At 37.7% G+C, this 57,671-nt stretch carries 49 protein-coding genes and 1 tRNA gene (1 of these 50 running past the window's edge); 14 read left to right on the forward strand and 36 right to left on the reverse strand.

Annotated features, from left to right (window positions below):
• The 12 genes from PHO43_RS04175 to PHO43_RS04230 form a co-directional block, all read right to left on the reverse strand.
• A partial coding sequence (locus tag PHO43_RS04175) for a twin-arginine translocation signal domain-containing protein (RefSeq protein WP_288011462.1) occupies nt 1–132 on the reverse strand: 132 nt, incomplete at its 3' end.
• 65 nt (nt 133–197) lie between these two features.
• Complete coding sequence (locus PHO43_RS04180) at nt 198–1,364, reverse strand: Gfo/Idh/MocA family protein (protein ID WP_288011419.1); 1,167 nt, start codon at nt 1,362–1,364, stop codon at nt 198–200.
• A 55-nt stretch (nt 1,365–1,419) separates the two neighbouring features.
• Nucleotides 1,420–2,634 (reverse strand): MFS transporter, encoded by a 1,215-nt coding sequence (locus tag PHO43_RS04185; protein ID WP_288011421.1) that lies wholly within the window; start codon nt 2,632–2,634, stop codon nt 1,420–1,422.
• 60 nt (nt 2,635–2,694) lie between these two features.
• On the reverse strand, nt 2,695–4,701 hold the full coding sequence (locus tag PHO43_RS04190; protein ID WP_288011423.1) for a glucosidase family protein: 2,007 nt from the start codon (nt 4,699–4,701) through the stop codon (nt 2,695–2,697).
• 23 nt (nt 4,702–4,724) lie between these two features.
• On the reverse strand, nt 4,725–6,431 hold the full coding sequence (locus PHO43_RS04195) for a right-handed parallel beta-helix repeat-containing protein (RefSeq protein ID WP_288011425.1): 1,707 nt from the start codon (nt 6,429–6,431) through the stop codon (nt 4,725–4,727).
• A gap of 77 nt (nt 6,432–6,508) precedes the next feature.
• Nucleotides 6,509–6,985 carry a DUF5018-related domain-containing protein gene (locus tag PHO43_RS04200; protein WP_288011427.1) on the reverse strand — a complete coding sequence of 159 codons (477 nt, stop codon included), beginning with the start codon at nt 6,983–6,985 and terminating at the stop codon, nt 6,509–6,511.
• 18 nt (nt 6,986–7,003) lie between these two features.
• A complete protein-coding gene (locus PHO43_RS04205) occupies nt 7,004–8,758 on the reverse strand; it encodes a RagB/SusD family nutrient uptake outer membrane protein (protein WP_288011428.1) in 1,755 nt (584 codons plus the stop codon).
• Nucleotides 8,759–8,772: 14 nt separating this feature from the next.
• A complete protein-coding gene (locus tag PHO43_RS04210) occupies nt 8,773–12,168 on the reverse strand; it encodes a TonB-dependent receptor (protein ID WP_288011430.1) in 3,396 nt (1,131 codons plus the stop codon).
• Nucleotides 12,165–12,311 carry a hypothetical protein gene (locus tag PHO43_RS04215; protein ID WP_288011431.1) on the reverse strand — a complete coding sequence of 49 codons (147 nt, stop codon included), beginning with the start codon at nt 12,309–12,311 and terminating at the stop codon, nt 12,165–12,167. Before PHO43_RS04215 ends, PHO43_RS04210 begins: the two co-directional genes overlap by 4 nt.
• Nucleotides 12,312–12,401: 90 nt before the next feature.
• Nucleotides 12,402–13,319 carry a FecR family protein gene (locus PHO43_RS04220; protein ID WP_288011433.1) on the reverse strand — a complete coding sequence of 306 codons (918 nt, stop codon included), beginning with the start codon at nt 13,317–13,319 and terminating at the stop codon, nt 12,402–12,404.
• Between the two features lie 114 nt (nt 13,320–13,433).
• Complete coding sequence (locus PHO43_RS04225) at nt 13,434–14,003, reverse strand: RNA polymerase sigma-70 factor (RefSeq protein ID WP_288011434.1); 570 nt, start codon at nt 14,001–14,003, stop codon at nt 13,434–13,436.
• A gap of 802 nt (nt 14,004–14,805) precedes the next feature.
• The gene (locus PHO43_RS04230) at nt 14,806–15,348 is read right to left on the reverse strand and encodes a DUF1697 domain-containing protein (RefSeq protein WP_045090399.1); all 543 of its coding nucleotides are present in this window, start codon (nt 15,346–15,348) and stop codon (nt 14,806–14,808) included.
• Between the two features lie 331 nt (nt 15,349–15,679).
• On the opposite strand from PHO43_RS04230, the gene dnaE reads away from it, so the two are divergent.
• Entirely contained in the window at nt 15,680–19,420 is a 3,741-nt protein-coding gene (gene dnaE, locus PHO43_RS04235) for a DNA polymerase III subunit alpha (RefSeq protein WP_053827281.1), read from the forward strand.
• Between the two features lie 19 nt (nt 19,421–19,439).
• The gene (trxA, locus tag PHO43_RS04240; RefSeq protein ID WP_045090401.1) at nt 19,440–19,754 is read left to right on the forward strand and encodes a thioredoxin; all 315 of its coding nucleotides are present in this window, start codon (nt 19,440–19,442) and stop codon (nt 19,752–19,754) included.
• 102 nt (nt 19,755–19,856) lie between these two features.
• On the opposite strand, the gene PHO43_RS04245 is transcribed toward trxA, so the two are convergent.
• From PHO43_RS04245 to PHO43_RS04290, 10 genes are all read right to left on the reverse strand, one after another.
• The gene (locus PHO43_RS04245) at nt 19,857–20,078 is read right to left on the reverse strand and encodes a DUF2795 domain-containing protein (RefSeq protein WP_045090402.1); all 222 of its coding nucleotides are present in this window, start codon (nt 20,076–20,078) and stop codon (nt 19,857–19,859) included.
• 53 nt (nt 20,079–20,131) lie between these two features.
• Nucleotides 20,132–20,692, reverse strand: coding sequence for a cob(I)yrinic acid a,c-diamide adenosyltransferase (locus PHO43_RS04250; RefSeq protein ID WP_045090403.1), 561 nt, complete (start codon nt 20,690–20,692; stop codon nt 20,132–20,134).
• Nucleotides 20,693–20,701: 9 nt separating this feature from the next.
• Complete coding sequence (locus tag PHO43_RS04255) at nt 20,702–21,286, reverse strand: class I SAM-dependent methyltransferase (RefSeq protein WP_045090404.1); 585 nt, start codon at nt 21,284–21,286, stop codon at nt 20,702–20,704.
• Nucleotides 21,287–21,288: 2 nt separating this feature from the next.
• Complete coding sequence (ispF, locus tag PHO43_RS04260; RefSeq protein ID WP_288011436.1) at nt 21,289–21,765, reverse strand: 2-C-methyl-D-erythritol 2,4-cyclodiphosphate synthase; 477 nt, start codon at nt 21,763–21,765, stop codon at nt 21,289–21,291.
• 20 nt (nt 21,766–21,785) lie between these two features.
• Nucleotides 21,786–22,952: a type IX secretion system outer membrane channel protein PorV gene (porV, locus tag PHO43_RS04265; RefSeq protein WP_045090406.1), complete on the reverse strand. Its 1,167-nt coding sequence runs from the start codon at nt 22,950–22,952 to the stop codon at nt 21,786–21,788.
• 74 nt (nt 22,953–23,026) lie between these two features.
• On the reverse strand, nt 23,027–23,641 hold the full coding sequence (locus tag PHO43_RS04270; RefSeq protein ID WP_045090407.1) for a fumarylacetoacetate hydrolase family protein: 615 nt from the start codon (nt 23,639–23,641) through the stop codon (nt 23,027–23,029).
• The gene (locus PHO43_RS04275; protein ID WP_394331736.1) at nt 23,638–24,261 is read right to left on the reverse strand and encodes a redox-sensing transcriptional repressor Rex; all 624 of its coding nucleotides are present in this window, start codon (nt 24,259–24,261) and stop codon (nt 23,638–23,640) included. Before PHO43_RS04275 ends, PHO43_RS04270 begins: the two co-directional genes overlap by 4 nt.
• A 114-nt stretch (nt 24,262–24,375) precedes the next feature.
• Complete coding sequence (locus PHO43_RS04280) at nt 24,376–25,176, reverse strand: DUF3108 domain-containing protein (protein WP_045090409.1); 801 nt, start codon at nt 25,174–25,176, stop codon at nt 24,376–24,378.
• A gap of 10 nt (nt 25,177–25,186) precedes the next feature.
• Nucleotides 25,187–27,082, reverse strand: a complete 1,896-nt coding sequence (locus PHO43_RS04285) for an Ig-like domain-containing protein (protein WP_288011439.1) — start codon at nt 27,080–27,082, stop codon at nt 25,187–25,189.
• A 152-nt stretch (nt 27,083–27,234) separates the two neighbouring features.
• Nucleotides 27,235–28,527 (reverse strand): DUF2851 family protein, encoded by a 1,293-nt coding sequence (locus tag PHO43_RS04290; protein WP_288011441.1) that lies wholly within the window; start codon nt 28,525–28,527, stop codon nt 27,235–27,237.
• A 161-nt stretch (nt 28,528–28,688) separates the two neighbouring features.
• Here PHO43_RS04290 and PHO43_RS04295 point away from each other — a divergent pair, with 161 nt between their 5' ends.
• Nucleotides 28,689–30,074, forward strand: coding sequence for an MATE family efflux transporter (locus tag PHO43_RS04295; RefSeq protein ID WP_045091011.1), 1,386 nt, complete (start codon nt 28,689–28,691; stop codon nt 30,072–30,074).
• A 172-nt stretch (nt 30,075–30,246) separates the two neighbouring features.
• Entirely contained in the window at nt 30,247–30,993 is a 747-nt protein-coding gene (gpmA, locus tag PHO43_RS04300; RefSeq protein WP_045090412.1) for a 2,3-diphosphoglycerate-dependent phosphoglycerate mutase, read from the forward strand.
• A 118-nt stretch (nt 30,994–31,111) separates the two neighbouring features.
• On the opposite strand, the gene PHO43_RS04310 is transcribed toward gpmA, so the two are convergent.
• The 3 genes from PHO43_RS04310 to PHO43_RS04320 all read right to left on the reverse strand — a co-directional run bounded on the left by PHO43_RS04310 (nt 31,112) and on the right by PHO43_RS04320 (nt 36,737).
• Nucleotides 31,112–33,580, reverse strand: a complete 2,469-nt coding sequence (locus PHO43_RS04310) for an SGNH/GDSL hydrolase family protein (protein ID WP_353738324.1) — start codon at nt 33,578–33,580, stop codon at nt 31,112–31,114.
• 177 nt (nt 33,581–33,757) lie between these two features.
• On the reverse strand, nt 33,758–34,609 hold the full coding sequence (locus tag PHO43_RS04315; protein ID WP_045090413.1) for an endonuclease/exonuclease/phosphatase family protein: 852 nt from the start codon (nt 34,607–34,609) through the stop codon (nt 33,758–33,760).
• A gap of 22 nt (nt 34,610–34,631) precedes the next feature.
• Nucleotides 34,632–36,737 (reverse strand): M3 family metallopeptidase, encoded by a 2,106-nt coding sequence (locus PHO43_RS04320; RefSeq protein WP_045090414.1) that lies wholly within the window; start codon nt 36,735–36,737, stop codon nt 34,632–34,634.
• A 185-nt stretch (nt 36,738–36,922) separates the two neighbouring features.
• On the opposite strand from PHO43_RS04320, the gene PHO43_RS04325 reads away from it, so the two are divergent.
• Together PHO43_RS04325 and PHO43_RS04330 are read left to right on the forward strand one after the other, a co-directional pair.
• On the forward strand, nt 36,923–38,848 hold the full coding sequence (locus PHO43_RS04325) for a DUF4832 domain-containing protein (RefSeq protein WP_288009727.1): 1,926 nt from the start codon (nt 36,923–36,925) through the stop codon (nt 38,846–38,848).
• 7 nt (nt 38,849–38,855) lie between these two features.
• Complete coding sequence (locus PHO43_RS04330) at nt 38,856–40,604, forward strand: DUF4832 domain-containing protein (protein WP_288011443.1); 1,749 nt, start codon at nt 38,856–38,858, stop codon at nt 40,602–40,604.
• Here the strand turns inward: PHO43_RS04330 and PHO43_RS04335 are convergent.
• Nucleotides 40,587–41,276, reverse strand: a complete 690-nt coding sequence (locus PHO43_RS04335) for a M48 family metallopeptidase (RefSeq protein ID WP_288011445.1) — start codon at nt 41,274–41,276, stop codon at nt 40,587–40,589. The genes PHO43_RS04330 and PHO43_RS04335 overlap by 18 nt on opposite strands.
• A 156-nt stretch (nt 41,277–41,432) precedes the next feature.
• Here PHO43_RS04335 and PHO43_RS04340 point away from each other — a divergent pair, with 156 nt between their 5' ends.
• Entirely contained in the window at nt 41,433–42,032 is a 600-nt protein-coding gene (locus PHO43_RS04340) for a nitroreductase family protein (RefSeq protein WP_045090418.1), read from the forward strand.
• 18 nt (nt 42,033–42,050) lie between these two features.
• Here the strand turns inward: PHO43_RS04340 and PHO43_RS04345 are convergent, their stop codons facing one another.
• The 5 genes from PHO43_RS04345 to PHO43_RS04365 form a co-directional block, all read right to left on the reverse strand.
• Nucleotides 42,051–42,539: an ASCH domain-containing protein gene (locus PHO43_RS04345; RefSeq protein ID WP_288011447.1), complete on the reverse strand. Its 489-nt coding sequence runs from the start codon at nt 42,537–42,539 to the stop codon at nt 42,051–42,053.
• 153 nt (nt 42,540–42,692) lie between these two features.
• A complete protein-coding gene (locus PHO43_RS04350; RefSeq protein WP_053827156.1) occupies nt 42,693–43,898 on the reverse strand; it encodes a uracil-xanthine permease family protein in 1,206 nt (401 codons plus the stop codon).
• Nucleotides 43,899–43,953: 55 nt separating this feature from the next.
• The gene (locus PHO43_RS04355; protein ID WP_053827155.1) at nt 43,954–44,253 is read right to left on the reverse strand and encodes a hypothetical protein; all 300 of its coding nucleotides are present in this window, start codon (nt 44,251–44,253) and stop codon (nt 43,954–43,956) included.
• A 330-nt stretch (nt 44,254–44,583) separates the two neighbouring features.
• On the reverse strand, nt 44,584–45,075 hold the full coding sequence (locus tag PHO43_RS04360) for a TlpA family protein disulfide reductase (RefSeq protein WP_045090422.1): 492 nt from the start codon (nt 45,073–45,075) through the stop codon (nt 44,584–44,586).
• A 182-nt stretch (nt 45,076–45,257) separates the two neighbouring features.
• Complete coding sequence (locus PHO43_RS04365; protein WP_045090423.1) at nt 45,258–46,247, reverse strand: DUF5106 domain-containing protein; 990 nt, start codon at nt 46,245–46,247, stop codon at nt 45,258–45,260.
• Between the two features lie 115 nt (nt 46,248–46,362).
• Here PHO43_RS04365 and PHO43_RS04370 point away from each other — a divergent pair, with 115 nt between their 5' ends.
• Complete coding sequence (locus tag PHO43_RS04370) at nt 46,363–48,105, forward strand: DNA polymerase III subunit gamma/tau (RefSeq protein ID WP_288011451.1); 1,743 nt, start codon at nt 46,363–46,365, stop codon at nt 48,103–48,105.
• Nucleotides 48,106–48,141: 36 nt separating this feature from the next.
• Nucleotides 48,142–48,822, forward strand: a complete 681-nt coding sequence (locus PHO43_RS04375; protein ID WP_074010764.1) for a M15 family metallopeptidase — start codon at nt 48,142–48,144, stop codon at nt 48,820–48,822.
• Here PHO43_RS04375 and PHO43_RS04380 read toward each other — a convergent pair whose 3' ends face one another.
• Nucleotides 48,823–50,364 carry a YifB family Mg chelatase-like AAA ATPase gene (locus PHO43_RS04380; protein ID WP_288008850.1) on the reverse strand — a complete coding sequence of 514 codons (1,542 nt, stop codon included), beginning with the start codon at nt 50,362–50,364 and terminating at the stop codon, nt 48,823–48,825.
• 32 nt (nt 50,365–50,396) lie between these two features.
• Nucleotides 50,397–51,515, reverse strand: coding sequence for a redoxin domain-containing protein (locus PHO43_RS04385; protein WP_288008851.1), 1,119 nt, complete (start codon nt 51,513–51,515; stop codon nt 50,397–50,399).
• A gap of 167 nt (nt 51,516–51,682) precedes the next feature.
• Here PHO43_RS04385 and PHO43_RS04390 point away from each other — a divergent pair, with 167 nt between their 5' ends.
• On the forward strand, nt 51,683–52,672 hold the full coding sequence (locus tag PHO43_RS04390) for a glycosyltransferase (protein WP_053827152.1): 990 nt from the start codon (nt 51,683–51,685) through the stop codon (nt 52,670–52,672).
• Here the strand turns inward: PHO43_RS04390 and upp are convergent.
• Nucleotides 52,669–53,328, reverse strand: a complete 660-nt coding sequence (gene upp, locus PHO43_RS04395; protein WP_288008855.1) for a uracil phosphoribosyltransferase — start codon at nt 53,326–53,328, stop codon at nt 52,669–52,671. The genes PHO43_RS04390 and upp overlap by 4 nt on opposite strands.
• A 235-nt stretch (nt 53,329–53,563) precedes the next feature.
• Here upp and pckA point away from each other — a divergent pair, with 235 nt between their 5' ends.
• Together pckA and PHO43_RS04405 are read left to right on the forward strand one after the other, a co-directional pair.
• The gene (gene pckA / locus PHO43_RS04400; RefSeq protein WP_288011454.1) at nt 53,564–55,156 is read left to right on the forward strand and encodes a phosphoenolpyruvate carboxykinase (ATP); all 1,593 of its coding nucleotides are present in this window, start codon (nt 53,564–53,566) and stop codon (nt 55,154–55,156) included.
• 415 nt (nt 55,157–55,571) lie between these two features.
• The gene (locus PHO43_RS04405) at nt 55,572–56,075 is read left to right on the forward strand and encodes a GreA/GreB family elongation factor (protein ID WP_045090430.1); all 504 of its coding nucleotides are present in this window, start codon (nt 55,572–55,574) and stop codon (nt 56,073–56,075) included.
• 84 nt (nt 56,076–56,159) lie between these two features.
• On the opposite strand, the gene PHO43_RS04410 is transcribed toward PHO43_RS04405, so the two are convergent.
• Nucleotides 56,160–56,241: transfer RNA gene (locus tag PHO43_RS04410), tRNA-Leu, on the reverse strand.
• A gap of 33 nt (nt 56,242–56,274) precedes the next feature.
• Nucleotides 56,275–56,859 carry a phosphoribosylglycinamide formyltransferase gene (gene purN, locus PHO43_RS04415; RefSeq protein WP_288011456.1) on the reverse strand — a complete coding sequence of 195 codons (585 nt, stop codon included), beginning with the start codon at nt 56,857–56,859 and terminating at the stop codon, nt 56,275–56,277.
• Between the two features lie 152 nt (nt 56,860–57,011).
• Between purN and PHO43_RS04420 the strand changes: the two genes are divergently transcribed.
• Together PHO43_RS04420 and fabF are read left to right on the forward strand one after the other, a co-directional pair.
• Nucleotides 57,012–57,248, forward strand: a complete 237-nt coding sequence (locus PHO43_RS04420; protein WP_045090432.1) for an acyl carrier protein — start codon at nt 57,012–57,014, stop codon at nt 57,246–57,248.
• A gap of 12 nt (nt 57,249–57,260) precedes the next feature.
• Nucleotides 57,261–57,671, forward strand: the beginning of a protein-coding gene (fabF, locus tag PHO43_RS04425) for a beta-ketoacyl-ACP synthase II (protein WP_045090433.1). It continues 852 nt past the right edge of the window; 411 of the gene's 1,263 nt are visible here — the first part of the coding sequence; it begins with the start codon at nt 57,261–57,263; the stop codon falls past the right edge of the window.

Raw genomic sequence — 57,671 nt, forward strand, 5'->3', positions numbered from 1 at the left:
TCCACCTTTTCCTTTATTTCCACCACTACAAGATGTTAGCAAACCGGCAGAACCTGTGCCAATTACACCTACTGCACCTGCTACAGCAGAAGTCTTCAGGAATGATCTTCTGGTTAAATTATTTTCTCTCATTTGAATTAGTATTTAATCTTTATCTAATATTCGTAACTTATAGTTTCAAACCTTTTAATTATCATCTATTCAATCCATTTCTTCCATTTTGTATGATCATCTTCTCCCGATTGTACCATCATTTCTACGAATTGCATACCTCTTACTCCATCATAGACTGTAGGAAAGTCAGAAATCATTTCACTGGGTTCAGTATTGTTTTCTTTTGCCATAATAGTGAGAGCAAAATTTCTATAAATATTCGCAAAAGCTTCAATGAACCCTTCAGGATGACCAGCAGGTGTTCTAGTATTCCATTTAGCTAATTCACTCAGGAATTCATTATTACCCATGTAAAGTTCTTTATCAGGCTTATCTCCCCATCTCAGTATCAATCTATTTGAATCCATTTGCCTCCATTCTAATCCACCTTTATCTCCATATACACGTAGTCGGATATTGTTTGCTTCACCAGTAGCTATTTGGGTAGCCATAAGCACACCTGTAACACCATTTTCCATTCGAAGTAGTGAAGCACCATCATCATCAACCTGTCGTCCTTCCACATATGTTTGAAGGTCGGCACAAACTTCAAGCACTTTTAGTCCGGTAACGTATTCTGCCAGGTGCCAAGCATGAGTTCCTATATCACCCATACATCCGGCCTTCCCAGTAGTCTTTGGATTAGTCCTCCATCCAGCATTATTCCCTCCCTGCAGTTCTATGCGTTGCGACAGCCAACCCTGGGTATACTCCACGTATACTTTGCGCAGTTTACCCAGTTCTCCGCTTGCGATTCTCGCCTTTGCCTCCTTGACTGCCGGATACCCAGAGTATACGTGGGTCAATGCAAGAACCAGTCTCGTCTCCTCCACTTTATCTTTCAGTTTGAGGGCTTCTTCCAAGGAAAAAGTCATTGGTTTGTCGACAACAACGTGAAAACCTCTTTCCAATGCCATCATGGCAGGTTCAAAGTGCCATTTGTTCGGTGTGACTATGGTTACAAAATCCATCCGCTCTTCGGCGGGCAGTTTTGTTTCTTTCTCAAACATCTCCTGGTAGGAGTCGTAAATTCGGTGATCCGGGAGGAAGTATTCCCTGCCTGAACTTCTGGAGATTTCAGGATTGATGCTGAAACAACCACAAACTAATTCAATATAATTATCCATAAAGGCTGCACGACGGTGTATGGCTCCAATAAAAGCATCACTCCCACCACCAATCATACCCATTTTAAGTTTTCTTTTTTTCATTATTAATTCTTTTTTGTATTAATGTGCTAAAATCAGAACATTTAATCATCTATCTTTAAATTGTCTCACTTAATGCAAACTTTACTTCTCTATTTTTCTTCACGTTTTCTTTAAATAAAAAAATAAAACCCAATAAGAAGACAGTAGCCATTAGAAATGGTGTAAACCAGATAGATACCCAGTTATAACCACTTTCTGTCGAATAGATGTCCACAACATTTCCAGCAATCAAGGTTCCTAAATACTTCCCCACTCCATATGTTGCAAAAGCAATAAGTCCCTGAGCTGAATTTCGTAATGATGTGGGAGATTTTTCATCTACAAACAGTTGTCCAGCTACAAAAAAGAAGGTGTAGCAGAATCCATGAAATGGCAATACAGCATAGATGAATCCATTTTGCTCCGATTGTGCCCCAAGTGTAAATAACCCATACATTACAATCCATGCAGCCATAGCAGATACGATGCTTCCTTTATACCTTAACTTTATAAATAAAAAAGGAAATACAAACAAGAATATCACTTCAGCTACTTGTCCAAGACTCATAGCGGCTGCTGCATTTGAAATCCCCATATCAGTTATAAAAAGGTTTGTGAAAGAGTCATAGAAAGCGAGTGGAATACATATCAATGCTGAGAATATCAGTAACACCAAGAAAGATCTGTCCTTTGTCAGTTTAAACGCGTCAAACCCGAGCAATTGGCGTACGCCTACTTTTTCAACTGTACACACTGGAGCCTTATGAGGTAGGGTCAACGCATATACTCCGGCCAGCAGGGAAATGCCCGCCCCGATCAGGAAAGGGGTGGAATAAGGTTCAATCTTAAGTGCACTAATTAGAAGCCCGGAGCAGATCCACCCAAAAGAGCCAAATAATCTTATCTTTGAAAACTCCTTTGCTGTATCTTTCAGGTTAGCGAAGGATATTGAGTTGGTTAGCGACATAGTTGGCATAAAACATATACTATAAAGCAACAACACAGGAAAAAAAAGTGAAAATGTCTCTATTTTGGTTAGAGCAAAAAGGAGTATAGCTCCAAAGATATTCAAAAATGCCAATACTCTATTGGGAGAGAAAAACCTGTCGGCAATCATACCTACTATTATCGGTGATATAATTGCAGCAATAGCAGCTGTACTATATGCAAGACCAATCTGAACTCCCGTAAATTCAAGGGTCCTACCCAAATAGGTACCCATCGTTACATACCATGAGCCTTGTATAAAGAACTGAAAGAACATCATGGCAGATAATTTCGTCTTTATCATATTTTTTATGAATAATCCAGTTTAGAATGATATAATGAGATTAAATTATAAAGTAGATTATTAACGTTTAGGTAAATTTATAAGAGTTTCTGTGCCTACATTTTCCAATTTATCAAGCACTATTTTATTATCAACAATTACTTCTACTCTAATTTTTTTACCTGATCTCTTTATATTCAAGTCGAAATCACTCCCAAATGCCTTTATCCTTTTCAAACTCATATTGTCCCAGCCCTCAGGTAAATTAGGCTTCAAAGTGAATGATCTTAGACCAACAGGACGAATTCCAAACAAACCTTCTGTTATTATTCGGCAATATAAACCGCTTTCAGCAGACAAATGCCTCTGACTACCCTCTGGCCACGCCTCTATTGCATAAGGCACATGCTCTCCTAATAGACGCTGTTTAGAATAGAATTTAAGGTATTCTATTCCCTTTTCTGTTTCACCACTTGCCAACACACCTCGTAAAGCATAAAGTGTAGATCTGTCCCAGAATGTCTCACTGCCCGACTGTGTAAGCAATCCATTCTCTGTCCAAAGATGAGGAGAGAAAAGTGCTTCGATAGTTGCATCTTTTCTGTCGTAAATACCAACAGTAAGAGGAATACAAATCCATGAACGGAGCAGGTCATTTCCTTTATAATATTTGTAAGTATTTATCCCCTCTACAGTACCACCAAAATAGCTCTCTATATTTTTACGCAACTCTTTAGCCTGTTTATTATATTGTGCAATCTGTGAAGATGGTTTGCCCAACTCCTTTCCTAGATAGGCTGCTGAGATAAGTGCATCGTAATACAAAGAAGAGGTTGTAAGATTAGCATCACCCGATGGGAAGCGGTTCTCCAGTTCATCAGAATCAGAAGTTACAACACCATCCTCATTCAAATTTCTTCTACAATATTCAAGGCACCATTCAAGTAGAGGCCACAAATCGATAGCCTCCTGTTTATTACCTCTAGCAAGAGCATAACGTGCAACACCATAGGCAATCATAGCACCATCACCCCTATCACCAGCACCATTCCAGATATCCAAACCTTCAGCAATAATAGAACTTGGAATCGCTTCAAACTCATCATTCATAAAACGTGCAAAATGCTTATATGAGTTGTAGGCTGACATGTTACCTTTCTTGTAACCTAAGAATGGAAAAAATGGATTTATATATTCAGCCTGATCATTAGCCCAAATTGCTGCGTAATATGACTCACCACCGGGCCCATGCATATATCCGCCTTTTGTTTTATAAATACTTTCAGAACCACGTATTTTTGCAAAGGAAAACATAGTGTTTATAACTTCATCTGGAGACTCCAATACTAGATTATTCTGAAATTCAGAAACGAGATTTTTCCTTTTATTAAGCTCTTTCTCAACATCAATATTAAATGCCGTCTCTCCAGCTTTATAAGCCAAAAAACTGGAATAGAAAACGACAGAATCACCTACTTCAATAGATCTGCCAGTTACCCCTGTAAGATTAGCTTCAATATTATAAACACCGTCCACACCTCTCTTAGCATCGGTTTTAGCTACAGATTTGGCATCAGGCACCTCTACTAATACAGCTCTTTCTCCCACATTAATCAAAACATACTTTTCAGCATAAGCTGCTTCTGTTGTAGACGGGAACAGATATCTCTTTAGTAGAAGCTTACCATTTTGGTGAACTGAGAGCTCGCTCTCAATAACCATAACTCCATTTAGAGTAATAGATCTTACCGTCTCATCTATGACTCTTCTTGTGTTAACGATCATCATATTTCTCACCACATCCCATCCAAAGCGTCTCATCAAACTTGCATGAGTATTATTTGGTAGTGTGCGTAGCATTGGCCAAATAAAACTGCGCTCTAGAACAAATGCTCTGCTTTCGTTTACACCATATCTAAGTACCACCGAAATCTGTTCACCGCTCATCTCAATATGATCGTAGTGAGGTATACGAGAGTCTATTTTCCATGTTATGCCCCCCGATTGGTTAATCTCCCAACGACTTTGAGAATTCACATATATCAGAGACAACGTACAAAATAATAAGATAAAAGTTATTCTTTTCATTAGATCAATTTTCACAAATAGGGTTAATCGTTCATTAAAACCGGTAAACTGCCATTGTTGCCAACTATTACAGAATATGAATTTTCGATAGATACTGCATATATGCTTCCTGTAATTTTATTATCCGAAATATATACGCCATCTGTATAAGACACATAGATAGCTACTTCACCTAAAGCATTAATAATATTATCACGGATAGTAATATTACTATTTAAAGCACTTAACGGATTTATAATTCCATTTACTTCAACACTAATTGCGGTTCCTCTCATACGACCACGGCCAAATCCACAATCAGTTATAATATTATTTTCAATCAATATATTTTCCACAGGACCGCTTTCACGCCATCCCGATTCTGCACCAAGTTGGATTGCCGTGCCACTGCTTCCCTTTATAAAGTTTCCATGAATATGCACATTGCCAGTTTTAATCAGATATGCTCTGGCTAAGTGACTATTTACAACGTTATTTACAATCTCAACAGATGGCCTGCGTGTTATGTTTGTCAGGTAGTACTCATCCAAGTCATACACAATCTCTTTATCTAAAGTTAATACAACTGTCCACTTTTCAATAGATGTTTTTACATTTTTTACAATATAATACTCTTTTGGTTCCAAATCATATTTCGAGACCAATACCAAAGTGTCACATATATCTGGAAAATCTAATGATAATGCATGAAGATCTGCACCCTCTACACTAATTCTTATATCTTTACCAGACTCTTCAAACAAGCTCCAATAGTAATTATGAACGTTAGTACAGTCGTCACCCTGACCTCCAAATTCACACCCATCAAATATAATTTTTCCTTTGCAGCTTGTAAAGTGTGTAGCATCTGTATTTGTTGATGTAACAGTCCCCTCTGCAGGTACAACCTTAAGATTTCTCATCACGATATCTTCAGAACGGTGACCAACTATACCCATACCAGGCTGTGAGTTAATAGTTACATCCTCCAAGACTATATTTTTCGACTCTTTAATCAAGATTCCAGCCCTATTGTGTGCAGAATGTCTCAAAATGCAAATATGACCAACTACGGGTTTCAGCTCCGAATAGATTCTTATAGTCTCTTTGTCTAATAGCTCTTTTCTATTGGCGGGACCTGTATATAATATCTCTTTTTCTGTATCGTAATAGTGTACGCGTCCAGTTATGTCATCTGTTAGAAAAGTATATTTCTTTATATCGATCTTCATATCAAAATATTCTGCAGTTGAGTTTACAATCACACCTTCAGTGAAAGGGGGACGTTTATGTGTCAATGTCAAACCTTTTATTTTTACATTCTCTGCATTTGTAATTGAAACACCTTCATACCATCCCTCCTGTATAAATGTAACTCCCTCAGCATTTATTGTTATATCTTTAAATTTATCAAAATCGAGTGCTATAACATACTCTCCTTTGGGTTTAAAGAAGACACCCTGTACATCCTCTCCATACTGTCCGTTAATTCCCTTATATTCGAACTCCATAGCCTTTTTATTTTGAAAATTATAGCTTCCTGGAGGAATATTTAATGTAGAACCTGGGTAATTTCGGCACTTTTCCAATGCATTTGTAAATGCCTTAGAGTCATCTTTTCCGTCATTTGGTATAGCTCCAAAATCTGCAAGATTCAAATTAAGCCCATTTCCACCGTGCTGACAATATACACAATTGGCTACAAGCATAAATGGGAAAACCACTAATACTAATTTCAATATCTTAGTCATTATTATAAATCTGTGTAAATTAATAGGACAGGACATTGTCTATTTCTATTGTCCTGTCCTAAATTAATGAGGTATATCTACTTATTAAAACTTTCTATTACCAGCAACCACTCCTGCTGATTTTTACCATCGGCTGAGATAACTTTATACTTCAATTCCGACTTACTAAAATCACCTATGTGCCCTAAAACCGGCGTGCTGCCAACAGCCTTAACTGTAGCTCCAGGAGATATTGTGAGGTAAGCAATAATATTCTGAAGGGTTACACTATTTCTAATTTGCTCGGTAAAAGTGCCAGATGCATCAGGAACAGTAATATTGCACTTTACAACACCTTCTTTTATTTCTGCATGAGTAGTTAATGTCTTTACCTGTAATTTCTCACCTGCCCATGGATCGTTTGGATTTTCAGGAACCATCCATCTATACTCAAAATTAATAGCAGTAATATTAGTATCAGTATATGTTTCAAGCTCCTCTAGTCCAAATTCAAGACACGAACTGAAACTTAATATCATTATAATTGATAAGCCGAAAATTATTATTTTTTTCATATTAATCTAATTGTTAATTTATTCCCATCCTTCATTTTGGTCGTTTGTCAATGCTGAATTTGTAAGTATTTCACTTCTAGGTATTGGAAGGAAATATCTTCTAGCTGTGAAACTTCTGTTATTAGCAGAGTGAACTACAGGAACATCTATAAATTTATAACTTTTACCATCTTCAGAAATCTCAATTGCTGTAGGAGGAGTATTAAGTTCGGGAATAACACTAAGTTTTTCCTCTTTTCCCCAACGCAATAAAGACCAATATCTGTCATTCTCTAACACAAGCTCAACCCTCCTTTCATTCTTATAATATTTCCAAGCCTCTTCGTTGCTCAAGCTTGTTGATAATGGAGGAAGCTGACCATGTACAGTTCTTGTTTTATTAATAATTTCAATTGCTTCAGCTGTCTTGTTTAATCTTAACAAAACTTCAGCATAGTTCAAATATGAGCGACCTAAACGTAATGGAGTTAAGTGAAAGTTCATTTTTACACCTGCTCCAATAATAGTGTTGTTATCTAGATAAGACCCTTTTCTATAGATATAACCAGATTTGGTCATGTGTTGATCCTTTTCCATATTGTTTTTGTAATGCATATTCCCTCCAAGACGCATTGTCAAAAGAGAATTCATGTACCAGCAGCTATCATATGTAATGGTTGAGTAAAAACGTGCATCTCTGTTGATGTACATCATGTTATGTACATAATCAATACCTTGTCTGAAGTTTTCATAATATGAAGTCTTGTTCCAATCTTTAGCAACACCGTCTGCATCAATCACCTGATATGCATTAACAATTTCCTGAGATGGGCTCTTTTCGAACCATCCTTCAAAGAAGTCGTTCATTGGCCATATTTTAGCAACTGCTTCAGGCAATTTGTTAGAAGAACCTTGATTAGGAGCAAATTTCATTTTCCATGTACCTGATGTATAAGTATTATCTGCTAGGAAATATGAGCCTAAAATTACTTCGCTTGATGTTAAACCTGTTGTAAAGTCATTAAACAGTTTATCATAATCACTCTCAAGACTATATTTATTCAATGCAAGTAGATCTTCACTTGCCTTTTTAGAGATTTGGTAATATTCATTCTTTTCAGCAGTATTGTCAAGATAAGCTGCACCTTGTAAAGCTGCTTCAGCAAGTAATGCATAAGCTGCACCTTTTGAAATTCCACCTGCTTCAACATTAACAGGAAGGTTAACTGCAGCATCTTTAAGATCATTAAGGATAAAATCGTAAGTCTCTTTAATTGTAGAAGTACGTCCAAGCATCAACTCATCATCAGGAGTCAAAACCTTATCAATTATAATTAACCGGCCAAATTTTCTTGCCATATTGTAATAAACAATAGCTCTCAGGAACTTACCCTGTGCAATAAGATAATCTTTTTGATTCTCTTCAATAGTTGTAGATGCAGCCACCTTTTCAATTATAAGATTACATCTTCTAATTTCAGGAAACATATTCCAACCGTATGTACCTACTGAATGGTCGCTTGTAAGCAATTCTCTTACAGTATTTTGAGCTGTCGACAACTGGGAATTTATTACCATATCATCAGACCAGTCATCAGAGTGATTATTAGACCTATCGAGCAAATGATCTTTTACATATAGTGTCCCATTTATAAACAATTGAGCACTAGCAGCAGAGTTCCAAACTTTATCTTCAGAGTGATCAGATAAAGGATAATTATTCAAATCATCGTGACATGAAGTCAATAAGACGAATAAGAGTAAAATATTTGCTATATATATTAAATTTTTCATATCTATTTTACATTTTAAATTCCAATATTTAATACAATCGAATAAGTCTTTTGTACTGGATAACCCTCACCATAATTATACGCCTCTGGATCAAAGTAATCCATTGTATCAGAAATTGTAAATATGTTTGTACCCAATAGCGACACTTTAAATCTTGATATTCCAGAATAATTTTTGAATAAAATCTTCTTGAAATCATATCCTAATTGTAAACTCTTTAATCTGAAATATTTCGCATTAATCAACCAGAAATCAGAGTTCACAGTGTTATTACCACTATTTGTAGATTGAAGTGCTGAAGATCTTGGAAATTTAGCATCCTGATTATCAGGTGTCCAGAAATCTAATTGGAAATTATAGTTAGAGCTTACAATATTTCCTCCCTTATAAAGAAGTGCCAACTCTGTATACCGATCTCCTGTCCCTTGGAATAGACCGTTAAGGAAGAATCCATTATATTCAAGGTTGAAATCAAAACCATAATCGAACAGTGGGAAGAATGGTTTACCAATCTTTATCTGATCATCAGAATCTATCTTTCCATCACCATTAATATCCTTATATTTTAAGTCTCCCTGTTTAAGTTCAGCAGATCTAAGTCTACGTGGTGAGTCCAAAATCGATTCATTATCTGTATATAATCCATCATTTAAATAGTATGAGGAACCATATACATTCTTACGGTGAGTCATTCTCTTTCTTGGATCCATTAAATCTGTAAGAGCCTCATCCTCCTTTACCTCCCATAACTCATTGTACGTAGTGAATTGGAACCCAAGTTCATATTTCAAACCTTTATAACTGTTTTTGTATTTTGCCGAAGCTTCATAACCAGCTCTGCGGTGAACACTGTTAGATTTCACCTGTGGTAAGCTTTTACCCAATGTTGTACTATATCTGTTTTGAGGAGAAATTAAATAACCTTTGGTTCGGTAATAGTAGTAATCTAATGAAACAGTCAATGCATTTTCTAAAAATGCTAAATCAGCACCAACATCGAATATGTTCTTAGTATACCAACTGAGGATATCGGGAGAAACAAGGTTACCTTCACTGAATCCCGGTACAAATCTACCACCTATAACAGTCGATTGTGCACTATAGTTATATACTGGAATATAACCAAAACGTGCTACACCATCTTCAAGACCTACAACACCATAAGATGCTCTGATCTTTGCAAAATCGATAATATCATTATCAATAAGTGGTTTCATAAAGTTCTCTTCAGAAAGAGCCCATGCTGCGGCAGCTGAAGGGAAAAAACCCCATCTTTTATTTTCCGCAAAATTGTCTGAGCCATCGTAACGGAAGTTGCTTTCAAGGAAATATTTGTTAGCAAATGTGTATCTTAATCTTCCAACATAACCAATACGAGTTCTTTCTGCCGCTCCACCAGAGTTGTCCTTAGTAGATGCATCACCAGAGCTCAATTGATCAAAATCATTTGAAATAAAACCAATTCGGCTTGCATTAAACCATTCGTTATATTCATCGTAGTAGCTATAAACTCCTTGTGCTTCTAAGAAATGTAACCCTAATTCTAGAGCATAATTTACTCCAAACTCGACAGTGTTTCCTCTTGTCCAAGAGCGATTCATACCCAACTCTTTTGGCCTGTCTCCACCAACAAGTTCTCCATTTGAATATTGTGGAGCTCTTGAAGAAAACGACTTATTGTCATATGAAAGATAGTTGGAGTTACCTGTCAGTTTAGCGCTCAAACCTTTAACCCAAGGTAGTTTCCAATCGATATATCCTTGAGCATTTACATTATTGTTATACTGATTAATATAACCCGAACGACTATCTAGATATACTATTGGATGAACATCCAATGCAGTATATGTCCCATCATCGTTATAGATCTTATCAATTGCTTTATTGTAACCCAACAGGTTTCTCCAGATATTTTCCTGTCCGTATGGATTAGGAGTACGTTTTGAATAGTTTCCATCAAGATTAAATCCAACTTCCAAACCATATTCATCGAAAGTTGTAGAAATGTTACTTCTTACATTATATCTCTGATAGTGATTATTGTGGCTCTGTTTAAAGATTGATTTCTGATCATATACACCCAATGATGTAAAGTGGCTTATTCCATTGTCGGTTCTTCCATGAATAGTAACGTTGTGTCTACTTTGAGGTGCAAAATTTCTTGTTGCCTCTTCATACCAATCTTGATTGCCATAGTTCTGGCTAGTTCCTTTTGCTATTGCATCAACCTCATTTTTTGGATAAAGTGCATATTCGCCCTGTCCATCATATCTTGCTGCAGCATTGGAAGCTAATACATAATCAAGAGCACCAACTCTATCCGCTAGTGTTGTTGGTTTACTCATATCAAGACCTCCTGTATAATCGATGTTAAGTCCGTTTGAACCTTTTTTTGTTGTTACAAGTAGAATACCATTACCTGCCTGAGCACCATAAACAGCTGTTGCACTAGCATCCTTAAGAATTGACATTGATTCTATATCTGAAGCAGTTAGTGAGTTGAACTCTTCACTGCTTCTTATAATCCCATCTATAATAAATAGAGGAGTACCACCTCCACGAATAGAAAGAATTGGAGTAGAACTCCCAGGCTCACCTCCCGATTGCTGTACAATAACACCGGCAACCCTACCCTGCAATGATGCGGATGTAGTAGTATATGGCAACTCATCAATCTTGTCTGTTTTAATAGAGCTTACAGCACTTGCGGTTTTACGTGCAGAAGATGTACCATAAGCTACAACAATCACCTCATCGAGCATCTCTGTATCTTCAACAAGAGTAATTTTAAAACTGCTTCTCCCTTGTGTAGAGATATCCTGTCCAATATAACCAATGTAAGTTATATTGATATTAGCATTATTTTCAACAGATAATCTAAACTCCCCATCAATATCAGTGATTGTTCCGTTAGTTGTACCAATCTCTATAATATTAGCACCAATAATTGGTGTTCCGAACTGATCTACAACTACACCTGTAATGGTCTTCTTTTGCTGTTGAGAATCTCCCGTTACAGAGGTAGTCTGGCTATACATTTCTTTTGGTGAAAGAATTATTTGAGATCCTTCCACTTCATACTCTACACCTTCTGAATCAAAAAGTTTGTTTAATATTTCAGATATTGCTGCATTTTTTACCTTAACATCAACCTTTCGATCAACATTAATCAATTTGTTATTATATAAAAAGTAATATTCAGATTTCTCTTCGATAGATTGCAAAACTTTTTCTACGGTAGAATTCCTCATTGATAGTGAAATCTTAGTATCTTGAGAATGAATGTTTTCGGCATGCATTTGAAATACAAGAAGGAACATAAATAAAAGAGATAGTCTCATAGCAATTGGTATCTTTTGAAATAAAGCATAAAGTAAATGTGCTTCTTGGTTTATTGTTTTATTATTCATACTTTTACATCGTTATTAAATTCATTTATGGGTTTATTAACTGCTTGCTTTAGCGTTAAGGTGAGAGTTTCCGCTATTGCAATGTAAATCTTGTCTGGGAGAGGGTTTACCTTCTCCCTTTTTTTATATTCTACTGTATTCATTCTTCATAGGCATAACATTTTAAAAGATTCAACATATTAATTGATTTTATCTAGTGAAATTTGTTTTTTATTATAATTTCTAATTTATCGTTAAATCGTTTTTATAATTACTTCCTTTCGTGAGTATGTATCATTATCCTGCTTTTTCTGATTGTTTATGGTATAACTAATAGGAGCCGAACGCTTCAAGAGGTCAAGAATATCCTCAAGTGTCTCGGTAGTAAAAGTAGCAGTATATTCATACTCCTTCAGATCTTCACCCTTAAGGTGAATTTCGACACCAAATTTACGCGATAACTTTGTGGCAATCTTATCAAGTTTCTCACGTCTAAACACCATCTTGCCATCCTTCCAAGCTGTTTCAACATAGGTATCGGCCAAAACAACATTAATTTCGCCAGTAGATAGGTCAACAACTGCCTTTTCGTCAACCTTTAATGTTTTTATAGCTCCAGAACTTATATTTGAATAAAGTTCTACATTACCGCTTGCCAGAGTAACCTCATAATTACCCTCATTTTCATACGCATTTACGTTAAATTCTGTCCCAAATGCACTAACAACTATTTCATTAGGAGTCTCAACAAGAAAACGATGCTTTTTATCCGAAACCACCTTAAAATAAGCTTCTCCAGATAGTTGCACAATTCGATCTTTCTCAGTGAAACGTTGTGGATAGGTAAGCGTACTTGATGCGTTAAGCCAAACCTCACTACCATCGGGTAAGACAGTCTTTATTACCATCCCCGGAGCAGAAGTAACAGTCAAGACTTCTTGCTGGGCTCTACCTTCAACTAAAATAGGATATATTAGATACTGATATGCCAAAAACAGAGGAAGAAGAATAGCAGCACTATTTCTAATGAAAATGAAAAACCTTCTTCTATTCCTATCAATACTAACACGCCTGTGTAATTGCTTCCAACCAGATACAGTATCAATAGATTTTTGCTTCTCGTAGATTTCCAGAAGTGAATTCAAGTAATCTTTATTCTCCTTTTCAATCATATTTTACAATGACAATTATATATTAGACGAACAACTCGTGGTTTACCCTATAAATAAAGTGAATATTTTATCTATATCTATAATTTTAACAATTTAAGGTTAATTAAACAACTCCTACAAAAAAAGAAACAAAATAGGCAAATAATCACTTAACTCAGCACGTAAAGCCTTCAAAGCTTTACTCATATACGACTCTATAGTTTTTATTGACACATCCATCTCCTCAGCGATTGCACTGTAAGTCTTTCCTTTAAAGCGATTCATCTCAAACACCTCACGTACATTATCCGGCAACTTGGACAATACCTTATGAATTGCATCTTCTAATTCTTTCAAAGTATATATTTCTTCAGGAGAAGTCTGAATATTGGTTATCTTACTTTTCTCAAGAAACTGATGCTCCAGTTTCTTTCTTCTAAGATAATCAACACATTGATTACGAACTGAAGTTATCAAAAAGTTGCGGAAAGATGATGATATAAACATGCTTTTGCGACGTTTCCAAACATTAAAGAAAACATCCTGAACAATATCTCTGGCAACCTCCTCTTGATCAATAAACCGCATGGCAAACACACACAATGACGGATAAAACTCAATAAACAACACCTTAAAAGCCTTCTCATCATCGTGAAAAGCAACCTTCCTAAATAAGTCTTCAAAAACTATTTCAGTATCATTCATTTTTCTTTGTATAATTTGGAAATTGTTTTATTCCAAGCTTTCTTAATTTGTTAGGCTAAAACTTTCAAAAACATGTAAAACATTCAGATGAGATTCGATTTTTTAGTAGTTTCTCCCCTAATCAACTTGTACATATATCCATAGTAATAGAAATAATAAGAATCTTACAAAGTTAACAAATATTTTAAATAATATTACCCTATTATTCTTATATCAATCGAGTTGGAGGAACAAATTTGTTTTCTTCAAACTTTCGTATCCTGAATACACACCACTATACGTATAACATCCCTCTTGTCTTCTGCTACAGCCTGTTTGCTTTTTTTTGTTTGTAAACAGTATAATAGTTTGTGGGTAAATGAACATCATACAGTAATCAACCAGTTTTAAAACTTTTGCCATTTCACAATGGTAACTTTGACTATACAGCCATTAAAGTTCAATTCTTCATATAATCAGTTTAATTTGGTATTATAGCATTTGCTGACTTCTCAAAACAAGCTTGTTTTGACCAACTCTAATATTCTATTTCAAAATATTCGTTAGAGACCAACAGTTAAGATAATTATCTTTAATATTATAGCTATATAATTATACTGACTGATCTTATCTGATTAGCAATTGGACTTAATTATTAGGTAATCAAATCTACAATTATTATTTGACCAACGATTCTCTTCAGATTAAAACTTGCGATGGACATATTTGCCCAGACTATGTGAGCCTATATTAGTCTTCACGTGGGACTTACACTCGATAGCAACTGTCCATGTTGCTCAAAAGGACAGCCCCTTTTTTATTATCACTCCAGATTATTTACCATCTCATGTAACTTTCTCACTGTATTAACATTTCGGATAGTTATATGTCTGTACAGGTCGGTCCCTACCAGTTTTACCATATTACTTTTAGTGTAATCCTTCTCTCTAACATTCCACACCAGTGCACCCGGTACATATTTCACATTGTCTACCTCCTTATACTTTATAATATCGAGCACCCCGGGGTAGTCATACTTTTCCCATAAGAACAGAACATCTGTTCTCATCTCATCATTCTTTACCCAGTCTGCCGGTATCTCTCTGCAGATGGCATCCAGGTGATTACTGTTAATAACAACTATTTTTAGATCGAGCTGAAACTCATCTTTCACAGCCTGCTCAATGATTCTTGCAAGTTCAGCTTCACTGCCTCCACCACTTTTTTTAAATATTACATTCCCCGAATTGATATATGTTACCACATTTTCAAACCCTGTACGTTCGAGCAGACTTTTAAGCTTTTTCATTTCAACCTTGTTATTTCCACCTACGTTGATTCCTCTGAAAAGTGCAATATAGATCATAGACTTAATGAATTGAAACTTAATCTCACTATTAAAACAGTATAACATTTTTGTATTTAAAACAGTTTAATAGGACTCTTACCGGCTCCTTATATTTGTCTTACATTACTCTTACATTGGTCATACCTTCTTCTTATATACTTTATTTAAACAGGTAGATTTTAAGGTCCGGACAAGACTGAAATAGAATGGTTTTACTTACAAATTATGCCTATTTATTATTGATAGATATCATGATCGGTTGATAACTTCTGCCGATAATCCAAAAAATAATGCTCTATTTTCCGTATATTTGCCTGTACGGATCCTCAAAAAATCTTACATCTCAGATATGCAACCATTTGTACATTTACACGTTCACTCTCAATATTCGTTGCTCGACGGGCAGGCAAGTATCGCACGGCTGGTAGATAAAGCCCACGGCGATGGCATGAAGGCTATTGCACTTACCGACCATGGGGCAATGTATGGTATTAAGGAGTTTCTCAACTATGTAAATAAGAAAAACTCACCTGTAAAATCAGAAATAAACAAAATTAAAGGTGAGATAAAAAAATTGGAGAGCACTGAAGGAGATAGTGATCAGATTAAGCAGCTGAAAGCCAAACTGACTGAAACAGAAAAAAAACTTTTTAAACCTATAGTGGGATGCGAATGTTACCTGGCACGCAGGGACAGGTTTCAGATGAGTGATAAGGTTGATGGAAGCGGATGGCACCTAGTGGTGCTGGCCAAGAACCTAAAGGGTTATAAGAACCTGATCAAGATTGTTTCGAAGAGCTGGACAGAAGGTTTTTACTACCGTCCACGTATAGATAAAGAGCTGCTGGAGAAATACAGTGAAGGATTGATAGTTTCATCCGCCTGCCTTGGTGGTGAGATATCAAGAAAGGTTGATAACGGTCAGATTAACGAAGCTGAAGAGGCTGTACAGTGGTACAAGAGGGTATTCGGCGATGATTATTATATTGAGCTTCAACGCCATAAGACTGATCGTCCGGATGCTGATCAGACCACCTATCCAAAGCAGCAAAAGGTGAATGAGGAGCTGATAAGAATTGCAAGAAAATATGATGTTAAGCTGATTGCTACCAACGACGTACACTTTGTGAACGAGGAGGATGCTGATGCGCATGACCGACTGATATGCTTGAGCACCGGCAGGGATTTTGACGACCCTGACAGAATGAGGTATTCTAAACAGGAGTGGCTTAAGACTACCGCTGAGATGAATCAGGTTTTTGCTGATATTCCCGAGGCTTTATCAAACACTCTTGAGATTGCAGACAAGGTTGAGTTTTATTCAATCGACAATCCTCCGCTGATGCCTTTCTACCCTATTGACCCTGAATTTGGTACTGAAGAGCAGTATAAGCAGAAGTACAGCGAACAGGATCTAATTGATGAATTTGGAGAGGATACATTCCATCGTCTGGGTGACTATGACAAAGTGATACGAGTTAAGCTGGAGTCGGATTACCTCACCCACCTTACAAAAAAAGGAGCCCAGATGCGGTATGGCGAGAATCTTAATGATGAGATTATTGATCGACTGAAGTTTGAGCTTGACACAATAAAGAATATGGGGTTCCCCGGGTATTTCCTTATTGTACAGGATTTCATAAGTGCAGCAAGGGAGATGGATGTTGCAGTTGGACCGGGTCGCGGTTCAGCAGCTGGTTCAGCCGTTGCATACTGTCTCAGGATTACAGATATCGACCCACTGAAATATAACCTCCTTTTTGAGCGTTTCCTGAATCCCGACCGTATATCTATGCCTGATATCGATATCGACTTTGATGATGAAGGTAGAGGCAAAGTGCTTAGATGGGTAACTGAAAAATATGGGAATGAGAAGGTTGCACATATTATTACTTATGGCACTATGGCAACAAAGATGTCAATCAAGGATGTTGCCAGGGTTCACAAGCTACCCCTTGCAGAGTCGAACAGACTAGCTAAGCTTGTACCTGACAGGATACCGAATAAAAAGCTGAACCTGGGTAATGCAATCGAGTTTGTACCTGAACTCAAAGAGGCTGCAGAGAGCAGCGACCCTCTGGTGAGCGATACGTTAAAGTATGCTCAGATGCTTGAGGGTAATGTTAGAAGTACCGGAGTTCATGCATGCGGTGTTATTATTGGACAGACCGACATATCGGATGTAGTGCCTATTAGTACTGCTGAAGATAAGGAGACCAAAGAGAAGCTTCTGGTTACTCAATTTGAAGGCTCTGTGATTGAGGAGACAGGTCTGATAAAGATGGACTTTCTGGGGCTCAAGACTCTTTCTATTATAAAAGATGCTATCACCAATATAGAAATAAACCGTGGCGTAAAAATCAACATTGATGAGATTGATATGGAAGATAAAAAGACATATCAACTCTATTGCAACGGACAGACTACCGGAACATTTCAGTTTGAGTCTGCCGGTATGCAGAAGTACCTGAAAGAGCTTCAGCCAAGCAAGTTTGAGGACTTGATTGCGATGAATGCCTTATATCGCCCTGGTCCGATGGAATATATACCTGAGTTTATCAGGCGTAAGCATGGAAGGGAGGAGATCAGTTACGACCTCCCGATTATGGAGAAATACCTGAGTGAAACGTATGGTATTACGGTTTATCAGGAACAGGTGATGCTTCTGTCGAGATTGCTTGCCGACTTCACCCGTGGGCAGTCGGACGAGCTGCGCAAAGCGATGGGAAAGAAGCAGATCGACAAGATGATGGCCCTTAAGGAAAAGTTCCTTAGTGGCGGAAAAAAGAATGGCTATGATGAGAAATCGCTGAATAAGATTTGGGCCGACTGGGAAAAGTTTGCTTCTTATGCATTTAACAAATCTCATGCTACTTGCTACTCATGGGTTGCATATCAGACTGCCTGGTTAAAAGCTAACTACCCTTCTGAGTATATGGCTGCGGTTCTCTCAAACAACCTCAACAATATTACTGAGATCACAAAGTTTATGGATGAGTGCAAGGCAATGGGTATCAATGTGCTTTCGCCCGATGTTAATGAATCTCTCCTAAAATTCTCTGTAAACAAAGAGGGTGATATCCGTTTTGGGCTTGGTGCAATTAAAAGTGTTGGTCAGGGTGCTGTAAACGATATTATTGAGGAACGAAATAAAAACGGTCAGTACAAAGATATATTTGACTTTGTTGAAAGGGTAAACCTATCATCAGTGAGCCGTAAGATTATTGAAGCGCTGGCACTTGCAGGCGGATTTGATTCTTTGCCAAACATTAAACGAGAACAGTTTTTTGCTCGAAACAGCAAGGATGAGGAGTTTATAGACACTTTAATCCGTTATGGCAGTAAGTACCAGATGGACAAAATGGAGGCAATGACCTCTCTGTTTGGTGATGACACTTCATTTCTGATATCACGTCCCGAGATACCCAATACCGGGAGGTGGTCGGATATGGAGCGACTGAATAAGGAGCGTGAGTTAATTGGCATCTATCTGTCTGCACATCCACTTGATGATTATGAGTTTATACTGAAATATGTGTGCAGTGCCGACACTCTGAAACTTCAGGATCTTGACGCTCTCAATGGAAGAGATATAACTTTTGGAGGAATGGTGACAGTAGTTAGGGAAGGCCAAACCAAAAGAGGCTCACCATACACAATCTTCAAAATAGAGGATTATTACGGCAGTTTTGAGATAGCTCTGTTTAGCGAAGACAGTGTAAACTTTAGCAAATATGCACGAATAGGACTGGCATTATACATACAGGCTAAAGTACAGCCCAAACGATTCAGACCTGACGAGCTGGAGGTTAAGATAAGCAGTATCAATCTTTTATCCGAAATGAAGGATAAACTTGTAAATAAGATCACGCTGCAAATACCTCTGACTGAATTAGATGACACCGTTGTTACGGAATTATCAGCTCTGGTAAAAAACAATTACGGAAATTCGTTGTTATATTTCAATATCATAGGTGAGGAGTCACATATGAATATACAACTTTTTTCACGTTCAACCAAGATACAGGTGAACAAACGATTTATCGATTATTTAAAGGATAACCTGCTAATCGATTTCAAAATAAATTAACAAATAAGTAAGAAATAATATGGCATTACAAATTACAGATGCAACCGTAGAAGAGGTGTTGCAAACAGACAAATTGGTAGTTATTGACTTCTGGGCAGAATGGTGCGGACCTTGCAAAATGGTTGGACCAATTGTTGATGAGATCAGCAATGAATACAAAGACAAAGTAGTTGTTGGAAAACTAGATGTTGACAATAATGATGAAACCACATCAAAATATGGAATCAGAAATATTCCTACAGTATTGTTTATCAAGAACGGTGAAGTAGTAGACAAGGTTGTTGGTGCAGGCCCAAAGAAGCTATTCACTGACAAGATTGACAAACTGATTTAATAGAGATATCAGAGACACTGCTAACAATCAGCAGATATAAAACAAAGCATCCCAACACATTTAAGTGACTGGGATGCTTGTTTTTTTTAGATGCACCCTGAATTAATACTCATCTTCGTTGAAGAAGAAATCCTCCTTACTTGGGTAATCAGGCCAGATATCTTCAATTGATTCAAAGATCTCGCCTTCCTCTTCTATCTCCTGAAGATTTTCAATAACCTCCAATGGTGCGCCCGAACGTTGAGCAAAATCAATCAACTCATCTTTAGTAGCGGGCCAGGGAGCATCTTCCAATTTTGATGCTAATTCAAGTGTCCAATACATTGATATATAATTTAGTTTAAACTTCTAATTTTCCGCAAATGTATAAAAACTTTTCATATATCCCCCTGTTCCCAGAATATTTCTTGTGAAGATTTGTTACTTTCAAATCTGGCAAGCAGGAAGAAGTAGTCTGACAAACGATTTAAGAAGATCAGCACTTCATCTGCCACTGGGTATTTTTCTGCCACACTATATACATTACGTTCAGCCCTGCGGGTAATAGTTCTGCATATGTGCGCTCTTGATGCTGATTCATTGCCTCCGGGAAGCACAAAGCGGTTTAACCGGGGAAGTTCACTATCCAGCAGATCAATCTGTTTCTCCAGTCGTTCAATATCTTTATCCGATAAAATACTAGCCTCTTTGGGCTGTTTTGTCTCCGTTTCAGTGGCCAGATATGAACCAATGGTAAACAGTTTATGCTGAATATAACGGAGAAAATCATTGTGCTCAGGCTCCTCAACAGAGCAGTTTAGCCAACCGATGTGACTGTTAAGCTCATCTATCGTACCATAAGCTTCGAGGCGTATATGAGTCTTAGGAACCCTTGTACCACCTACAAGTCCGGTTGTCCCCTTATCACCTGTTTTGGTATATATTAAACTCTTCTTCATTTTCAGATTTTATACTCTATAATGTTGTTTATAAAATGCAGATCGCAGAAAAGCAATTCCTGTTCTGTTCTTATAATCAAATGTAACATTTATTCTTGCATCATTAACGATACAACGCCATAATTGTTTACTCCCTTTACTGTTGATATTATTGATAACCCAGAATGTGTTTTCATTGCTGATTTCAAACAATCTGTCCAATGAAGATACAAAATTATTCTCTGAATCCAAATTCATAAACAACGCGTCAAATTTTTCTCTCAGAATAGTTTCATTATCAAACACATTCAGTTTATCTGCTTCGACTGAGGTATATACTGTTTTTGAAGATGGAGCTAAGATATATTGAGTACTAATCCCATCACCTGGATTGATCTCCAGTATTCTTTTAGGTTTGAAATGGTTCACAAGTCTGAAAAGCATCTGATTGCACTCTTCGTAAGGATCATATCCCACCCTGTTTGCAATATCAGCGAATGCATAATATCCATAAGGAGAATAAAGTACTTGAGTAATCAGGTTAAAAGCGAAAGGAGAGTGAACCCCGTAACCCTTAGATTGTCTCTTACGTAACAACCAACTGATAAGCGCCATAATCAGCCTTTTTCGATCAAAACAACAGCATAAGCAGTAATACCCTCTTCTCTTCCAACAAAGCCCATTTTTTCGGAAGTAGTGGCCTTAATAGAGATCAGGTTGGTGTCGATACCCATCACTTCTGACAATCTTTGCTGCATTGCCGGAATAAATGGATTTAGTTTAGGTTTTTCTGCACATATGGTACAGTCGATATTATTCACAGAATAACCTTTATCTTTAAGCAGTTTGATAGTTTTCCTCAATAATATGGAGCTGTCAATATTTTCATATTCATCGGAAGTATCGGGAAAATGGAATCCTATATCCCTCAGATTTGCAGCACCAAGCAGTGCATCACATATTGCATGGATCAGGACATCAGCGTCAGAATGCCCTTTCAGGCCAAGATGATAATCAATTTTGATACCACCAATCCAAAGATCGCGACCTTTCTGCAACTGATGCATATCATAACCAAAACCAACTCTTAACATCGTGAGAATAGATTAAAATATTATTTCATTAAATTTCGGAGACCTTCAATATCAAATCCTAAAGAGATTCGCAAAGTTTGGTCAAGCGGGTTAGACTGTGAAGTTGACACAAGATATGCTGCGTCAATATGAAAGGCTTTCATCCTGAATCCTGCACCAAAGGCAACATACCTGAGGTTTCCCTTATATTCACTCTGATTGAAATAACCTGTACGAAGAGAAAACTGATTATTATATACATACTCAGCACCAAGTGACCACATAACCTCCTGCATCTCCTCTTTGAAACCACCGGGTGCATCACCCAGTGAAGTGAATATTCCGCCAATTGAAGAGATATTATTGTAATCCTCAATACGCTTAAACATCTCCTCTTCAGTCTCATCTTCACCTGGAAGCTGAGGAGTTGGCACCATAAGTTTATTCAGGTCGATACTCAATGTAATACTATTCTTCGCGTCAATAGGATAACCTAATGATGTACCTAATCTGAGATTTGTTGGCAGGAACATTGATGTCTCTCCACCATCATAAGAAATTTTTGTTCCTATATTTGAAAGATTAAAACCAAAACCCAGCAGAGCTTCGGAGCGACCCATATTGAAATATGTTTCATTATACCCTGCAATATCTGCTGCAATAGCATTACCCGGGGTTGTTTCACCATCACCGGTTGAATAATCGGCACGTATATAACGCAAAGTTACTGCCCCAGAAAAGGTCTCGCTTAGCATACGTGAATATGCAACATCCAGCGCGAGTTCGTAGGGATTAACACTCTGAGTAAAATCTCCTCCCATATCAAAGATATCAATATCACCCAGAGAAAAATATCGAATAGAGCTGCTTATAACATTAAGATCCTGATCTCCGAATTTCCAGAATCCGGAAGCATAAAGCAGATTAATATCATTCACTAATCTGTTAAGCCATGGAGTGTATGAGAAAGCCAAACCTGCCTCAGTAGTTACAAACGGATATTTAGCAGCGTTCCAGTGCTGAGAATATACATCAGGCATTGTAGCAGCCCCTATATCACCCATTCCACCTCCTCTTGCGTCGGGCGCAATCTGCAACGAAGGCATAGCTGTGAGAATTGGATTATACTCCTGTTCCTGACCCTTGAGATAACCGGGAAGTGAGACCAGGATGACGCAAAGCAGTAATGATACTAATTGTTTGTGCATGTTAGTTAGATATTTATACTCTGAGGGAAATAATTAAGGAACGCTGTTCTTTGAATAATAAAAAAGGGCTATTTTTATTTAACCCTGAAATCCAGCAATTTCCTCTCCTCTATATATCCCTGCAGATGATCGTTTATGCTGACCGGACCTATACCGGCAGGTGTTCCTGTAAAAATAAGATCTCCTATTTTCAATGTAAAGAATCTGCTAATATAAGAAATAATCCTGTCAACAGAATAAATCATATCTTTAGTGTTACCTTGCTGAACTCTGTTTTGATTTATATCAAGATGAAAATTGATATTCTGAATATCATCCACTTCACTCTTGGATATGAACTTACCAATTGCAGCTGAGTTATCAAAACTCTTTGCAATCTCCCATGGTAATCCAAGCTCTTTCTGTTTTCGCTGAATATCGCGGGCTGTAAAATCAATCCCCACCGTTATCTCATCATAATATCGATGAGCAAAACGCTCTGCAATATTCTTTCCTAAACGGTTTATTTTTACAACCAACTCTGTTTCATAATGAATCTCATTAGAAAAATCGGGCAGCATAAATGGTTTTCCGTCCTTAAGCAAAGCAGTATCCGGTTTCATGAATAAAACCGGCTCTTTACTTTCAAACGTACGTTTCATCTCTTTATTGTGGGAGTCGTAATTAAGACCTATGGCAAAAATCTTCATGAATCTAACCTGTTAAACATAACTGCAAGATGTGCGTATAGCGAAGTGTTCTGGAGCACGATACCAGACGGAACACGTATACGGAACGGAGTGAAATTCCATACCCCTTTTATACCTCCGCTGATCATATAATCTGAAACCTCCTGAGCAACACCCGAAGGTACAGTAAGAATTCCTATTTCGGCATCAATCTCCTTGTTCATTTGGATAAATTCATCGCTGTGATATACAGGTATATCATGTATTTTAGTATCAACAACTGATTTATTAACATCAAAACCGGCTATGATTTTCAGTCCGTACTGCTCAAGACCTGAGTCGGACAACAACGCAGCACCAAGGCTACCAACACCAAAAAGGACTGCCTTATGTATCACTTTGAAACCTAAAAATGTATCTAAAACATTAATCAGTTCATCTATATCATAACCTACTCTTGTTTTTCCGCTAATCTCTACGAATGAAAGATCCTTAGCGATTTGAGAAGCTGAAACATCTATCTTCTTAGCTATTTTTGTTGAGGAAACATACTTTTCGCCCTGGCTCTTTAGAAGTTTAACGTATGATAAATACCAGGGGAGTCTCCGGAGTGCCGGTTCAGGGATTTTATTAGAATTCATCTGCACTGACATATCTTTTTGTTACAAAGATAAATTCTTTTCGGAGAAATTTAAATATTTTAATCTATATTTAAAGATAAATTTCTTTAATCAGTCTGAAATAGTTTAACTCTGTTAATGTCTGGCACCCTTAACGCTTTTCATTACAGCACGCACTGAACCAATATTAAGACTGGTATCAATTATAATTGGGATACGGTTTATATCGTTTGTAAGCGACGCTTTCAAGGCATCTTTCTGATTTGTGAATGCATCATCAAGTATGGTCATGGTAATATCAATCACCTCATATGTTTTTCCATTATTAGCTCTGACTTTGGATATCCCCATATAATTAACATACATGTTAACAGCTTTCCTTCCTGCCATAAACTGGATATATCTCCTGTCACCCGGCTTCTGACCTGAGAAGTCGAGATTACGAATCAGTGATAGGACAGAAAGATAATCATAAGCACACTCTTTTGTGGTTATCACTTCATCAAAAACATCCTCACCGTTGAAGTTTCTTAGAGAACGAATAGTGATATCGTCACCATTATATGTATACGACTGTCTTTCAATCGAATAGTCACTACCCTCGAAAGCCTCTTTTGTAAAAAGCAGTGGTCTTAAGTTACTATCAACATAAGATGTAAGCGTATCATTAACAGTATAAATATTCCCGGCCAACCCTGATGTGTTAAGCATCATTACAGTTTTAAGTGCGTTAATCCCGCGATAGTTGGCATCGGTAACTGTTAAAGATCCAGTCCCGGCACGTGCCCTGATTATTCCAAAATTGAAATATAGATCGTATTGAATATTTTCGCCGCTTGCAAAAGCAGTATTTGTTAATTTGCACTGAGCTTCTGCAGGTTGTAAACCATTGAGCAGAAGTACAAATATAAATAGTGATACAATTCTTTTAATCATAATGAATTTATTAAAATCCTCTACCCATACCTGAGAAAGGAGAACTTTGCCTGTTTTGCTGCTGTTGCTGCTGATTGTTCCTATCTTGGTTAGGATCTCTTCTACGCTTCTCTTCCGGTTTATTTGTAGTAATCTCAAGTGGTTTTTGTTTTATGAGTGTAGTGGAATTTATATCCCACTCTTCAAGATGATCTGAATAAGCCCTGATAACGAACTTGCCGTTGTAATAAAACACCTCTTCCGGCTGCCTTCCCTCTTCGTAATTTCCTGTGGTCCATTTACCATCACCATTTTCATCGATTACAAGACGAGCGTATATATCCCCCGGTGTCAAGTCCTGAAATCTTGCAACATTGGATTTGACTTCACTTTTTCTGAAAGGTTTATCTGAGTTATTCAACAGTTCAACAAAGGCTCTCTTTCCTTCGGGCAAGCCACTTATTTTGATCTCAAGGTTACCATACTGGTCGAGTGGTTTCACTGTAAACGATTGTTCAAACCTATCATTCCATAAACCGTAATGGCTAAATACTGTTGCAGAGTCGATCTTGACTAAATATCTGCCACCCGGTTCCCAGGTTGGGCGAAGTGTGTATTTCCTTGGATTAAGTGAATCAGCCAGCAACCTGAAAGGCACAGACTCATATAAAGAGTCGACCTGAATTGAAAGTTCAACATATGAGGAATCAAACTCTAATACGGGCTGATCAAATTCTAACCTGATCGGATTATATAATTCAAAACTTGATTGAATGTTGCTGTTTATTCTAAGGAACTGAACTGGTGCATCCTGCACATTATGAGATGTATCAGCCGGAGCACTTTGTGCCCTGTCTGCCCCCCTCCTGGCAGCCTGCCTCCTGAAATTGAAGTTGACAGTATCAGTAGTCATTACATCTTTATTCAGAGAGTCTGTCTTCAGATAGTTAATCTCAAGGCGTATTGTGTCCTGTTTATATATTAGAGAATCGGTAATCCAAATAGAGATAGTATCATTATTTATGCTTCTTTCTTCTACATACCAGTTATCATTAGCAGGAGCAGGTTCAATCAACGAAAAAGTCGGCACCTCAGTTGGAGCTGAAAACATAATATTGAGTCTGTTCTCAACCGGTCGCTCACTTTTCTGCAGATACCTTCTCTGGAAGTCAGAAAGGAATGATCTAAGTACAAGATCATCTGGAAGATAGCGAGTGTAATTAACCGTTTTTATAGTATCTATTGTTAAGCTATCAAGAAAAATGGTATCTTGACGTACAGCCATCGTTGTTGAAGGCGATACAATTGAATCGAGGAAAGCTATAGCCTCTTGAGGATTATCATATTTATAATCCCTGTTCATATCTGTTAAAGCAAAAACCCTATATTTCCCGGGAGCCATACCTCTAACTGTGAAATCACCACGTGAATTGGTTCTTGATATACGTTCAAATGGGACCTTAGTGAACATTGTATCATCGAAGTTTGAATGAATACCAACATAAACACCAGGCTGTGGCTCAAGATCTTCTGCATTCAGCACTCTGCCCGAAATAGATAGAGTATCGAGCTGATCGCCAGTTGAAAAGGAATAGACGAAATTTTCCAAAGGGTTCCCCTCATTGTTATCAACCACTGCATCTGTGAAATCAATTGTATATGTAGTATTTGGCAGTAGCTCATCGTTGAACTCAACAATTGCTTTTTTACCTATTGAGCGTATGACAGGCATAGCAATCTGAGGAGGAGTGATGATTACCTTTTCGGCTGGACTCTCGATCTTAATATTTTCATTAAACTCGATCTCCACTCTTTTTGGAGTTGCATTTAATGAATTGAAATCGGGTGAGGCGTTGATTACAACGGGCGGATCTACGTCGTAAGGACCACCGGTAGGGGCAGCTATGTTTGCGCAAGAGTGAAACATTGCGACAATTAACAACGAGAAAAACAGGAAAGTTATAATAGAAAAAATCTTATTCAGCATATTTCTACAAAGGAACTAATACATTTTATGTCACAAATGTACAATATTTTCATTAAGTAATTCATCTATGATATTTTTACTTTACAAATAGCCTACTGCTGATTGCTTGATAGCAGCTTGTGCCCTATTCTGCAATAGAGGCATTTGCGCTTATCGCAATACTCTTTCTTCAATTGAATCAATGCTTGTGAATCCATGGCATTCTTAGGAACAATACCTGCACGACTGAATTCTCTGATGATAGAATTATTTTCGGCACCTATTGATTCAAGAAGATCTTCTGCCAGATTACAATACCTCTCCTGTAAAGTTTTTCTGCCATATGTAAAAAGTATCGGTACAACAGTATTGATTATCAAGATATCAAGAGATGATTTACCCAATATTTTACTGCTTCTGCCCGATACTTTATTGAATGAATAATGAGTTTGCCAATACTCCGATGTCTCTGTTACGAAATGTGCTATCATCTGATCATAGTTCTCTTTTTGTAGAAAAGTACTGAAAAGTCGCCCCGACTTCTGAAGAAGTGCTGCCAACTGTGCAATACGAATTTCAGGGAAGGATCCGGGACGAACCCTTAGTTTTCTCATATGTGTATTGTCGGGACATATAAGTTTATATTTCCTCTTAAGGAAATCATACTCTCTCTTTAGTTCCAGATAATAATCATCAAAATCATCATTATTGCTACAATTTTCAAGCATGCCTGCCTGTCCAAACATAAGAGCTTCAATCTGAAATAGGCTATCACCATGCTTTTGTATAATATTTAACGGGAGTGAAAGCGCAAGGCGTTCAAACTCATCTGAGTTTATTCCAAAGCCAAAATTTCTTGACAGCATAATATAAAAAACATCATCCCACGAATTATTAAAGCGATTAAGAAGACGATTTACATCACTTGTCTTCCGTTCAAGTCGCTCTACAGCCAGATAGGTAAGCCATGCATTTAATTTCAGGGGAGACAGCGATGCAAGAAAATCCCAACAGGGAATTTTGCATCTGCTGAACAGTAAATAATCGGAACTTTTGCGAACTGTATCAGGTATTTTTATTTCGCATTGAGGCAGCTCTTGCCCCATCTCATTAACTATCACACCATTAACAACTTCAGATATATGCAATATAACTGAATTATATGCTTCATCCCGGTGATGCCCGTGCTTGTACCAATCATTTGAAGTAAGGTGTATCTCAACATTTCCGGCCCATATGGTGTTATTTATTTTGATTTTTGCATTAAAAAAATCAGGACCGGCATCTTCATTATGTAATCCGGGATCAATTACCTCAATTAAATTTCCTTTTGCGGTTTTCAAAGATTCAGGGTTGTATAACCTGTTTTTCCAAATATAATGCAGTAGATGTTCCGTGTTCGCCAAAATGATTCAGTTTAAAAATCAAAAATAAAATTAATTATCTAAAAGTCAAAATCAGGTAAACTAAAGTAGATGAAATAGATTCATAATCTGAAGAAATTTCAGTAAATTTGCAGGCTGGTATTTTTTATAATTCCTTAATTAGGTTATTCTTAATAGTTATTTTGCAATCACAGAGAGAAATTGATTTTCGGACAAAAAAGATAAGTAAACTTGTCTGGGATTATGCACTACCGGGTATAGTGGGTACTTTGGTTACCATGTTATATAACGTGGTTGACCGTATCTATATTGGCCAGGGTGTAGGAGCATTGGCTATCTCCGGACTTGCAATTACAATGCCGGTTATTAACCTGACATCTTCACTTGGTATGCTGGTTGGAGCAGGTGCAGCAGCCAGAATTTCGATATCACTTGGTAGAAATGATAAGCAAACTGCAGAAAAGATTTTAGGGAACTCTCTTTTACTGACTTTAATATTAAATGCCGTTTTTATAACCCTGTTCGTATATTATCTCGATCCTATACTTATCTCTTTTGGAGCAAGTGAGCTCACGCTGCCTTATGCAAGGGACTATCTCCAGATAGTGTTGCTGGGGAATGTGCTTGTGAGCCTTACTTATAACTTCAACGCGATGATGCGGGCTTCTGGCTATCCCCAAAAAGCAATGTATACAATGCTTATAGGAGCAGTTATTAATACAATTCTTTCCCCAATATTCCTTTTCGGGTTTAATATGGGAATTAGAGGTGTAGCATGGGCTACTGTTATATCTATGTTTATAGGTCTTCTTTTTGTTATGCATCACTTTACAAGAAGGAGCAGTGTTATAAGATTAAGATGGAGAAATGTGAGACTTAACAAAGCTATTATTTTATCCATCATATCAATAGGTCTTTCTCCATTTAGTATGCAGGTTGCAGCTTCAGGAGTTAATATATTGATGAACACCTCACTGATACGATATGGCGGGGACTTGGCAGTAGGTGCATTTGGAATTATTAATACCATATTGGGACTTTTCCTGATTACGATACTTGGGCTTAATCAAGGGACCCAGCCTATTTTTGGATTTAATTATGGCGCAGGGAATTATAAACGAGTAAGACATACTCTGTATTATACAATGAAGATTGCAACAATAATAACTACTGTAGGATTCATTATAGGGCAGCTGTTCCCAAGACAGATAGCAATGGCATTCACTACTGACACCGAACTTCTGGATCTGACAGAGAGAGGTGTAAGAATTGCAATAGCAGCTCTTCCTCTTGTTGGAATGCAGATTGTGGCATCGAGCTTTTTCCAAAGTCTTGGATATGCTTTTAAATCGATAATCCAGAGTCTTAGCCGACAGTTGATATTTCTTGTTCCTGGTATCATACTTTTACCTCGATTATGGGAACTTGATGGATTATGGATTGCTCTGCCTATTTCAGACACATTAGCCGCAATGCTCTCATTAACTCTATTGTTAGGTCAGATAAGGTTATTAAAGAGAATGGAAAATGAGCCACTTCAATCTGAAAGTATAAAAACATCCAATTAGGTTTCTTATACAAAAAGGTGTAATATACAGAGTAATATCAATTATGCCGGAACAATGTTTTTAGGTATATTTACAAACATGATGCAAAAAATTGAGTGAATTTGTGTAGTTTTGTATACTAACTTCATTATATCAGATTATAGATAATTTACTAACATATTAAAATTAAAGTATGAAACGAGTTGTATTAATCCGTCATGGCGAAAGCAAGTGGAATAAGGAAAACCGCTTTACCGGCTGGACAGATGTTGATCTCACCGAAAAGGGAATTGAGGAGGCACACAAAGCAGGTAAATACCTTAAGAAAGAAGGCTTTCAGTTTGAAAAAGCTTACACTTCTTACTTGAAGAGAGCTGTAAAAACATTAAACGTTGTTCTTGATGAGATGGATCTTGACTGGATACCTGTTGAGAAAACATGGCGTTTAAATGAGAAGCATTATGGTATGCTGCAAGGCCTTAACAAAGCTGAAACTGCTGAGAAATATGGTGATGATCAAGTACTTATCTGGCGCAGGAGCTATGATGTTCCACCAACAGCACTTGCAAAAGATGATGAACGTTCACCATTCCAGGATCCTCGTTACAAAGATGTTGATGAAAAAGATCTTCCACTGACAGAAGCACTTAAAGATACAGTTGAGCGTATCTTACCATACTGGAACGAAACTATCGTGCCAGATATGAAGAAATACAATGAAGTTATCGTTGCAGCTCATGGAAACAGTTTACGCGGTATCATCAAGCATCTTAAAAATATATCAGATGAAGATATTGTAAGTCTGAACCTGCCAACAGCTGTTCCTTATGTATTTGAATTTGATGATGACATGAACCTTCTGAAGGACTATTTCCTTGGTGATCCGGAAGAGATCAAAAAACTGATGGAAGCAGTAGCTAATCAGGGAAAAGCAAAGTAATTAATAGTAATTCATTTATATTAGAAGGTATAGATAAAAATAATTACAGCAAAAATGCCTTCTTTATAAATTGAAAATTATATAGATCGCCGGATATAGTTAAATCCGGCGATTTTTTTTATTTAATCAATACATCCGCAAATATTGGCCGATGATCGGATGCCACCTTTTCAGCAATAACTCCATTAGTTTCCATCACTCTCCAGTCATCATTTGCATTGTAACCAAATATATAATCAATTGTACTGTGAGGACTTCCTGCCGGGAATGTATAATCAGCAGGAGAAATAAGAGTGGTAAATAGCTTTAGCAATTCCTTCACCTCACCCATTTCGGGAGTTGCATTTATATCACCTACAAGAAAAAAAGGTTTATCAGGGTTAAGTTTTTCAACCTCTTTCTTTATAATTTCGACTGACTTTAATCTATCTTCGCTATGTAAAGAGAAATGGGTATTCCCGAAATAATAATCATCCATTTCGACAATCAGCATCATCCTTGGTTCACTTTTACATGGCAGAGGAACTTTTATGACACTAATAGGTTTCTCTTTTGATAATACACCAATACCATATTTTCCCCCATCATAATCAATAGAAGCGGCATAAGTAGCATACATTAAGGTCTTCCTTGAAAGCACATTTAACACATCAACACCCTCGCTCCTACCAGTTACGCTATCGAGTTCCTGAATACCAATAATATCGGGTCTCACACTCTTGATCACATTTGCAATTCTATCATAATCTGTAATATCATCAAGACCTCTTGCATTTCTAATGTTGTATGACATGAGCCTTGTTGATTTTTCGTGCTTATTTTCTGGAGCCTTAAAACCGGATATAACTGATTTTCCCACATCAGACGTGATTAAAGGAGCAATAAGTTTATAGCCTTTTTCATTTGGATGCAAGCCATCTCTGAATAGAGACTCATCAATTTTATCATTTCTAAGAAGATTAACCCCCGGATTAATAAAGTGCCACCCGTTTATTTTTGCCATTACTGAAACCTTCTCATTCAATCTCTTTATCCTTTCTTCCTGAGATCTCATTGGCAGTAGTCCCGCAACTTTAATTACAGCATCATTTTGCCTTAATTCTATTTGTCGAAGAAGAAATTCCAATCCCTCAACAATCTCTTCATCACTATTCAAGCCGATATTATTAATACCTATCATTAGCACAACCTCTTCAGCATTAAAACCATCCAACTCACCGTGATAAACCCTCCATAATACATTTTCTATCCTATCCCATCCACAACCAAGATTGAAGAAACCCTCCGGCTCCATATATTCTTTCCAGCTCTCCGGTCCACTTTCTCTCCCTTTTTCATCGCTCCAATAATGTATGATTGAATTGCCAATAATCACTTTTTTGGGAGGACTATTTTTAATTTTATCCAGTTTTTGTCTATGTCTCTCTTTCCACTCATAGATGTATGGCTCCCTCCTCTGGCTTACAGCCTGTGTTGTTTTTATATCACCTTTAGGCATGTTTAGAATCTTACGAACAATCTTTTCATAAGCATCAGCATAACACTGCATCCCCAGATCATTTGGATGTATATAATCTACAGTTCCGTCTTCAGGAATATTTATACTATCCTTATACAGATAATAGATGTTTGATATACCTGAATGTCTTAAAGAATCAAAAACCTCTCTAGATGCTCTGTTTAACATATCAACAACCTCCTTACGACCTTTAATCATACGATCATTCAGGTATCCTATATGTTCAGTGATCAATATAGGCACATCACTCTTTTCTCTAATTGCCAGAATTCCATAAGTAGTCCTTTTTTTAACCTCTTCTGCCGTCAGATTAGTCATATTGGGCAGACAGTCATATATAATCAACGAAGCATCAAGCTCACTAATCAGATCCACCATCTCTTTTTCTAGAGGTCCGTTTCCTGAGAAAGCGAGATTAACAACCGGAAAGTCTAGTTTACGTGAAAGAATGTTTGTCCAACCCATAGCAGGACGAGAAGCACACCCACCCTGTGCAATTGAAGTACCATAGACAACAATAGGCTTTTCATTCAACTGAGGTATAAAAGCAAACTCTGCAGACTCAGGTACTCCAATCTCCAGCCACTCTATACTATTGTATAGCGGCAGAAAGAGCCTGTACTCATATCCATGTTTAAACTTCTCTTCTTCTAATATGTCGTTATATGAGAATTTAATGGTATCGCCAAAACTGTATCTATCTGTAATGAATCTACTATTTCCTTCAGAATCTATTGCATACAAATCTACACCTGACTTACCGGTTGCAGGCATGTGGTTCATTGCAAAAGCACCAGACACACCGTATCTCACCTCAATTTTATCAGCATTTGTTATAAAGTGTATTGCAAGTCCTGCTGAGTTTTCTGACAAATCCCATACACTCTTCCTGACAAAATCCTCAGCACGATCAGGAAGTCTCTGATAACTGTTCTTTATTTCATCACTCCAACCTCTGTTCTGAATAACTGGATATTCAGCCTCCATTGGATTATACCACTTAATTTGACCTTGAGCACATAATACAGATAAACTGAGTAACAAGAAAACAATAATGCTATTCTTCATAATACCAACTTCTTTAATAAAAAATGGGGAGCTTTTTTAGTAAAACGCTCCCCAAAATTAATATTTTATTACCACTTAAAGCAGAAACATCTCTTCTATAAGCAGATTTTATCAGATACTAAAAACTGTAATCTGACTTTATACTTTTCTAAAATAATAAAGCACAGAGTATCTGTTTCAGAAACTCAAGTTTACCACAACAGGGAAATGATCAGATGGGAAATGACCATAGTGCACATCATTAAGAACACCATATTTATTAACCATAATATCTTTGCTTACCCAGATATAATCAATTCTGTTATCCATAGGAGAATTTAGTCTGAAAGAGTTGAAAGTCCCTTTAGTCCCGTATGGTGGCTGCAGAGTAACTTCATATGAGTCATTAAGAAAGCCATCTTTCAAAATAATTTGTATCGGCTCTGAATCCGGCACAGCATTAAAATCACCGGTTGATATAACAGGATAACCATTGGCAATTTCTTTTATCTTACTCAACATCAAATAGGATGACTGCCTTCTAGCTTCCTTTCCCTCATGATCATAGTGGACATTAAAAAAGAAAAACTCTTTACCTGTTTCAATATCCTTGAATTTTGCCCATGAGCAGATTCTGTTACAACATGTTGCATCCCATCCTTTACCAGGTACATCCGGAGTCTCAGAAAGCCAGAAATTACCTTCATCAAGAACAAGCAGTCTCTCTTTCTTATAAATAATTGCAGAGTGTTCACCGGCATCCTTTCCGTCATCGCGACCAACTCCAACATAATCATATCCTCCCGGTTCCAGAATATCCATTATCTGATGATGAAAGCCTTCTTGAATTCCAAAAACATCGAAGTCATGAAAGCGAATCAATCCGTTTACCATGTCTTTTCTATGTTTCCATGAATCCAGATTGTCGTTCGGAGTATCCATACGAATATTAAAGGTAGCGACAATTAAATTTGTCATACTATTCTTTTGAGCAGACAAAGTTATAACTGATAGTAATAAAAATACTGTCCATAAAACTTTTGTTCTCATTTGGTTTATTTTATGATGTTCATTATTTATTTACCCCGCTTCTCTTAAGCAATGCATCAATTGAAGCTTCACGACCTCTGAATCGTTTATAAAGCACTTCAGGTTCTTCAGTATTTCCACGCTCCAGAATATTCTTACGGAATGAATCAGCAGTTGCTTTATCAAATATTCCATTCTCTTTAAATAATGAGAAGGCGTCGGCATCCATTACTTCCGCCCATTTATAGCTATAATATCCGGCAGCATACCCTCCAGAGAAGATATGGTTGAAAGAGGTTGACATACAAGTTTCTTCGATAATCGGCAACAATTGAACACGTTCCATTGCTTTAGTTTCAAAATCTATAATGGATTTTGAATTATCCATTTCAAAAGGTTCTTTAAGTGAATGCCACGCCATATCAAGATATCCGAATGACAACTGGCGCAATGTAGCATAACCTACATTATAATTCGCAGCATCCACTATACTTTGCAGAAGATCTTCCGGCATCTTTTCACCTGTTTGATAGTGGAACGCAAACTTATCCAGGTAATCCTTCTCTTTCAGCCAGTTCTCCATAAAATGCGATGGCAGCTCAACAAAATCACGATAAACACTGGTACCTGAGAGCGATTCATATGTAGTCTTTGTCAGCATTCCATGCAGAGCATGACCAAACTCATGCAGAAATGTATTTACCTCACTAAATGTTAGCAGAGCAGGCTCAGTTTCGGTGGGTCTAGTGAAATTCATTACAATTGTAATATGTGGTCTGCTATCTTCTCCATTTTTTATATATTGACCTTTAAACGAAGACATCCATGCACCGGAGCGTTTACCCTCACGAGGGTGGAAATCAGTATAAAGTACTGAAAGGAACTCTCCCTTTTCATCAAGCACATCAAAAGCCTCAACCTCTGGGTGATAGACCTCAATCTCAGGATTTTCCACAAACTGAAGACCATAAAGCTGAGTTGCAAGTCCAAAAACACCCTTCTTCACATTCTCCAGTTCAAAGTAAGGGCGAGTCATCTCATCATTAACACCGAAGCGGCTATCTTTAAGTTTCTCAGAATAGTAGCTCCAGTCCCACGGCATAATCTCTATCTCTTTACCCTCCATCTGAGAAGCGAATTGCTTTACATCATTCACCTCTTTACGAGCAACAGGCCCAAAAGCCTCAGCCAGACGATCCAGCAACCCGAATACCCCATCAGCATTCTTAGCCATCCTGTTTTTCAGTACATAGTCGGAAAAACTGTCATAACCAAGGAGCTTAGCAATTTCAAGTCGCAGGTTTACTATTTTCTTAATATTCTCACTATTGTCAAATTCACCCCCTTTTATGTTTTTTGTGCTATTTGCCATATACAGCTTCTCTCTCAGGTCACGTCTGGAGGAATACTTCATGAAAGCACTTAAACTTGGAGCAGATAGATCAAATAACCAGCCTTCTTTACCCTTTGACTTAGCTTTTGCGGCAGCAGCATCAATAACACTCTTAGGCAATCCAGCCAAGTCAGACTCATCCGTCAACAGCATCTCAAAAGCATTAGTTTCACGAAGAACATTCTGTCCAAACTCCAGTGTAGCTTTACTCAGCTCCATTGTAAGTGCTCTATATTTCTCCTTATCTTCTGGAGATAAAGTTGCACCACTATTTTCAAAACCTTCGTAATATTTCTCAACCAGTCTTATCTGTTCCGGAGTAAGCCCCAGTGAATTACGTTCATCATATATCGATTTTACACGCTTAAAAAGATCCTCATTCAGATTGATATAATTTGAGTGAGCAGACAACTTAGGACTCAGGCGCTGTGAAATTTCCATCATCTCATCATTACTCTCAGCACTAAGAAGGTTAAAAAAGACTGAGCTTACTCTATTTAGAGTTTTGCCGGAATACTCCATAGCTGCGATAGTATTTGCAAATGTAGGTGCATCACTATTAGAAGCTATTTTGTCAATTTCCACCTTATGCTCTTCCATACCCTTTTCAAAGGCAGGTTCAAAATGCTCCATTTTGATATCATTGAATGGAGCTGTTCCATATGGCCTGTCGAAAGGCTTAAAAAAAGGATTCTCTTCAGCAAAAGCAATTGTCATCATCATTATTAAAAAAAATGTTACTATCGATTTCTTCATATAAATATGCAATAAAAGTGAGAAAACAAATAAGTGTTATTTTACAAAGTTAAATTATTTTTTTTCATTTTACTCTTATTTTCATCTAATACCTGGTTGCCTTTTTACACAGTCTGTGATTTTCTTTGTATATCAAGAAGGTATATCTATTTTTGTGTAAATTGCTGAAAAATTTAATTTAAAATATGAAAAAGTTCACTTCTCACATTTTGCATGGTAAAATCCTATTTATCGCATTACTTTTTATTGCCGGATGTGATAGTCCGCTAAAACTACAGGATCTTGACTATACAGAAGATCCAATTGATATCCCAAATCCTGATAGAGGAGCATATCGCGGCCGCTGGCAAAATATCCCTCCTGAGTTAGTAAACGAGATTAATTCACCCTATGGAATAACTCCTGAAGTAGATCACCGAGTACCAGTTGACGAAACAACTCCCCTGTATCATGGTAGACAAGTACCTACCGTTGAAGGTGACGATATTGTGGAGACAGAATTCTATAACGGTGTTAACCAGAAAGATAAACCATATATTGGAGGGACCGGAGTCTCAGCTTTTCCAAGTATATCTTTTATGTCGTTCGACCTCTGCAACTTCTCCTCAAATGCATTTTTGTCGGCGAGTGATGCTTTCGCTTATAATGAAGATGGACTATTTACTGATCCTCACACTGGGAAAGCAAGAACAGGTGTAACAGGACCCCTTACTCCTTATGCTATTGAATATATCAGAGGATTGCTGTTAAGGGTGAGAGATGGTGAAGGTGTTGCTTTTGTAAAATTTTCATACGACGGTAATGGCTTCAATTACATAGAACCGCATAAATACCCACACCTTGATCTTAAAGAGGGGTTGATACATGGACCTGAGCCTACGTATATTACCGAAAACAACCCTTCTGCAATGTGTAATTTAGAGGGACATGAAGATAAAACCTGGATTGAGTACCATATCTGGCAACTAACACCAATCTTCCAGGAATTTGAAGATATCATCATGTGCGTTAAAACAGGAATGCTGGGACCTTGGGGTGAACAACATTCATCACCTGAAGCACAGAATGCCGACGCATACAAAAAGCTTCTGGACGCCTACCTGGAGGCTGTACCATCATCAAGACCACTTATTACCCATGCGGGAGGTTATCTTGCTTGGTATAACGCAACATACTGTACAAACTACACATTTACCAACATAGATGAAATGCCCGCACCACCTGCAGGTTCACCTGAAAGTCGCTTCGGCTTCTTCAATGATAGCTATGCAGCCGGTAATTGGAGTGACAATGGTTCTCTTTCTGAAGGAAGCTCAATGATCGCTGAAGTATATGGCAACAGTGTGTATGATCGTTATAAAGTAGTTAAATGGTTCCACAAACAGAACCAAATTCTGCAGGGTGAAGGTGGTATAGGTGACAATATATTTGGTAACATGCCTGGTGCAATAATTGAAGCACAGCAACTGCGCACAACTGCCTTGAATATGCGTCATGGCAATTATTCAAGGTGGAACAACTTCATCTATAATGAGGAGAATGTAACAAAACCGATACAGTTTCCTGCCTCCGAAGAGGAACTTGAGAGCGGCAACTACACCGGAGAAATTAAAACTGCTATATTCGACCCTGTATATGATGGCAAAACCGGATTGGAATATTTCCGCGACAGGTTGGGTTATCGACTTATTCTTCGCGAATCAAAAATCAGCGAAACTTGCAAACCGACGGGCAGACTTAACTTCACAGGCAAGATCCAAAATGTAGGTTTTGGAAATATCATCAACAGAAAAAATGTTTCACTGATCCTCAAATCCAAAAATAGTACAGATTTATTCAGTGTACTAACAGATCTTGATGCCAGAGAGTGGCTGACAGATGAGAATGGAAACAGTCGTGCTGATAACACAAAAGCATGGCATACTATGAATGTATCTGTAAACCTCAGTGAGCTGGGAACAGTACCTGCTGGTGAATATGATATATATCTTAAAATAAACGATCCTTTGGAACAAAGTATCAATAAACGCAGTATTCGATTTGCCAACAAAGGCAATATGTGGAATGCTGAGCTGGGAGCTAATTACATAGGATCAACAACGATAAAATAACAGATAGATGAAAAGAATATTTATTTTAATTTCGATAATACTTGCAACAACATTAATAAGTTGTCAGTCACAACTCCAAAAGCAAAACCTCGACTACACCGAGAACCCTGTTGATATCCCAAACCCCGACAGAGGATTTTACAGACCTCAATCATATGTTGTACCTGTTGATTCTGGATCAGAGCCAACAATTCCTGATCTCAAGGCAACTATTGCAGGTACTGATGTAAAAGTTGACTCCCGCATTGTTTACATGGAATTTGATTTGAGAAACTTCTCTTCAAATGCACCACTTGATGGATTGCCTGCAGGCAGGTGGAGCAGTAAACAGCCCAATTATGGAACAACACAACCATTGACCCCTGCGGCACTTGATTACATTAGGACTGCACTTCAGCAGATAAGGGACAGTGAAGCTGTTGCAATCGTAAAGTTTAGTTACGATGGAAGAGGCTATACTTATCACAACAGAGACGGTTACGATGAGTTTATACACGACTGCGAACCAGGTGCGCCTCAAGGACGCGCCTGGTATGAGTCAGGTGGTATAAATGGAGGTACTCCTGAAAATTCAGACCTTTGCGGCATACCCGGTCACGAGAACAAGAACTGGGTACAGTATCATCTCTGGCAGATAGGCAATGTCTTCAGAGAGTATGAAGATGTGATAATGACAGTAAAAGGCGGCTTCTTTGGCCCATGGGGGGAAATGCACTCCTCATCATATGCCAGAACTGCAGAAGGCTACCATTGGTTACTTAATGCCCTTCTGGATTATGTACCTGAATCACGCTCTATTCTTGTTCATGCCGGTGGTGTAATGGCATGGCAGAATATGGAATATGGTACAGAGTACAACTTCAAAAATCTGCCACCTGCTCCAGAACGTGGATCGCGCGCACAACGTTTTGGAATGTTCAACGACAGCTATTCAAGAGGCAGCGACAACTTTACAGATGGTGGCTCTCTTTCTGAAGGTATTAATTTAATAGGAGGTGAGTATGACAGAAATGGTGCTTTAACCTGGGCAAGAAATCAAAGTAATTTCTATGGAGGAGAGACCGTAAGATCAGGTAATGAGCCTGATAATCCATATCAGCTCTACCCCAGATTCCCAAATGTACCCTATGAAGCATCATATGCACAGACAACACATCTCAATACCAGCTACAGTTCAGCTGCATACAGTCTATGGAGCGATTTTATTTACAATGAAGAGAATGTAACTGTACCATTTACCCCTCAACATGATGGAGTAACTCGCACTGCGATATTTGATCCGGTATATGATGGCAGAAATGGGATGGAGTTTATGCGTGATCGCTTGGGATATCGTCTGGTACTTCGTGATGCAAACGCAAGTAAGCAGGTAAGACCCAATGGAACATTAAAATTCAGAGGAAAACTACAAAACGTAGGGTTCGGATTAATAGTCAATAAGAAGCAAGTATCTGTAATCCTGAAAAACAAGAATGGATCAACTACATATTCAGTCATTACAGATATTGATGCCAGAGACTGGACTCCAAGCCTGGATAACAGACCCACTAATAAATCGGCATGGCACGATCTGAATTTCAAGATCAACATGAGTAAATTTGGCATTGTAGAGTCAGGTGAATATGACATTTACCTTAAGATCAACGATCCGAAAGAGAAAAGCACTAACAAACGTTCTATTCGCTTTGCCAACAACGGCGAAATCTGGAATACAGAGTTGGGAGCAAACCTGATAGGATCAGTAGCCGTAAAGTGAAAATGACCGAAGTTCTTTCTTTCTCTCCTTCCAGTCGGGTAAAATCTCTGCAAGGAGAGAATAGAAGTTCTCTGAGTGATTAAAATGAATCAGGTGACACAACTCATGCACCATTACATACTCAATACATCTTTCGGGAGTCATGATCAGCTTACTATTTAGTGAAACAGCCTTTCTGGAAGAACAACTCCCCCACCTCGACCTCATATGTTTCACAGTTATTCTGGCAGGTGCAACTTTATATATACTCCTGAAACTTTCTATAACAGGTGTGACAATCTGAGGAAGCCTTTCCTTTGCCATAGAGAGATGCCACTGGCGCATCAATTCCTCAACTATTGATTCATCGACACACTCAACATCAATATACTCACAATTTAACATCACCCTGTTAACATCAGCTTTTCTAACCCGAAGGATAAACTCCTCCCCCAGAAAAAGATGTTTCTCACCGCTCAAAAACTTTCTTTCAGGATTCTTAAGTCTCTGCTCCTCAAATCTCTTCCTGTGTTTTTCAATCCACCCCATTCTATTTTTAAGCACCTCATGTATCTGTCCATTAGTGGCCCGCTTAGGCGCCTTAACCACCACTCTACCATCGGGATGCACAATTATACTAATCGATTTACGAGAAGATTTCACCAGGGAATAACTCAGAGAAGCAACGTTCATTTTCATTTAATAACTAAACAATGATTTTCAAAGCTTCAAAGATACAGAATATCATATTCTAATTTTATCGATTTTATAAAGAAATTTTTTTAGTACATTGGCACACTATTTGCAATACCAATATCATAAATTAAATTTATAAATATAGAATAAAATATGAGTTTTTTAGATATAGCCCAAAAAAGATACACTACTAAGAAGTATGATAGCAGCAAAAAGATAGATGAACATACAATTGAAAAACTGAAAGAGATTCTAAGGTTAAGTCCATCATCAATAAACAGTCAGCCCTGGAAATTCACCTTTGTTGCCGACGAAGAAATAAAAAGCAGGTTAGCTGAATTCTCTTTAGGAAACAGAGAAAAGGTACTTGACGCCAGTCACATTGTTATTTTCAGTGTAGTCAAAGATGCGGAGGCTTTCGAGAATAACAAATTAAAACTTTTACCTGAATATACTACAACATATTACAATAGAGTATTAAAACCCAGGGGTGACGAGCAGATTATGACATGGCTCACCTCTCAGGTTTACCTCTCTTTAGGATTCTTTTTGAGTGCCACAGCGACTTTAGGAATCGACTCCACTCCAATGGAAGGGATAAACACAAAAGAGTATGATGCAATATTAAAAGATGACAACTACAAGACACTGTTTGCTGTTGCCATAGGTTACAGAGACAAAGAGGATGAGAATCAGCCATCCCTGAACCCTAAATTCAGATTAGATGCTGAGGATGTAATCCGATCGATATAGAATAATACTCAAAAAATTTCAGATAATATGTTCGGCTCCACTCTTCCTATGTTTTATTTCGACTACCTTACCTAAATGATAAACTATATACCAGAAGCAATAATTACCATTTTTGCAAGGTTTGAAGTCATCCTCAACAATATTAAAACGTATAGGGTAGCCGTTTTTCTGTAGTACAGGTTCAAAAGTAATATTGACTATTTCCACAACAAGAATATCACCACTACCAGTGGGTCCTGTGGTCATACTCAGATATTTGTAATCTATTGGGAAATATGGATACACACCATTATTGTATAAATAAATCTCGCTGACAGGTTCACCCTCCATTAAAGCTTTATTATACAGCAATCCTATATTATCGCCCTCAGTCCATGTTTGAAGATATTTCCTGAAGGTAGTATCCTTAATTTCCCTTGCTTCAGTCTTTTTTTTACCTGAAATTATTTCATTAAAAGACTCAGGTTTTATTACCAGTCGCAGTGTATTCTCCCTAACCGAATTCATAGTTTTTCAACTTACACATTATTAAAAAACTTGAACAAGAGTGGGCAGTGACACACAAATATAAACATTCCTTTGGAATATTTCCCAAAAGAATGATATATTTTTTACCTAACAATAATTTAAGTTAAAAAAACTCAGCAAAATTATCAATTTCTACTCTTTGCTTCTTTCTTCCACCTTATCTTGAGGGATGATCAGATTCAGCAATACTCCTATGAGTGCCGACAAACCAATGCCTGTCATGCTAATTTCACCAATCTGCAGAACAGCACCTCCAATTCCTGTAGTAAGTATAAGTGATACAATTATCAGGTTACGGGTATTCCCCATATCAGTTTTGTTAGAAACCATATTATTGATACCCGTTGCTGCGATAGTCCCAAATAATAAAAGCATAATACCACCCAGCACAGATCCGGGTATAGTTTTAAGGATCGCACTGATTTTTCCGATCATAGAGAAAACAATTCCTGTTATAGCTGCAATACGAATAACTACAGGATCGGTAACTTTTGTAAGCACCATAGCACCTGTAACTTCGGAGTATGTTGTAACTGGAGGTCCACCAATTGAACCAGCAATCATACAAGCAATTCCATCTCCCAGCATTGTGCGGTGCAAACCTGGTTTCTTCACAAAATCCTTTCCTGCCACCTGGCTAACTGCATATACGTCGCCAACATGCTCAATTACCGGTGCAATTGCCACAGGTATCATGAACAATATAGCGCCCCATGAAAATTCAGGTTTCTCAAAATGAGGCAAACCAAACCAGGCAGCTTCAGTAATAGGAGACATATCTACCCTTCCTAAGATCACAGCTGCAATGTAACCAACAATGATACCTGCAAATATCGGGATAAGCTTTAGCAGCCCTTTAGCAAACAAGCTCACAACAATTGCAGTAGTAAGTGCAATGATTGCCAGCAACCAGTCCTCTTTTGCCATATCCACACCTGTACCGGCTAAAGAGAGACCGATCAGCATAATTACCGGACCTATCACCACCGGTGGAAACAATCTTTTAATTAGCTTCACCCCCTGCCATTTTACAAGTGCACTCATAACTATATACACAAAACCAACTGCCACCATACCAGAAAGTGTCCCAGCTAAACCATACAGCTCTGTAGCTTTTACTATTGGAGCAATAAATGCGAAACTACTTCCAAGGAAAATTGGAACAATACCCTTTGTAACTAAATGAAATACCAGAGTACCAACACCTGCAGTAAATAATGCTGTTGAGGGATCGAGCCCGACTAAGAGAGGAACTAATACTGTTGCACCGAAAGCAACAAAAAGAAATTGCACTCCAACAATGGTTTTATAAAACGGAGTGAGCTGTTTGTTTTCCATTAATTGTTAAAATAAATTTTTTTGGGTGCAAATATAATATATGTAAATCAGTTTTTCAGGATGCTTGAATAGATTTTCTTAATTTTTTAGCTTTATTATTAAATTTATCTTCCTCGCCGAACTCAAAAAGTCGGCGAACTTCACAATTACAGATTTTACATCTGCCATGTACCCTAATATCATTAAACTCTGTAAGATAAAGTTCTGTGATATCAATCCCATTTTTTGCAACATCTCTGCAGTTTAAACAATACACATTGTGCGCTATTGAGCATTTGAAAAAATCTTTATCAGATTCATCAAGCAACAATGCCAGTTGAAACTGGTTAATTTTAATTTCAGATTGAATACTCATAAAACTTGTAATTTAACTCATGGAAACCTGGTTATGCTATATTTTTCACCTCTTTTTAAAAATATACATCAAAGAATTAAGAATTATAACTATCGGTATTTCAATTAAATCGCACAAATGTAATAATTAATTTGTAATAATATTGTATTTATTTTGCAATTTTTTAATCCAATTTAAAACATTATAAATTAGAACTTCTATCAATTTGATACGAAATATATCTATAACAAATTGCAGACAAGCATTAGACAAGAATTCAGGATGTAAACAAATTAAAAAACGGACGCTGAAAATACAACGACCGTTCTTAATTAATTCTTCTTTTAATACTTAAATCAAACTTCTTAGTTCATCCGGAGTGAAATTCATCGCTTTTATAACTCCGTTTTCGTCTATTAAGTAATTTCGGAAGCCTCGATTCAGCTTAAAATCATTATAGATTTCTGAATCTGCCCCATCAATTTCACAAAACTGTGAAATTCCTTCGAGGTTATCCATTTCAAAAGTCCTCTTTATAACATCTTTGTTCTTATCAAAACTGACAGATATAAACGTTGCGTCTGCATCATTCATCTTAAGATAATTATACAGAAGAACATTTGTGGCTCTGGATTGGGCGTCATATGATGCCCAGAAATTAACCACGACTTTTTTGCCTTTATAATCACTTATCTTATAACTATCACCCTCCACATCCGTTAAAATAATATCAGGTATTACTTCTCCCGGATAATAACCTATTGATGGAGCAGCATCCTTTACAGAGCCCGATGATAATACAAGTGAAAATATTGCTATAAGGCAAAAGTTCACGTACCTCATATAAAATAATTTTGGTTAGTAAATAGGCAAGCCGTGCTTCTCGCAGTTGCTAAACCTTTTATTTATAAGGACTTTTCGCTAAAAGTCCGATTTTAAAGAGGTCAAAAGTATGTCATTTTTTTGTAATACCGAATTTTTGAGATAAAAAATTTCATTTCAAATGTTAAATTTGAGGAATTCATTTAATGTTGAACCGAAAAAAACGACTCAACTGCCTCAATTGAAGTATCTTTCAACAACACTCTCTTATCTTTATCCAGTAAATATATGGTAGGAATAGCCTTTATATCGTATAATCTCTGATTAGTAATCTTTAGATCCTTATCATATCCATGCACCCATCCAGTAGGCAAATCAGACAGATGCGACAGCCACTCATCAAGATCCTGATCAGGATATAGAGTAAGTATTGTAAGCATTGTCCTGTTAGCACTATTTCTCGAAAGAGCATTGTTTATAGGCGCTGATTTTGCCATCTGCGCAATTACAGCTTCACAAGTGGGACATCCCGGATTAGAAAACATGAGAATAGTAAATTCACTTTGCAGATCATATAAAGAGTAAGAACGACCCGACGCCAGAGTGTAGCTGAAATTATTGGCTCTTTCACCCACTCTGTTCTTCTTTACCATATCCAGCTGAAATTTGTATACCGATTTTGAAACATCTGTCAACATCGAAGATCTTGCAATCTCATTCAACACAGGGATATAATACTCCTCATTACGGAAAGGTGAATTAGGATCGTAGAAATACTTTTCAAAAAGCGAAATAAAATGTACATACATTGCAGTATCTGCCTCAGCGCTCCTGAGAGTATTCACAAGCGATTCATCAGCATTTGCCTTTGGTACGTAATTCAGTATATTGATAAAATCCACAAAAGCCTGTTCAGTAATTTCGGGGCGTCTGGCTAAATCAGCATTACTAAAATCAAACCTGTCCCAATAATGACTTACAAGATATTTTGCACGCTCATCCGTATCTGTTATAACTTCAGGTATATCAGGAAGTACAAATGTATCAGGCACAATTGTCGGAGAGACCACCGATAATTCCTTATCCTTAATATCTCTTTTAGAAGATTGATACTCCTTGCCAGAAGAGCATGAAACAGCAGATAAAATAACAATAAGTAGGGTAAACGAACACAAAGACAAAATATTTCTCATAATACTAACTTCTTATTTTTGCTTATCTCGGTAAAGATAGAAAAACCGTGGAAAAAACCGATATTTTTTTAGTACATTTGTATTTTACTGATCATCCAAATCATCCCGAATATACATGGATACTTTTATTGTTTCTGCTAGAAAATACAGACCATCCACATTCAAAAGCGTGGTTGGGCAAGAGGCTCTGACAACTACATTAAAAAATGCCATTGTCGGCAATAAACTTGCGCATGCATATCTTTTCAGTGGTCCCCGCGGTGTCGGTAAAACCACCTGTGCACGCATTTTCGCGAAAACAATCAACTGCATGAACCTCACTCCCGATAACGAAGCATGTAACAATTGCGAGTCGTGCGTTGCATTCAACCAACAGAGGTCATACAACATCCATGAGCTTGATGCTGCATCCAACAACGGTGTAGATGATATTCGCATGCTGATCGAGCAGGTTCGCATCCCACCACAGATAGGCAAATACAAGGTTTATATTATCGATGAGGTACATATGCTCTCGCAATCTGCCTTCAACTCATTTCTAAAGACACTTGAAGAGCCTCCCTCCCACGCGATATTTATCCTTGCTACAACAGAGAAACATAAGATCATACCCACAATACTATCACGCTGTCAGGTTTATGACTTCAACCGTATAAATATTGCCGATATTGTTGAACATCTGCAATACGTTGCACAGGAAGAGGGCGTTACAGCCGAAGCAGAAGCACTGAATGTTATAGCACAAAAAGCGGATGGCGGTATGCGTGATGCACTATCAATATTTGATCAGACCGCAAGCTTCACACAGGGAAATATAACATACAGAGCAGTAATTGAAAACCTCAATGTACTTGATTACGAATACTATTTCAGACTTACCAACGCTATTCTTGCCGGCAATGTTGTAGATTGCTTGCTGATTCTTAACGATATCCTGAACCGTGGTTTTGAGGGACAATATATCATTAGTGGTGTAGCATCGCACTTCCGTGACCTGCTGGTCTGCAAGGACCCAAAGACAGCCTCTCTATTTGAGGTTGGTGCATCTATAAGAGATCAGTATATCGATACTGCAAAGCAATGTAGTAATGAATTCCTCTACAAAGCAATTGAGATTGCAAATGAGTGCGACCTCAACTACAGGGTTAGCAAAAACAGACGTCTGCTTCTTGAGCTTACACTAATTAAACTGTGTCAACTTCAGGAGAATCCCACATCTGCTGCAGAAAAAAAAAGTTCTCTAAAGCCGATTGAGAAAACAGCCTCAGAATCAAAGACTTCGCAAACGGAGGTAAAGAAATCTGACGCAACACCAAAGGTGGAGACTGCGCCAACTCAAAAAAAGACAGAACAAACACCTGATGAAACATCAAAGCCAACTACCCCTGTAAAGAAGAAATCTGCCTTAAAAGGAATGGGTATATCCATCTTATCTCTTAGAGATCAGAAAGAGGAAGAGCCCGAAGAAGAGAAAAAAGCAAGCACCGGCAATGGCAACAACCCATTCACGGAAAAAGAGCTTAAAGAAGCATGGGATGAATATGCAGCAAATCTCAAAGGAGAACCGCTACTCAAAAACACCATGAGCCTCTATCATCCCAGACTGATCAGTGATGTAATCTTCGAGGTAGAAGTAAATACCGAGATAAACAAAGAGTACCTTACAAACAGCAGTCTTTCAATCCTTTCATTTCTCAGAAGCAAGGTTAAGAACGACGATCTAACAATGACAATAAAGATTGCAGAAGGAAATGCTATCAAAAAACCACTCACCTCTCGAGAGATATTTGATGAGATGGCAAAAAAGAACCCTTCACTACTGAAACTGTCAGATGAATTTGGTCTGGAGCTGAATTAAGAAACATTTAAACAAATAAAAGAGAGCTTACAAGGGATGAGACTCCAAAATCTTTTCTTCCTGATTTTCTTAATCATTCTATCCTGTAACAATAATAGAAGAGATTCAGCGACCCCTGCAGATATCCATGCAGATTCCACTGCAGAGGATCTACAAAATATTATACAGGAACCTGTGCTGCCCGACACAATAATAGATGCAAGCTATACTTTTGATGAAGCAGTAGAGTATTCAGAAGCACCCGAAGAAATAATCAGTCAGCTTGAACTGGTTGATGTATATTACATATCCACTGATGGCAAGATTCACAAAGGGCAGGTGGTTACTAACCGACAAATCGCCAATGATATAAAAGAGATTTTCAGCTTCATGTTAGATGAGGGATTTGTAATTGAAAAAGCAATACCAATAGTAAAATATGGCTGGAATGATAGTCTATCTATGGCTGACAACAACAGCTATAGCTTCTGCTATAGAAACATATCCTATTCAAAACATGCCACAGGAATGGCAATTGATATAAATCCAAGATTCAATCCACTCAGATGGAAAAACATAGACAGACCAAACACTCCGGCCGGAGCGGTGTTGGACACAACTGTCAACGGCACACTATACCCCGGCCACATAGTTGCAAATGAGTTCCGCAGGTTAGGATTCAGGTGGGGACATACCTTCACTAAATACTATGATGATCATCACTTCGAGAAAAGGTGATTACTTATATGCCCAGTTCTCACTATCCAGATTCCTGTAATTTATAGCCTCTGCAATATGAACGGGTTTTATATTCTCACTGTTATCAATATCAGCGATAGTACGGGCAACCTTTAATATACGGTCGTATGCTCTTGCCGAAAGCGATCGTCGCTCCATTGCTGTTTTAAGCAACTTCAGTCCCGCAGCATCAGGCTGTGCAAATCTGTGCAGCATCCGGCTTGTCATCTGCGCATTAGAATGAACACCCTTTACACTCTTAAATCTCTTACGTTGTATCTCCCTTGCCCTGATAACCCTCTCTCTTATATCAGAACTCTTCTCTGAAGAAGCCCTACCAGATATCTTCTCAAATGGTACAGGAACAATCTCAATCTGTATATCTATTCTATCCATGAGCGGACCTGATATTTTATTGAGGTACTTAAGAACAGAGCCGGCAGGACATACACACTCCCTGTCAGGGTGATTATGATAGCCGCAGGGACAAGGATTCATGGCTGCTACCAGCATAAATCCGGCAGGATATTTAACACTGTATTTTGATCTTGATATGGTAATTTCACGATCCTCAAGAGGTTGACGCAGCACCTCAAGAACACTCCTATTAAATTCAGGCAGCTCATCCAGAAACAGTATCCCGTTGTGAGCCAGACTTATTTCTCCAGGCTGCGGATTAGTACCACCCCCAACCATTGCAACATTACTGATTGAGTGATGAGGTGTTTGAAAAGGGCGGTTAAACATTAGAGATGAGTTCAAATCAGTCCTTCCCGCCACACTATGTATTTTGGTTGTCTCGAGTGCCTCATCCAGAGTAAATGGAGGTAGAATTGATGGCACCCTTTTAGCCATCATAGATTTGCCTGATCCAGGGGGACCAACCATAATTATATTATGGCCTCCTGCTGCAGCAACTTCAATTGCTCTTTTTACATTCTCCTGACCCTTAACATCTGAGAAATCAAGCTCATAATCAGATATGCTATTTCTGAATTCCTCTTCAAGGTCAACCTTGGTTACATCAGGCAGTTCGTTGTTATTGAACATATCAACCACCTCTCTAATATTGCTGACACCATAAACATCCAGGCCCTCCACAACAGCAGCCTCCTTAGCATTCGCCAATGGCAGAACAAGCCCTTTAAAGCCATTTTCTTTTGCCATTATAGCAATAGGCAAGGCACCTCGCAGGGGCAGAACAGAGCCATCAAGCGAAAGCTCACCCATAATAAGATAATCACCAAGCTTATCCGTTCTCACAGACTCAGAAGCTGCCAGAATTCCAACAGCCAGCGGGAGATCGTACGCCGAACCCTCTTTCCTGATATCTGCGGGCGACATATTAATAACTACTTGTTTGCGAGGGAATTTAAGCCCATTTACTTCCAGAGCCGACACAATACGTTCGTGACTCTCCTTTACGGAAGTATCCGGTAACCCAACAAGGAGAAACCGGATACCTCTAGAGCAGTTTACTTCAATAGTGATTAGAGTTGCATCTATACCTTGAACAGCTGCTCCAAATACTTTGACCAGCATTTGTTACAGTTTTTCAGATTATATTTTTTAAATTAATTATCTAATGATTTGTTGATTACCTCAGCAACCTCCTGGGAAGGAACATTCCTCTCCATTATAACACCGTCAGGTTTAACAAGTATGTTAAATGGTATATACTGCACATTTAACAAATCAACTATATCAGATCCCCAGCTTCTTTTTTCGGGAACTATTGTCCAGGGTATCGAATCTTGTTGAGGATAATCTACAGGGTAAATATCTGAATCAATATATACAGAAACAAATTCAACCTTGCTGCTATCGAGCTTTTCATACTCATTTTTCAGAAGCTCAATTGTTTCCCGTGACTCAATTCCTGAAGAGGAAACAAATGAAAGAAGCAGGTATTTACCTTTGTAATCATAAGAATTTATAGTATCACCCTTTAGATCGTGCAACTGAAAATATGGAATTATTGCACCTTCTGCAGAGCGGTTCACCTTCTCGGAATATGCATATAATCGTTTTGCAATTCGCGTCTCTTTTATATCACCCTCAATATATCCCAAAACCCTCTCCAGTGCTAATGGAGTATCGCTGTTCATAAAGAAATTACTTATAAGCACAAGACTGGATAGTTTTGTAGGATTTTCACGAATATACTCCTCTGCCCTTAAAGTTAGTTCATGATTCAGCAGGTTCATGCTAGCGATATCATCATTCCTGTTTAAAGTATTAAACTGTATAGAATCCGAATCACCACTTATATTGAAATTGAAAAGCAATTGACCTCGCTGTTTCAGCAGATCCTGGTTTTGCTTCTTGAACAGAGTAAGATCATCATTGATTTCATTACCGTTAACTCTTATCAGATCAGGCAATTTAGCATCACCAACAACTTTTAATTTTTGGTTCTTGTCAGCATAAACTACAGCAGCACTCTCATAGTGATTCATATAGATAGTGAATGTAGTCAGTGAATCTATATCAACATTATAAGAGAACCCTCCAGTGCTATTAACCGGTATAGTATCAATTACCAGCGTATCAGAAGAAAGATATGTAGCAAGAAGATAAGGATAGTCAAGACTGGTTATTTCACCTTTAATGACAGTTCCATCTCCCCTACTGCATGTGATAGTTAGTAGTATTGATACACAAATAATTATGCCTATAAATAGCCTGGACATTACTTATATCTGAATATTATAATTCGCAAAGGTATTCTATTTTTTTAAATATTCAATGATTTTCACATTTTTTTATTTGTTTTTATCAATCACAATCAACAGTCACAAATAAATTGAAGAACGAAAGAAAATGTTTAGTTTTGTACAGAATAAAAAAAAGATCACCTATGCAATTCTCGGTTATAATACCAGTCTTCAACCGTCCCGACGAGCTGGACGAACTACTAATGAGTCTTTCTAATCAGACCTTCAAGCAGTTTGAAGTTATAATCGTAGAAGATGGATCAACACTAAAGAGTGATAAGGTAGCCGGTAAATATACCGATCGGCTTAACATTAACTATTTCGAAAAAGCAAATTCGGGCCCCGGCTTAAGCAGAAATGCAGGAGCAGAGCTTGCACAGTATGAGTGGCTTATCTTTTTCGACTCCGACTGCATCATACCCGAGAGTTACCTGGAGAATGTAGTCAGATTCCTTTCATCTTACAATACAGATGCTTATGGAGGACCAGATGCTGCACTCCCCGGCTTTACCACCATACAAAAAGCTATCAACTACTCTATGACCTCCTTCTTTACTACGGGAGGAATAAGAGGAGGAAAAAAATCGATAGATAAATTTCACCCACGTAGTTTCAACCTTGGCGTAACAAAAAAAGCATTTAAAGCAGTTGGTGGATATGGAAAGATGAGATTTGGAGAAGATATCGACTTTAGTCTCCGCCTCATTAAGTCAGGATTTAAAACTGCACTGATTACCGATGCTTATGTTTACCATAAGAGAAGGTCCACCTTCCGTCAGTTTTTCAAACAGGTCTACAATTCAGGAATTGCCAGAATCAATCTGCACCTGCTGCATCCCGGCTCACTTAAATTAGTTCACTCACTTCCCGCCTGCTTTGTGGTTGGAATGGCAGCAATGGTGTTACTATCAGTAATATCACCTCTGTTCCTCCTGACACCTGTAGTATACTCTATAGTTATCTTCATAGATTCACTCAAAATCAGCAAATCATTCAATGTAGCCCTATATAGCATTGCAGCATCATGGATACAGCTCACAGGCTATGGAACAGGATTTTTGTCAGCTGTCTGGAAACGACTGATTCTAAATAAAGGAGAGTTTAAAGCTTTCGAGAAAAAGTTCTACGACTAAACCTTAGCACCGTAGGCAAGATCGCCTGCATCACCAATACCTGGAACAATATAAGAAGACTCATTCAATCCCGGATCAATTGCAGCAGCCCATATAGTAGTTTTATCCTCAGGGAAATGCATCTTGCAGTAGTCAATAGCCTGCTGACTTGCAATTATAGTTGCAATATGAATTTTAGATGGATTCCCTTTTGTAAGCAGTGCCCTGTAAGTAAGATCCATGCTACTTCCAGTGGCAAGCATCGGATCAGTAAGAATCAATGTTTTACCTTCTATAGAGGGTGAAGCAATATATTCAATGTGGATATCAAACGACTGATGCCCCGTCTCTTTATACTTCCTGTAAGCAGATACAAACGCGTTTTCCGCACCATCAAAATAATTAAGCATACCGTGATGAAACGGCAAACCCGCTCTAAGGATAGTAGCAATCACTATCTCCTCATCAGGAATATTTGCATCAGCAACATCTAGTGGAGTATTAACACTTATGGTTTTATAGGCTAACTGCTTACTAATTTCATAAGCCATGATTTCTCCAATCCTCTCTATATTTCTGCGAAAACGAAGTCTGTCATTTTGGATTGTTATATCTCTTATTTCGCGTATATAGATACTGATTAGCGAATTTTGCTCCGAAAAGTTAATTATTTGCATAGGGATAAATTTATTTTCGGAAAACAAAGGTACAATTTTTCGTTCTTTATCTAAACTTTTATATCCTTTTTTTGTTGAATTAGAGGTTTGAAGGAGAAAAAATCACCAATTAAAGAAAATTTTCTTTAATTCCTTTCCAGAATAAAATAATTTGTATATTTTTGTACAGTTGTTTCAGGTTTAAAATACAGAATAAGTTTTATACAATCATAAACATTAAACCCTAATTATTAAGATGGCAAATTTAGATTTAAGCAAGTACGGAATTGTGGGGGATTTTGAAATAGTTCACAATCCTTCTTACGAGACTCTCTTTCAAGATGAGATGAATCCTGCAAATGAAGGTTTCGAAAAAGCTAAGCTAACAAAGAGTGGTGCAACAGCTGTATACACAGGTAAGTTCACAGGTCGTTCTCCTAAGGACAAATACTTCGTGAAAGACGACGTAACAAAAGACACTCTTTGGTGGGATGGTACTATCAACCGCCCATGTTCAAAAGAAGCATTCAACTATTGCAAGGGTCGTGTAACTACTCAGCTTTCTAAAGCTAAAAAACTTTATGTAGTTGACACATTCTGCGGTACAAATGAAGACACCCGCTTGAAAGTACGTTTCATCATGGAAGTAGCATGGCAGGCTCATTTTGTGACCAACATGTTCATTCGTCCTTCTCACTACGAGCTTGCTCATTACGGAGAGCCTGATTTCGTGTGCTTAAACGGATCTAAAACTACCAACGATAAATGGCAGGAGCACGGATTAAATTCTGAAAACTTCACCCTGTTCGATCTTACCGAAAAAATGCAGGTTATCGGTGGAACATGGTATGGTGGTGAAATGAAAAAAGGTATTTTTGCCCTTATGAACTACTATCTGCCATTACGCGGTATCGCTTCAATGCACTGCTCTGCAAACGTTGGCAAAGATGGTGATGTAGCTATCTTCTTTGGTCTTTCAGGAACTGGTAAAACAACTCTTTCTGCCGACCCAAAACGCTTCTTGATTGGTGACGACGAGCACGGATGGGATGACAACGGAGTATTCAACTACGAAGGTGGTTGCTATGCAAAAACTGTAAACCTGAGCGAAGAGAACGAACCAGACATCTGGAGAGCTATCCGTCGCGATGCACTTCTAGAAAACGTTGCTGTTGATGATGAAGGTAATATCGATTTCTCTGACATCTCTGCAACAGAAAATACACGTGTATCCTATCCAATTTACCACATCAGCAAAATTGTATTGCCATCTCGTGCAGGACATGCTAAAAAGATCATCTATCTTTCAGCTGATGCATTTGGTGTATTACCTCCGGTATCAATCTTGGATAACAACCAGGCACAGTATCACTTCCTATGCGGATTTACCAGCAAGCTTGCAGGTACAGAGCGTGGAATTACTGAACCGGTTCCATCATTCTCACCAGCTTTCGGTGAAGCTTTCCTAACTGTTCACCCAACAATTTATGCACAGCGTCTTGCTGAGAAAATGGAGCAGCACAATGCAAAAGCATATCTTGTAAACACAGGATGGAACGGAACAGGAAAACGTATCTCATTGAAAGATACTCGTGCTATCATTGATGCTATCATCGATGGTTCAATTGAAGAGGCTGAAACAATTCATATTCCAATTATGAATCTTACTGTACCTGCTAAATTGAATAATGTATCAGATATCCTTGACCCACGTTCAACTTATGCAGATAAGAGCGAATGGGAAGCAAAAGCTAAGAAACTTGCAGCTATGTATATTGAAAACTTCAAACAGTATACTGACACTGATGCAGCTAAAGCTTTGATCCCTTCAGGTCCACAGTTAGACTAATACATTTATTTGATCATAAACTATCAGGGAAAACATTCTGTTTCCCGACTGCTTTAAAAGAAACCATCCCAATTATCGGGATGGTTTCCTTTTTTTTGCAGAATATCTATCTTTATCAGTATATTTCATCCATATCTTAACCTAACCTGACCCCTACCTCCTACTTATAATGACCCTGTTTATATAAGCCATATAAGAAGAAGATAAGAGCCGGGTAAGAGTCGGATAAGAGGAAAGTCAGAGTGAAACTTGATATGCCCTGAAATAAGTTTATATTATATGTAAATAAATCAGGACAACACTAACTGATCCAGAAATTGAAAGAGAATTATAAATGCAAATGCAGATCCCTCTAAATTTTTGGGAAGTTTTTGAAGATAAGTTGTTTAATAATAAAACATAAACTCTAATAACTATGAGCCGAGGATTTGTCAAAGAGGATGATCAGGAAAAAATACCCATTGTGCCACCCAGAGCTTTTTTACCTGAAGGAGAAATTAATTATGTAACCCAAGCAGGGATGGATGAGTTATTGGCTGAGAGGGAGAGCCTTGTCTTAGAAAGAGAAAGTCTTAACATTGCAGACGAAGATGAAAAATGGGTTGCCCAGAAATTTATTAATGCGAAAATATTTCTGCTTGATAACAGAATAGATTCAGCTGTAGTGATCAATTTAGAAGATCAACCACAAAATGAGATAAGGTTTGGAGCAACAGTTACCTTAAAGATAGAGGAAACAAACAAGATAAAAACTTTTCAAATTGTAGGCGTTGATGAAGCCGATGTCTCGAAAGGCAAAATATCCTTTCTGTCACCTTTGGCAACAGTACTGACTAACAAGAAAGTTGGAGATAAAGCTGTTTTAAAACGAGATAACAAAGATATTCTATTTGAGGTATTGAAGATTGAGTATATTTAAAAGGGGAGTGATAATTGAGGGTTGTTAAATAAAAAAACTCCCTCAAGACTTCTCTTAAGGGAGCTAGTAATTGGTTTTTTGTTGTGCGGTCGAAGGGACTCGAACCCCCACGTCTCTCGACACTAGATCCTAAGTCTAGCGCGGCTACCAATTACGCCACGACCGCAATGGGAGTGCAAAGATACAATTTATTTTTAATTTAATCAGTTTTAGGGAAAGAATTTTTTATTATTTCCTCTACTATTTTAGGATAATGCTCATATTCAAGGGCGTGAACCTTGTTGGCGATATCTTCGGGTGTGTCGGTTGGCAAAACTTCACAGGTGGATTGAAATATAATGTCTCCCTCATCATAGTTTTCATTTACATAATGTATAGTGATTCCCGAGTGCTGATCACCGCCTGCTTTTACTGCCTGATGCACATAATCACCATACATTCCTTTGCCACCATATTTAGGAAGAAGTGCAGGATGTATATTTACTATACGTTCGGGATAAGACAACAAGATTGTTTCGGGTACTTTTAAAAGGAATCCTGCAAGTACTATAAAATCTGTATTATAATCTTTGAGTGTCTTTAATATAGATGTGCCATCGGCAAAATCGCTCTTGCAAAATGTAACAGAAGGGATGCCAAGTTTTTTAGCTCGCTCATGCACATATGCATTGACCCTGTTTGATACTATAAGTACAATATTAATATCGAGATTATTAAGAAAATAGTTGGCGATATTTTCGGCATTACTGCCATTACCTGAGGCAAAAATTGCTACATTTACCATTTAAAAGCTGATTTTTTTGCACAAATATGGTTTATTTGTGCACTTTTTTGATTTTTACTGTACAAAAGCTTGCACAATTAGAGAAAATTTGTGTTACTTTGCAAACGCAAATTTAAGAATAATATTTTATTTATTAATTAATATTGAAAGTTATGTCAGAAGTAGCACAAAGAGTGAAATCGATCATTGTCGACAAATTAGGTGTTGAAGAATCTGAAGTTACAGAAACTGCAAGCTTCACTAATGATTTAGGAGCTGATTCACTTGATACAGTAGAGTTGATTATGGAATTCGAAAAAGAATTCAACATCTCAATTCCAGACGATCAGGCAGAAAAGATCTCAAGTGTTGGCGATGCGATTGCATATGTAGAACAACACGCGAAATAATCGATTCTATTCATGGAATTAAAAAGAGTTGTAGTAACAGGCCTGGGAACCATCAACCCGCTGGGCAACGACGTGAAAACCACGTGGGAAAACGCTTTAGCAGGTAAAAGTGGTGCCGGGCCTATTACTCATTTCGATGCATCACTTTTCAAGACTCAGTTTGCTTGTGAAGTAAAGGATTTTGATCCAAACAATCTTTTCGAGAGAAAAGAGGCAAGGAAATATGACCGATACTCACAATTTGCCATTCACGCAGCGAAAGAGGCAATGGAGGATTCAGGTCTGGATCTTGACAAGGAAAACAGAGACAGAATAGGTGTGATATTCTCTGCCGGTATTGGCGGAATAAGAACTTTTGAAGAAGAGGTAGGCAATTATTATCTTGAAAAAGATAGAGCCCCTAGATTTAATCCTTTTTTCATT

Source organism: Lascolabacillus sp. (genome assembly GCF_028696275.1).
Lineage (GTDB): Bacteria > Bacteroidota > Bacteroidia > Bacteroidales > Dysgonomonadaceae > Proteiniphilum > Proteiniphilum massiliensis.

What these genes read in the sequence shown, in the direction of transcription:
- dnaE (WP_053827281.1), top strand. Translation starts at nt 15,680, where the DNA reads ATGCAACCATTTGTACATTTACACGTTCACTCTCAATATTCGTTGCTC.
- PHO43_RS04245 (WP_045090402.1), bottom strand. Translation starts at nt 20,078, where the DNA reads ATGTATTGGACACTTGAATTAGCATCAAAATTGGAAGATGCTCCCTGG.
- PHO43_RS04270 (WP_045090407.1), bottom strand. Translation starts at nt 23,641, where the DNA reads ATGAAGATTTTTGCCATAGGTCTTAATTACGACTCCCACAATAAAGAG.
- PHO43_RS04285 (WP_288011439.1), bottom strand. Translation starts at nt 27,082, where the DNA reads ATGTTTCACTCTTGCGCAAACATAGCTGCCCCTACCGGTGGTCCTTAC.
- PHO43_RS04315 (WP_045090413.1), bottom strand. Translation starts at nt 34,609, where the DNA reads ATGAGAACAAAAGTTTTATGGACAGTATTTTTATTACTATCAGTTATA.
- PHO43_RS04370 (WP_288011451.1), top strand. Translation starts at nt 46,363, where the DNA reads ATGGATACTTTTATTGTTTCTGCTAGAAAATACAGACCATCCACATTC.
- PHO43_RS04390 (WP_053827152.1), top strand. Translation starts at nt 51,683, where the DNA reads ATGCAATTCTCGGTTATAATACCAGTCTTCAACCGTCCCGACGAGCTG.
- PHO43_RS04250 (WP_045090403.1), bottom strand. Translation starts at nt 20,692, where the DNA reads ATGAAGAAGAGTTTAATATATACCAAAACAGGTGATAAGGGGACAACC.
- PHO43_RS04230 (WP_045090399.1), bottom strand. Translation starts at nt 15,348, where the DNA reads ATGATCTATATTGCACTTTTCAGAGGAATCAACGTAGGTGGAAATAAC.
- PHO43_RS04375 (WP_074010764.1), top strand. Translation starts at nt 48,142, where the DNA reads ATGAGACTCCAAAATCTTTTCTTCCTGATTTTCTTAATCATTCTATCC.
- gpmA (WP_045090412.1), top strand. Translation starts at nt 30,247, where the DNA reads ATGAAACGAGTTGTATTAATCCGTCATGGCGAAAGCAAGTGGAATAAG.
- purN (WP_288011456.1), bottom strand. Translation starts at nt 56,859, where the DNA reads ATGGTAAATGTAGCAATTTTTGCCTCAGGTAATGGCAGTAATGCCGAA.
- PHO43_RS04355 (WP_053827155.1), bottom strand. Translation starts at nt 44,253, where the DNA reads ATGAGTATTCAATCTGAAATTAAAATTAACCAGTTTCAACTGGCATTG.
- PHO43_RS04280 (WP_045090409.1), bottom strand. Translation starts at nt 25,176, where the DNA reads ATGATTAAAAGAATTGTATCACTATTTATATTTGTACTTCTGCTCAAT.
- PHO43_RS04310 (WP_353738324.1), bottom strand. Translation starts at nt 33,580, where the DNA reads ATGAAGAATAGCATTATTGTTTTCTTGTTACTCAGTTTATCTGTATTA.
- PHO43_RS04330 (WP_288011443.1), top strand. Translation starts at nt 38,856, where the DNA reads ATGAAAAGAATATTTATTTTAATTTCGATAATACTTGCAACAACATTA.
- PHO43_RS04205 (WP_288011428.1), bottom strand. Translation starts at nt 8,758, where the DNA reads ATGAAAAATTTAATATATATAGCAAATATTTTACTCTTATTCGTCTTA.
- PHO43_RS04255 (WP_045090404.1), bottom strand. Translation starts at nt 21,286, where the DNA reads ATGGCGCTTATCAGTTGGTTGTTACGTAAGAGACAATCTAAGGGTTAC.
- PHO43_RS04225 (WP_288011434.1), bottom strand. Translation starts at nt 14,003, where the DNA reads ATGAATGATACTGAAATAGTTTTTGAAGACTTATTTAGGAAGGTTGCT.
- PHO43_RS04335 (WP_288011445.1), bottom strand. Translation starts at nt 41,276, where the DNA reads ATGAACGTTGCTTCTCTGAGTTATTCCCTGGTGAAATCTTCTCGTAAA.
- PHO43_RS04360 (WP_045090422.1), bottom strand. Translation starts at nt 45,075, where the DNA reads ATGAGGTACGTGAACTTTTGCCTTATAGCAATATTTTCACTTGTATTA.
- PHO43_RS04220 (WP_288011433.1), bottom strand. Translation starts at nt 13,319, where the DNA reads ATGATTGAAAAGGAGAATAAAGATTACTTGAATTCACTTCTGGAAATC.
- pckA (WP_288011454.1), top strand. Translation starts at nt 53,564, where the DNA reads ATGGCAAATTTAGATTTAAGCAAGTACGGAATTGTGGGGGATTTTGAA.
- PHO43_RS04190 (WP_288011423.1), bottom strand. Translation starts at nt 4,701, where the DNA reads ATGAAAAGAATAACTTTTATCTTATTATTTTGTACGTTGTCTCTGATA.
- PHO43_RS04345 (WP_288011447.1), bottom strand. Translation starts at nt 42,539, where the DNA reads ATGAATTCGGTTAGGGAGAATACACTGCGACTGGTAATAAAACCTGAG.
- PHO43_RS04340 (WP_045090418.1), top strand. Translation starts at nt 41,433, where the DNA reads ATGAGTTTTTTAGATATAGCCCAAAAAAGATACACTACTAAGAAGTAT.
- PHO43_RS04215 (WP_288011431.1), bottom strand. Translation starts at nt 12,311, where the DNA reads ATGAATACAGTAGAATATAAAAAAAGGGAGAAGGTAAACCCTCTCCCA.
- PHO43_RS04385 (WP_288008851.1), bottom strand. Translation starts at nt 51,515, where the DNA reads ATGTCCAGGCTATTTATAGGCATAATTATTTGTGTATCAATACTACTA.
- PHO43_RS04365 (WP_045090423.1), bottom strand. Translation starts at nt 46,247, where the DNA reads ATGAGAAATATTTTGTCTTTGTGTTCGTTTACCCTACTTATTGTTATT.
- PHO43_RS04275 (WP_394331736.1), bottom strand. Translation starts at nt 24,261, where the DNA reads ATGAATTCTAATAAAATCCCTGAACCGGCACTCCGGAGACTCCCCTGG.
- PHO43_RS04320 (WP_045090414.1), bottom strand. Translation starts at nt 36,737, where the DNA reads ATGAAGAAATCGATAGTAACATTTTTTTTAATAATGATGATGACAATT.
- PHO43_RS04350 (WP_053827156.1), bottom strand. Translation starts at nt 43,898, where the DNA reads ATGGAAAACAAACAGCTCACTCCGTTTTATAAAACCATTGTTGGAGTG.
- PHO43_RS04210 (WP_288011430.1), bottom strand. Translation starts at nt 12,168, where the DNA reads ATGAATAATAAAACAATAAACCAAGAAGCACATTTACTTTATGCTTTA.
- PHO43_RS04200 (WP_288011427.1), bottom strand. Translation starts at nt 6,985, where the DNA reads ATGAAAAAAATAATAATTTTCGGCTTATCAATTATAATGATATTAAGT.
- PHO43_RS04325 (WP_288009727.1), top strand. Translation starts at nt 36,923, where the DNA reads ATGAAAAAGTTCACTTCTCACATTTTGCATGGTAAAATCCTATTTATC.
- trxA (WP_045090401.1), top strand. Translation starts at nt 19,440, where the DNA reads ATGGCATTACAAATTACAGATGCAACCGTAGAAGAGGTGTTGCAAACA.
- upp (WP_288008855.1), bottom strand. Translation starts at nt 53,328, where the DNA reads ATGCAAATAATTAACTTTTCGGAGCAAAATTCGCTAATCAGTATCTAT.
- ispF (WP_288011436.1), bottom strand. Translation starts at nt 21,765, where the DNA reads ATGTTAAGAGTTGGTTTTGGTTATGATATGCATCAGTTGCAGAAAGGT.
- PHO43_RS04380 (WP_288008850.1), bottom strand. Translation starts at nt 50,364, where the DNA reads ATGCTGGTCAAAGTATTTGGAGCAGCTGTTCAAGGTATAGATGCAACT.
- PHO43_RS04405 (WP_045090430.1), top strand. Translation starts at nt 55,572, where the DNA reads ATGAGCCGAGGATTTGTCAAAGAGGATGATCAGGAAAAAATACCCATT.
- PHO43_RS04195 (WP_288011425.1), bottom strand. Translation starts at nt 6,431, where the DNA reads ATGACTAAGATATTGAAATTAGTATTAGTGGTTTTCCCATTTATGCTT.
- PHO43_RS04180 (WP_288011419.1), bottom strand. Translation starts at nt 1,364, where the DNA reads ATGAAAAAAAGAAAACTTAAAATGGGTATGATTGGTGGTGGGAGTGAT.
- PHO43_RS04185 (WP_288011421.1), bottom strand. Translation starts at nt 2,634, where the DNA reads ATGATAAAGACGAAATTATCTGCCATGATGTTCTTTCAGTTCTTTATA.
- porV (WP_045090406.1), bottom strand. Translation starts at nt 22,952, where the DNA reads ATGCACAAACAATTAGTATCATTACTGCTTTGCGTCATCCTGGTCTCA.
- PHO43_RS04420 (WP_045090432.1), top strand. Translation starts at nt 57,012, where the DNA reads ATGTCAGAAGTAGCACAAAGAGTGAAATCGATCATTGTCGACAAATTA.